This is a genomic window from Microcoleus sp. BR0-C5, from assembly GCF_036705045.1.
In the GTDB taxonomy this organism is placed as follows: domain Bacteria; phylum Cyanobacteriota; class Cyanobacteriia; order Cyanobacteriales; family Microcoleaceae; genus Microcoleus.
Genome location: NZ_JAUBTR010000016.1, coordinates 1 through 57,671 on the forward strand (window position 1 = coordinate 1; position 57,671 = coordinate 57,671).

Here is a 57,671-nt window from a genome sequence, read left to right on the forward strand (position 1 = left end):
TCGATTATCGACTCGCAAGGTCGTGTCATCAATACTTGGGCTGATGTCATCAACCGCGCTAACTTGGGTATGGAAGTGATGCACGAGCGCAATGCTCACAACTTCCCTCTCGATTTGGCTGCTAGTGAAGTCACTCCTGTAGCAATGGTAGCTCCTTCTATCAATGGCTAAGTTTTAGTCTGAGATTGACAAATAGCGCTCCTAGAAATAGGGGCGCTTTTTGTTTGGGGAAAATCTAATTTAACACTACTAATGCTTTGCAAAAGTTGGCTTACAGTTTACCTAAATAAATTTTTATCTGACCCTTTATGGACAACGACAAAAATTATTGAGATAGTTATAGAGTTCGCGAAATAAGGGACATTTTTTCTGGACTTCATTTGGATCGATTTCCCTCAATAGCAAAGGAGTATGATCTCCTTTAGAAAAGCGTGCTTTATCGCGATCGACTTCATCTTGAACACTTGACTCAATTAAATATTCTGATAGTTTTTCTCGACAGCAATCTTTTTCAGCATCGTATTCACTAAATGCTTCTGGATTCTCAAAAGAAACTTTTCTTTGTGTACTCAGCCACCAACGCATCCGTTCATGTCTTTTGCCTCGAAAATCTGAATGTTTAGCTATTGAATTATTCCAATCAGCAATAATCCAAGCTTCGATTTCCGGCGCGGCAAACCCAACAAATTTTCCGATGTCAGCACATTCTCGTATTTTTGATATCTCTGACAATATTTTTGATTTTTGTGTCTGAGAATCGCGACAATCCAAATCGTCAAAAACTAAAATCAAGTCGCATTTATTTGCTTCCGCTTTTAAGGCGATCGGTAATTCTTGCTTTATTTGCTCGATTAAGCTTTGACCTGTTCTTCCATAACTACCTGCTTTATTAGCTTTAGGGCCGGGTTTTTGACGAACTGGTGTTTTTCGTTCAAATCTACAGCCCGGAAAAGTTTTTTCTAAAAAAGGAAAGAATCCTCTAACCTCAGCCTCACCGCCACCAGAGAAAACCCACACTACCACGGCCATCCTCCAATGCTTGGATCGCCAACACGGTATAAGTCGCCCAATTGCCATCCCTCTTCAAGTTTTGGCTCCAGCAGTTCTTTTGAAAGAGATTTGACTGAGAAATACGTTCTGTTTTCGGGATAAAAACAAAGAACATTCTCTAAACGATCGGTAAAGTAATCTAAAAGGTCGGGACTATGCGTGGTAATAATTATCTGAGTTTTTGTCGCAGCTTTTTTAATCCACTCAGCTAAAACTGGCATCCACGATACGTGCAATCCTAATTCTGGTTCATCAATGACTATCAAAGAAGGAAGAAGTGGAGAATGTAATATAGTTGCCCAACAAAGCATCCTGACAGTTCCATCCGACATTTCATTTAGGTAAAATGCTTCATAATCAATACCTTCAAAATACCATTCTACAGTGAGAGATAGGCGACCAGAAGGTAAAGCTCTAAGGCGACGAGTTTTTGGCAGGATGGACTTCATTGCCTCGTTAATGCTATCTTCAAAATTGATAGATTTTTGGTTTAAATTGTACAATACTAAAGGCAGATTATCTCCCGAAGCAGATAAGTAAATATCACTTCCACCTATTTTAGGTTCGGCGGTTCTAATTGAATTCAAATTCATGTTATTGGCATTATAAAATTGCCATTTTGAAATAAATTCAATTAATTCTCTTCTAATTTTGTAAATAGGTGTAGTTTCTGGTGGTAATAGACTATTTTCAAGCAGTGTCGGAATTGTCAACAAACCAAAAGAATTGGTAGGAATGTTATCTAAAGGTTCAAACTGAGTTGGCTCTTGACCGAGAGACTTGTAAACAGATAAAACTCCTTGCCCTAATTCTCTGTTATGCAATTTATAGTAATAGAAAGGTTGCCTGCTGGAAGTTTCCTGCAAATCTTCTCCGCCATACAGATATTCTTCAGAGATGCTCGACCTTACTTTTTCTCGATCGGTATAAAGTTTGAAATCCAGGATTGCGCTGTCTTTTTGAAGATTACCAGTTTGGTTAATTTGCGAAAAACAGCAAGCTATACTGACCTTCGCTGGACTTTCAACATTGACATCTAAAATTCTACCACCACCAATTTTAGAAACAGCATCCTCAAAACTACTCACGTCCCGATTTGCGTCAGGAATAGCTATTAGGCAATCTTTTAAAAATTTTAAACAACTGATGAAATTGCTTTTGCCTGAACCGTTTGAGCCGATAAATATATTAAGGTTGTTTAAATTTACAGATGGATCTAAGTGTAGATTTTTATAATTCTTGGTTGTCAAAAATCGAATAATTGGTTGATTCATACGATCGCTCCGGTTATACTTCAGAAAGTTAGGGTAGGCAAGATGCCTACCCTACAGAGGTGAAAAATTAATTTTTTACCTTTTAACTCTCGATTTTGGATTAGCTGTTACTGAACAAACTTCTTGAATGCCAGAGTCACGTTGTGGCCGCCAAATCCAAAGGAATTCGACAGCGCTACATCAACTTTTAGATCGCGACTTGTATGAGGAACATAGTCCAAATCGCACTCAGGATCTGGGTTTTCCAGATTAATTGTCGGCGGGATTTTGTCATTGGCGATCGCCATTACCGTCGCCACCGCCTCAATTCCCCCAGAACCGCCCAAAAGATGACCAGTCATTGACTTGGTAGAACTAATTGCTACTTTGTAAGCATGGTCTCCCAAGGTCTTTTTAATCGCTTTTGTTTCAGTAGAATCGTTGGGAAGCGTGCTCGTGCCGTGAGCGTTGATATAGCTCACTTGATCCGGCGTCAAACCCCCATCCTTGAGCGCTAAAGCCATCGCGCGCGACGCACCGTTCCCCCCCGGTACCGGAGAAGTCATGTGATACGCATCGCAAGTTAAACCGTAGCCGACGATTTCTGCGTAAATCTTCGCGCCACGCGCCAGAGCGTGTTCCATTTCTTCTAGAATCAGAATGCCAGCACCTTCGCCGACGACAAAACCATCCCGATCGCGATCGAACGGACGAGAAGCATGAGTCGGGTCATCATTGCGAGTCGAAAGCGCCCTCGCCGCAGCAAAACCTGCCACGCACAAAGGTGTCACCGCAGCTTCTGTACCGCCGCAAATCATGGCTTGGGCGTAACCCGCCTGAACTAAGCGAAACGCATCGCCCACGGCATTTGACCCGGCAGCGCAGGCCGTCACCGTGCAAGAGTTTGGCCCTTTAGCGCCCGTGTGAATCGCCGTCAGGCCCGCGGCCATATTCGCAATCATCATGGGAATCATAAACGGGCTGCATCGATCGGGGCCGCGATTCAGATAAATCTCTTGCTGGTCTTCCAAAACCTTCAGGCCGCCAATGCCAGTGCCAAGAATGACACCCACCTGTTCTGCGTTCAGGTCGTTAATCTCAAACTTCGCATCAGCAAGAGCTTGTTTGCTAGCTGACACCCCAAATTGAGCAAAGCGATCCATCCGCTTTGCTTCCTTGCGCTCTAAATAGTCGTGTGGGTCGTAACCTTTCACCTCTGCGGCAAAGCGGCAGTCGTGCCGCGACGGGTCGAATAAGGTGATCGGGCCTATACCATTCTTCCCGGCAAGCAACCCGTCCCAATACTCGGACAAGGTATTGCCGATCGGTGTAATCGCGCCGAGACCCGTAATAACAACGCGCTTACGCTCTAAATTTGTCATGATTTCAGTTTCAAAAAATTAAACACCCAGAACGCAGAACAAAAGAGGAGTTTCCAGTTTTCTAACTTCTCTCCTCTTAGGGGAAAAGACAGGTATTTTATGCTTTTGGAGCTGCAAGTTGGCTGCTGATGAAATCTACAGAAGCTTGAACTGTAGTAATTCCTTCGGCTGCTTCGTCGGGAATTTCAATATCAAACTCTTCTTCCAAGGCCATGACCAGCTCTACTGTATCTAAGGAATCTGCTCCTAAATCGTTAGCAAAGTTGGCTTCGGGCTTGACTTCGCTTGGATCGACTTCCAATTGATCAGCCACAATTTTCTTGACTCTAGCAAAAATGTCGTCTTGACTCATAACATCGTGTCCTCATTGGTTGCTGCGTATCTAATCTTATCCGAAAGGGGGATCGGCAAGAGAAAGGCTGGCCGCTTTTCTAAGTGACACGGGCCAGCGACAATTGGGACACGGACGATCGCAGCAACTCTAGGACTGTTATGGGGTGGCGATCGCTATTTGAATAGTTCTGGAGGCATAAACTCTATCTGGCGGTGCACACCGTACCTTACCGCTACCAATAGTGTTGCAAAGCAATTTTTGCGTCCCGGACTGATTGAATGACTATCTGCCAGAGATCATGCCCTAGTGACTGCTTGTCCCCTAGAAATTCTCAAAAGCAACGCCTAAACGCATACGATCCGTCTTGCTTTCCTACTTGCGCTCGCACTCAGATAACCTCAACGGACTCAATGGAAGTATCGCATCTGTACATCGCATCTGTACAACGATGGAGTTTGCCTACGCTGCGTTCCCGACAAACACAAACCACCTCTTAGCCCCTATTTAGCGCCTGCTGCACCATGTACTGCCCGAGTTTCCCGGATGCGCCTACGATAAAAACCTTCTTCATATTCCTTCCCTACACATAAGGGCGGAATTGAGTGGCAAACGAGCGCCTCGATCTCAACACCAAGATATCACTTTTGTCCGATCCAAGGATATGTTATACACCCATCACTTCACAATTACTTATGTTTCGCGATCGCCCATAGCTTCTCTGGACTCAACAACAAAGCCAACCATCTTTGCTTTGCTTAATCTCGGCTGAGAAAAGACAAATTTAACAGGCGCGCTCTGTTCCGCCTAACGGTGTGCTTGAGGGGCTGTCAAAACCATTGCATCTACACCAGTGACTTTCGCCAGTCGGCTCCAAGCGAATTGTTAGACAGCTTAACATCAACTCTACTTACAGGATCAGAGATTGCACTTTGTCCATCAATTGTGGATGATTCCCCTCATTTCATGGATTTTCAGGAAGAAGCGCCTCCATATAGGGGGCAATATAATTGCGACCTTTTTCGATATAGTACGTGGTAAACAGAGATTCAAACTCCTGTTTTACTAATTGAAGTGCAGCATTCAAACGTGGGCGACCGTATACTAAGAACTGAGCCGTCGAATATGCATAGTATTCTTTCTCTTTACCGACAATATTTTTCTTGAATGCATCTTGGTAAAGCCCACGTCCCTCCTCAATCAATTGTTGAATGGATGAAGTAAAATGAATAGACTCTCCACTTGGGAAGTCGATTTTTTTATCTTGAATAAATCCAATCACCTTCTTCATGCATTCACGGGTCTGTTCAACTGATAAGCATCCCTCATCTTTTCTTCTAAATCCCCATTGAGTGCAACCATTTGTAACTTCAAGGACTCGTAAAATTGCGAGTTTGTCAAGCTCACTTGATTCGATTTTCTGCAAGTCATGAATATGATGCTCAATCCGTTTACTAAATCCGTGGAAATCAGTTTCAAAATACTCTTTGAGCTCTTTGATCTGGGCTAACTGTTGCCAGTCGAACATTATTGAGTTTAACATTATTGAATTCCCTCCAAATCATTCATGTTTAGGCAGTATGGGTGGCTAAGGACTACCTCAATCCGCTCAAAATAGTCATTTTTATCCTAGCGATACTCAAGCGTTTTGAAATCTCGATCGTAGCTTGCCCGATCATCACAACTTCAAGAACGCCTTCTTGAAGTTGTGATTGAACTCCTCGGCAATACTTCTGTCATTTGGATAAGCAAAGTAGCAATTCCCATCAAGGTAGGGAGAACTGTAGGAAAAATCAGTGGGTTGAAACCCCTCCTCCAGTAACTTTGGCCCTCGATCTTTTTGAGAAGCTTTGTAAATTGTGACGGTTTGGGGGAATTGTGCTTGGCCCGACTGCATGATTTGACATCTTGGCTGAGATGAAAAGCAGTATCATAAACTACCGCTATGTCTGGAACCAGATGATTTTGCAACTACCGACAGCATTGAAGTACAGTCCCACCGATAACCCAGCAAGCTAACGGTTTTGTTCAGCCACCTTGGCTTATTTACTCTTGAATCATAACACTCTAATGGGTCGGCTGTAACGATGTGTTATGCTCGATCGCCTAACAATTACTTATGCTAATGCGCTCGCCCTTCGCCTTTGGGAACTGACAAACTTAGTAACTCATTTTTGCTTGCCCAGCAGTAATCGCAGATACATAACTTTGACGGTGCGATCGCTTCCAGTGTCTAGACGAACCATCAGCGATGCAATTTTCCCAAAAGCGCCTTAAGCAGATTAGCGCGATCGCCCCGCCACCGACCTGAAAACTGCGTCCTCATCGATAATAATTGTCTAAAACTAGGTAAGGATATGGAGAGGGTAAACGAAGCAGGAAGCATCCCAACTTCGATCGCCCTCCTTTCTTTTCCCGAACCTTGTGTCCCCTGCAGAAACGATTATGCCATCCCCAAATCTCAAATATGCTTATTTTCCCGGTTGCGTCGCCCAAGGGGCCGCCCGCGAACTTTACCTGTCTACCCAAGCCCTGACTCAAGCTTTGGGCATCGAACTGGTGGAACTCAAAAAAGCTTCCTGCTGCGGTTCTGGCACTTTTAAGGAAGATTCGCAGTTGCTGGAAGATACCGTCAACGCCCGCAATATTGCTTTGGCTGAGGAATTGAATCTGCCTTTACTGACGCATTGCAGCACTTGTCAAGGGGTAATCGGTCATGTGGACGATCGCCTCAAGGAATCTCAGAAAACCGATCCCAACTACATAGAAAAAGTCAACGGTTTACTGGAAAAACAAGGCTGTTCGCCTTACAAAGGCAGTACCGAGGTGAAACATCTGTTGTGGGCGATCGTTGCCGATTACGGGCTCGACGAGGTGCAGAAGCGAGTCACGCGCAAGCTTTCCGGTTTGAAGTGCGCGTCTTTTTACGGGTGCTATCTGCTGCGAGCTCAGGATAAGCTGCTTTACGATGACCCGCACCAACCGGAATCGATGGAAAATGTGTTTCGGGCGATCGGGGCAACTCCGGTTTACTATCGAGGGCGCACGCAGTGCTGTGGCTGGCCGTTGGCGAGTTATGCCACTAACCAATCTTTTCAGATGGCAGGCAAACATATTCAAGATGCTCTTGACAATGGCGCTGATTGTATGGTAACGCCTTGTCCGCTTTGTCATTTAAATTTGGATTCGCGGCAGCCGGAGGTGGAAAAAGTAATCGGGCGGAGGTTAGGTTTGCCCGTGTTGCATTTGTCGCAATTGGTAGCTTTGGCTTTGGGTGTGGAGCCGAAAAAACTAGGACTTGATCGACATATTGTTTCAACTAAGCCCGTGTTAGAAAAATTAGGCTTTTAGTCGATCGATTTGCGCGGGTTTGTAGTAATGACTTTAGTCCTTTCTCCTATCAAATCCAGGTGGGTAGTAAGGACTTTAGTTTTTTCTCATATCAAATCCGGTTAGATCGGAATTATACGCGAGTGCTTGCGTCCCGCTCGATCGCGCTCGTACATTTTTGAGTTCAGTCCTGGACTGCCGTTGGTAGACTGCGATTGTTAAAGCGCATTCGATCGCCAGATTTACACTCAAAAGCAAGTGTGGTTAGTAGGTTCATATGCAGACCACAAAAGCTGTATACTATTATACAAAATAGTTTTAAGACTTCCTAACTTCCTAGTTAGAGACAAGGAACAAGCAATGAAACGAAATCCAATAAATCTCACACGTCCGGTATTGATATGGGCCATGCTAGGAATCATTTGTGGTTTGTTTGCTGCAAGTTATTGGGTATTTTTGTCTTACATAATGCTGGGATTTGAATATTTTAGTGGACTTTCTCTACTAATCATCATGCCCCTTGCTGGTTTGCTCATCGGTTTGCTCATTCATTGGCTGGGAAATCCTGGCGAAATAGGATTGATTATTGACAATATTCATCTCAATGGTGGGCGATTACCCATGAACGAGAATCCTTCGATGATTCTGTCGTCGCTAATCAGTATTGCAAGTGGAGGCAGTGCTGGTCCAGAAGCACCAATGGTGCAAGTCACAGGTTCAATTGGTACGTGGTTAGCCGATCGCTTTCAATTGCGCGGAGAGGCACTACGAACTTTGAGTATTGCTGGCATGGCATCTGGTTTTACAGTTTTGTTCGGCGCTCCATTGGGTGGTACTTTTTTTGCTTTAGAAATCTTGCATCATCAGAATGTTGTGGAGTATTTTGAAGCAATATTGCCTGCTGTCGTGGCAAGTTGTGCAAGTTACACTATCTTTGTAGCAATTACCCAGCTTGGAATTGGCCCTACCTGGCATTTTCCTCAATACAATGTGGACAGCTTGTATGACTTTGGCGCAGCGATTGCTTATGGAATCGTAGGTGCGATCGTGGGGTGGCTTTTTATCGCTATATTTCGCAGTGTAGGTCGCTTGTTTGATTCGATACCCAGTCCAATCTATGTGCGTACTACTTTAGCTGGACTAGGACTTGGTGTTTTATCAGCTTTATTTCCGCTCACTCGTTTCTTTGGTGAACATCAAATTGAAAAAATTGTTGAGGGAAACTTTTCTTTGGGATTTCTCTTAACTTTAGTTATTGCTAAAGTGTTTGCCATTAGTACGACTGTAAATGGAGGCTGGCGGGGGGGGATTATCATCCCACTGTTTTTTATAGGAGCCTGTTTAGGCAAGGCAATCGCTATCATTAATCCCGCATCCAACGAGACTTTGGCAATGATTTGTGTAATGGCTGCTCTGAATTCAACAGTTACTCGAACTCCAATTAGTACAACTCTGCTACTCGCCAAATTGACAGGATTCAGCACTTTTACACCGATTCTCTTCGCTAGTCTCGTAGGTTTCTTCTTGGCTCCCCGATCTCCCTTCATTACCTCACAGCGTAAAATTGATTAACAAACGGCTAGAATTCCTCTAATAGCTCGGTGTAGCGGCGAAAAATACGTGCAATTTGGGAGTGTCGAGTCTAAAGGCTTCTGCCATTACAAATGCACCAATGGCATCAAACAACATCTAGCCGTTGATACCAGTCAGCTTGCCGTTTTTGATCCATTGCACAAAAGCCAGTGTCACCAGTGCCACTGCGAAACTCAATTTGTATTCGATCGGGCTGATGCTCAAACGGTTGGCGAATGATATCGAGTCCAAAAGGGTTCTCTAAGACTTCCAGCGTGAATAACTGTGAAGTTTTGTCGCTTTTTCGCGAAGTGCTTCCAGGCACTGCGGTAGACTAACCTTTAATTCTCTGTGCAGGCTATAGCGGTGGCACCTCGCCGTCAAATCTGTTAACTCGCAGAGGCAGCAAATTTTTAGTGACTCGTTGGGAGCCTTTATTCAATGTCTCATTCAGTCAAAATTTACGATACTTGCATCGGCTGCACTCAATGCGTCCGCGCTTGTCCGACTGACGTTTTGGAGATGGTGCCCTGGGATGGCTGCAAAGCAGCTCAGATTGCCTCATCTCCCCGCACCGAAGACTGTGTAGGCTGCAAGCGGTGCGAAACTGCTTGCCCTACCGATTTTCTCAGCATCCGGGTTTACCTGGGAGCAGAAACCACTCGCAGTATGGGTCTAGCCTACTAAATATCGATCGACACGCCGATCGAATTAGGGGCACAAAAGAGGGGGCGATTAAATTGCCCCCTCTTTTTTTGTCGCGGAATCTGCATTCTGGGGCCGGAAGAAGGTAAAAATGAGAAAACTTGAGTTTTATTGCGATCGCTAAGCAGGAGTAGTACGTTAAATGTGCGGAATCGTTGGCTATATCGGCACGCAAGCAGCAAGCGAGATTTTGCTAGCAGGATTAGAGAAACTAGAATACCGGGGCTACGATTCAGCGGGCCTCGCTACCATCTCCGAAGGAGAAATTACCTGCATCCGAGCAAAGGGCAAATTGCACAGCCTCCGGGAAAAGCTAGCAGAGATAGACTCTCTGGCTCCCATCGGCATCGGACACACCCGCTGGGCAACTCACGGCAAACCAGAAGAATATAACGCTCACCCTCACCTAGATAATAGCGGGCGAATTGCGGTAGTTCAAAATGGAATTGTCGAAAATTATCGCGAGTTGCGGAAAGAATTGAAAGCGAAGGGACATAAATTTGTCTCGGATACCGATACAGAAGTTATCCCTCATTTAATAGCTGAATTTTTGAAAGAAGCAAGAAGGGAGAATCAAGAAGAAAAAGATAAAAAAACAGAGAAAATTGCTGATTTATCGTTTTTGGAAACAGTTTTAAAGGCGGTAAACAAATTAGAAGGAGCTTTTGCGATCGCCGTTATCTGTGCAGATTTTCCCGAGGAAATAATTGTCGCCAGACAGCAAGCTCCTTTGGTGATTGGCTTTGGTGCTGGCGAATTTTTCTGCGCTTCCGACACGCCGGCCTTAGTATCTCACACCCGCACTGTTTTGTCCTTGGAAAATGGCGAATTGGCAAGGCTAACTTCGATGGGAGTGGAAGTTTACAGCTTTGCAGGGGAAAGGCTGAAAAAAAGCCCGCGCATCCTTGGTTGGAGTCCGGTTTTAGTCGAAAAACAAGGCTTCAAACACTTCATGCACAAGGAGATTTATGAACAGCCAGCCGTAGTCCGAGCTTGTTTGGAGGCTTATTTAGACAGCGATTGGCAGCCAGGAAATCCGCGCTCTCCCATCAATCTCAACTTGCCCAAAGAACTTTGCGCTGATGTCGAACAAATTTCCATTCTCGCCTGCGGAACGAGCTGGCACGCCTCGCTAATCGGCAAATATTTGTTGGAACAATTAGCTAATATTCCGACTGCGGTGCAGTACGCTTCTGAGTACCGCTACGCACCGGCACCGCTGACAGCAAATACTTTAACTATTGGGGTAACTCAGTCGGGAGAAACGGCGGACACGCTGGCTGCTTTGGGGATGGAACAGCAGCGCCGCGCTGGTTTTACCGATAAATTTCGGGCGAGAATGTTAGGCATTACTAACAGAACCGAAAGTTCGATCGCCCACATGATGCCGCACGTAATCAATACCCACGCCGGTATAGAAGTCGGCGTTGCTGCAACTAAAACTTTTGTGACTCAGTTGATGGCATTCTATTTCTTAGCTTTGGATTTGGCGCACCAGCGGCAAACAATCAGCACTGAGAGATTGGCAGAAATTATTACTGGTTTGCGCCAGTTGCCGGCCGAAATTGAAAAGTTTTTGGAGATTCAAGAACAGTATGTGGAGGAATTGTCCCACCAATTCACGGAAACCCAAGATTTTATCTTTTTGGGGCGGGGAATTAACTTTCCGATTGCTTTGGAAGGGGCGCTGAAACTGAAGGAAATTAGCTACATTCACGCCGAAGGATATCCGGCGGGAGAGATGAAACACGGCCCGATCGCCCTTTTGGATGCGAAAGTGCCTGTAGTGGCGATCGCCATGCCCGGTAGCGTCTACGAAAAGGTGCTTTCCAACGCTCAGGAAGCCAAGGCCCGCGACGCCCGTTTAATTGGTGTTACGCCGAAGCAAGGTGTGGCGGAAGCCGATATTTTTGACCACATTTTGCCAGTGCCTTTGGTGGATGAATTATTGTCGCCGATTGTGACAGTAATTCCGCTGCAATTGTTGGCTTATCACATTGCGGCGCGTCGGGGTTTGGATGTGGATCAGCCGCGCAATTTGGCGAAGTCGGTGACGGTAGAATAAAGGAAGTCATTAGTCAGTAGTCATTAGTCATTAGTCAGTAGTTGGTTGTTGGTTGTTCGTTCTAATAAGCAATAACCAATAACCAATAACCTATGCCCGATGCCCAATGCCCGATCGCCTATTCCCTCTGGCTGACTCCGCAAATTGCGGCTAACAGCAACCAGCTTGTAGTATTGACTCGAAAATCAAACAGCGTCACATCTACAGTGTTAAAAAGCGTACAGGCAGCAAAGGCTAATAAATAACTGAAAAAAATTAGGCGCTCGGCCGCTCTTACCTCTTGACAAACTACCTGATTTTTGCTATGACTTATAGATTTTTGATTGAGCACTAAAGCATTTTCCGCTACTTTCTGTGTGGCTATTTCCTCGTGTTGGATATCCGCAGGAAAAAGCGGCCAATTCGCCAGCAGTAAAACACCTCTAGCCAAAACCCAGCCAACTAAACCAAACAACAAAACCGTTGCCGGTATCCCTGTTTCCGCAGTCAACATCAGCATCAAACTGTGAGGATGACCCAGCCATTCTTGCATCTGAGCTTGATAGAGAGGCGTAAAATTTCGCAATCCCCAACCAGTCCAAGGACGCTGCTGAGTCATTGACCAAGCAAATTCCCACTGAGTTTTTCTCAAAGTAGCTGTCGGCCGATTTGGGAACATTTCGTCGGTGAGTCTAGCCCAAAAGAAAGCAGGGACAATTATTCGTAAAGATTGCCGCAGTGGTTCCGGGCCAAAGGCTGACAAAAAAATTGTGCTAGCCACACTCAAAACCGCAGTTAATAATTTTTTATAACCCGCATAAAATGCCAAAGCCAAAACTGCCAAAACTGCCAGTCCCCAAGCATTGCGAGAATTAGTAAAAATCAAAGCAACACCATTTCCGATCGCTGCAAAACTTAAAAATAGGAATCGGTAATTGGGAATTGGGAATTGGGCATTGGGAATTGGTAATTGGTGACGACTGACAACTGCCAACTGACAACTGCCAACTGACAACTGACAACTGACTTCTTCCATCCACAGTCCCAGTGCTAAAATAAAAGCAATTGTCAGATAGCAAGCTAAAATATTTGCGTACATAAATACAGAAGCCATGCGGCCGGGGGGATTGCCTTGGGGTTCGAGTACCCAGCCAAAAACAGGCTGCAATTGATCGATGCCGCTCCAACCTAAAAATTGCTGTCCCAGACCTAAAATTATCACGGGAATTGAACTAATTACAATCATCCAAGACAATTGTCGCAACTGAGCCGAAGTTTGAATTAAACTGCTGAAAGCGGCAAACAATATAAAGAACGGCAAGAAATTGTACAACCCTAAAAAAGCCTCGCTGCGGTTGTTGGCAAAAAGCGCTGTGATGACTAGCAGCGCGCTCAGAATTGCGAATCCTCGATTCAACGGGCGGCGAGTAATTTGACGGAACTTTTGCTTGCAAGTGCCGGCCAATCCCAGGAATAAACCTAAAGCTCCCAAAATCGGAATTAAGGGAAAAATCAGCATCCCCACTTGGGCGAAATTCCAAGGGATTTGCAGGCGGGGATCTGGATGTTTTTGGAGGCGAGACTTGAGATTTTTGGCTGTCTGTTTGGCAGCTAATTTCAACCGTTTTTTGATATTCACCCACACTCCCAATCTCAAATCTAAAATCTACAATTTACCATCGTTAAGCTAGTTCCCAAACGCATTCCGATCGCGTCAGGCGTATTTGAGCGAGGGCAAAAATGGTCGGGATAATGCGGCCGTAGTTCGTGGAAATCGATCGCCAACCCAAATCCGCTAAAAACCAAGTCCACATCACCGGGCCGACTAACGAAAATACGCTCCGCGTCGCACCGTAACGGGCGGCACTCACCGCCATACCGCGCCGCGCTGTCTGAATTGCGACATAATTTTGAAACTGGGTTGCGGCAGTTGCAGTGCCTGCAAGCACTCCTTGTTTTGCCATTTGATAGGTGGCAAAATGCAGCGCAAATTGATTTGCCATTAGTTTGAGCAGCATTGGTTTTAAGATGGAACTAACAGCTAAAGCGCTGCCGCCTTTGAACAGTAAACCCAGCGGGTCTTTTTCAGCAGAAATTGGCAGGGGTTCTGAGAGTTTAGAATCAACGATCGCTCGCTGTACGCGCACTGTCAGCGCTTGCTGTTCATCTGCAGGTAAACGCTTCCAGGCGCGGCCCATTAAGTGCAGAAATACTTCTGCCTCTAAGTCGGTGGTTGACAACTGTCTGGGATAAGGGATTTTGAGATAGCGACAAACTTGAATGAGTGCTTGTCTGTAAGTTACTTGTTGGGTTCGCCCTCTGAGTACCGTCAACCCGTCGGCTGCAAGATAGCGAAACCGCTGTTCTACGGCGTCGAGCCATGCTTCGCGATCGCGACTTTGTACATCTATCGGTGCGGGGGTTTGCACGTAATCTAAAGGGTTAAACTTGCGGCTGAACAGAAGTTCTGTTAGTTGCTGCAATTCTTCTTCTGTTGTCAATTCGAGTGCTGCTCTGAGTTCGTCCAAAATTTTGCCCTCCCGTATTCGATTTTAGATTTTAGATTTTAGATTTTAGATGGCTGCTGATTGACAACCAGTGGGATTTAGTATTTACCTACAGTGGCTTTTTTTATCTTGTCTTAATCATGGATTCGTGCTGTCCCTTATTCTACTACCGGGCGCAGGACGATCGGCAGGATTTGCACAGAAGATCCGACTGCTAGAAGCTATAACCTCAGCAGCTACATCGATCGGCGGACGCGCATCTCAATTTTACAGTCAAGTTTGGTGTCCCGCCGATCCTAAAAATACAATTTAGATGCCCAACAGCCAACCCGGAACCCCTCGGTACGTCTGCAACCCCGCAGCTTGAGGAGTCAAACCGTCGCCCTGAACGCCCACTATTTTATTCGCTATAAACAAAAGAAAAATAATTTAGTGTAGTTCTGTTCAAAAATGTCAGTTAATCCTATAATGAGTTTGGTTTTTTTAGAACAAAGTAAATGATGTCTTCTTCTGTCGCACCGTCTTTTTTGCAGGGATATTGGCAAGATACTTTCAATCTCAAGCAGCATCTACAGGATTTTTTAAATTTAGATTTAGAAACAATTGAACAAGAGCTAGCCCTCGGTCAACAATCCCTAAAAGAAATAGGACATCGGGATTTTGATTGGGAAAAAGCTAGCGAGTTTTATCGCGATCGAGTCGGCCAAGCTTACCTATTTGACCTCGGAGCTTGGCATATGTCCAATCAGGATTACATAGGAGGTACTTTAACATTAATATCAGATATGGCTGTCGGTCGAGTTTTAGATTTTGGCGGCGGTATTGGCACTCATGCTATTGCAGCAGCTCTTTGTCCTCAAGTAGAACAAGTAGTCTATTGCGATCTTAACCCCATAAATTGCAATTTTGTTCAAAGCCGAGCTGCTAAGTTAGGATTGAGTGAGAAAATTTCTTGTAGTCTGGAAGTATCTCCCACAGAGGTTTTCGATACGATTATTTGTTTAGATGTGATGGAACATTTAGTCAATCCCAGTCAGCAACTGATGGATTTTCACCAAATGCTGGCTCCGTCAGGGAAGATTATCCTTAACTGGTATTTCTTTAAAGGTTTTAATCAAGAATTTCCTTTTCATTTAGAAGATAAGCAAGAGATGAACACATTTTTTACTAAACTTCAGTCGAATTTTATCGAGGTTTTTCACCCTCATTTAATCACCGCTCGTTGCTATCGCAAATTAACTGCACGTTAAGAAATCATCTTAAGGCTTATTTCCTAGAAAAAGTCCGGTAAGTAATGTATCTGAAAGTCCAATTATGTTCGATGTTGCGGTGATTGGTGCGGGTATGGCGGGGCTCAGTTGCGCTCAACGGTTGCGTCAAGCTGGTTATTCTGTGGCTGTTGTTGAGAAATCTCGCGGGGCGGGGGGACGTGTTGCTACCCGCCGCGTACAGGGTACGAGGGCAGATCACGGGGCGCGGTATCTGGAACCGCAGGGGGATGCGGTGCAGGGGTTAATTGAGGTTTTGGTCGATCGCCACATCCTCAAACTCTGGACTGATACTGTCTGGGAATTCAGACAGGGGAAACTTTCTGCTATTGCTAGTTCTTGTTATGTCTCACCTGCGGGTATGAATGCTATCGGTAAGTATCTGGCGGAGAATTTAGAGATTTGGTTTGGCCGCCGCGTACAAGCTATTTCTACTACAGATAACCAAAGCTGGCATCTTTCCCTAGAAGTCACTGACAGCAATTTAGAGATACCTCAAGAATTGATTGCTAAGGCTGTGGTTGTGGCAATTCCTGCACCTCAAGCTTTAATGTTTTTGGATGCGGAAATCGGTTTGAAATCTGATTTCATTGACAAATTGCGTTCTGTGGAGTACGAGCCTTGCATTACGGTTATGGCTGGCTATTCTGCGGCACAACAGCAAGATTTAAGTAATCTAAATCCGCAGTGGAAATCTGTTTCTTTTCCCGACAATTCTGATTTAGCTTGGGTTGGTTTAGATAGCAGCAAACGGCTCGATCCGCTGCAGCCGGTGTTTGTGGTTCACAGCAGCGCAAATTTTGCCGATCGCCATCTAGAATCTGCCGATTTGCCAACAGTCGGTCAAGAATTGCTCGCTCGCACTTCTGAATATTTAATTTCTTGGCTCAAAGAGCCGGAATGGTTGCAGGTTCACCGCTGGCGCTATGCTTTTTGTCGAAATCCTTTGCCTGTTTCTTGTTTGCCTGCGGAGGGGACTTTGCCGTTGGTTTGTGCGGGGGATTTGTGCGGGGAAGGTCAAATAGAAGGTGCTTTGCGATCGGGTTTGGCGGCGGCTAATTGGGTGAATTCTCAGTTGCAAAATTTGCCCTTAGATTCAAACCTAAATTGGTAATATGGCTCCAATTAATGTATCGATTTTGCCTCTAACGCTATGATTGCCATCCCGTCTGGGTTTAGCCCCGAAGATTACCTTGCCATCGAGCGTGATAATACCGTCCGGCATGAATATAGGCGCGGTTTGGTGTACGCGATGGCGGGAGGTAGCGATGACCACAGCCTTTGGAGTAGTCGCCCTTTATCCCAATCGCTGCACATCTTCCACCGACAGAGAAAGCGCCTGGGCAACTTGTTCGACAGTTAAACCCATTGCCAGTAGTTGGGGGATAGCATCTCGTTGTGTTTGCTCTGCTCGATCGGCCCGCTGGCGTTCCTGTTCGGTGTGGAGGCGTTCGAGTCGAGCTTGCTCGCTCCCCGTCAGTAACAAATTCCCCTGATTATCCCACCAACGCAACCAACGCTGTGTCTGATTTTGATAGCTGCCTTCCCATACGCCTAACTCTACTCCCATGCGCTCGATCAGGTAATGTCCGCGATCGTTGGGTTCCAATCGACAATAACGGGCGTTTACACAGTTGTAGACTTCCAGTTGGCTGGTTTTGATTGTATAGATGGCGTAGTAGGGAATGCGGATAATCTGTTCGTATACCCAAAACTTCCCTGGTTTTTGATTAGTACCTTCTGGCAAACGAGATAAAGGCGTGTTGTCTCGTTCTTCGGAACCATCCCCACTGGCCAATTCGATCGCAATTATTGGCACCATATACTCGCGCCAAATCACGTAAGAGCGGCGAATTTCGCCGTCTAACAAAGGCGGAACGTTCGGCACGTAGAACCAGTCAGGGGCTTCGGCTCCGCGTTCTGGTGGGTCGGTTTCGCGCCAGTAAATGCCACAATCTTGCCCGATCGCATATTGTCCGTCGGGGTGAAGCGTTTGCAGTGTGCTTTCTAGGGAATCGGTTAGCAGAATACTCTGGGGATGTTCTTGGAAGTTCTTCACGAACGTGCCGTCTGATTCGGGGAGTTGAGTGTGATCTGGGAAGGCGGGGGGCAACCCTGTCGCACTGAGACTTTGGGTCATGGCTGGTACGCGACTCGCGATCGAACTGATGCTCTGTTATAGCCTAGCGATTTTCGATTGATTTGTGTAGTTGAAGAAGGAAGAATGAAAAAGGAAGAATGAAGAATGAAGAATGAAGAATGAAGAGGGAAAAGGGAAGAATGAAGAGGGAAAAGGGAAGAATGAAGAAGGAAGAAGGAAGAAGGAAATGGAATTAAAGCAATGGTTTCAGGAGTTAAGAACGTCGCCGGTAATCGGGCGAGGTTGCTACTTCTTCCTTCTTCGTTCGGCTAGAGTTATGAAAAATTCATCTAACGACATACAAAAAATTGGAAAAATGGTGTAAAATCCAACTTTACCAAATTGTTATTTTTGTGCTGTTTCCTGTTGCTGTAAGTCTTGTTCTTGCATCTGCAATAACTCGGGAACTGTTACGAAACTGTACCCTTCCTTTCTCAATCGAGCAATAATATCAGGTAAAGCTTTTACAGTTCTCGCTCGATTGCCGCCGCCGTCGTGCATCAGCACAATGCCGCCGGAATTGGCCTGCCTCATCACGTTGTCTATCAAAGATTCGGTAAGGGTGCGCCAATCAAAAGAATCAGCAGACCACATCACAACTGCATAATTTTTCTTTTGAGCGTAAGCTGCCAATCCATTGTTTAAAATGCCTCCTGGCGGGCGGAACATCGATGTTTGGATGCCGGTTAACTCCTCAATTAAGGATGAAGTGCGATCGATCTCGCGAGCGGCACCGTCTTCGTTATACTGAAGGTATTGGTGGTTCCAAGTGTGATTGCCGATCGCGTGACCGGCTGCTGCGACGTGTTTGCCAATTTCGGGAGAATTGTGCAGGTATCTTCCTACCCAGAAGAATGTAGCCTTAATATTATTTTCCTTGAGAATATCTAGGATTTGTGTAGTTGTTTTCGGCCAGGGGCCGTCGTCAAATGTCAGGGCGATCGCCTTGTGCTGGGAGTCGAGTTTCGCGTGACTAATGGTTGTACCTTGAATCTGCGACGGTACGGCTGATTGAAATCGGATTGCCTGCACTTGGGCTAGAGCATTTTGGGAAAATTCTACTCGACGGGCGATCGCCTCGGAGAACTTATTAATATTGGACATCGGCTGTTGTTCTTGCGACTGGGATACGGCCAAGACTTGCGCCTGAATCGGTTCCAAGGGCTGATTGGCCCGCAAGTTAATCGGCCATGTCACACCCAGCAAAAAACTTCCTGTTGCTGCCATAAAAGCAAGTATTAAAGTTTTTCGCCGCCTCCACAGCAGTTTCAATTTTGTCACGTCATTCTCTCCTTCACACCTTGTACAGTTAATTTGAGATTTTATCAAAAATCTGGGTTTAAAACCCTTTCCTTCTAGGACGGCTTTAATTTCTTAAATTTCTTCCTAAAAGTCAGGAAATTTCTAGTATACTAGAGTAGTCAAGGTTAAACTCCTTTGCCATCGTGAAACAGGACATGAGACACACTTTTAGGCATAAATTGTTGGACCGAGAGCAGCGAAAACTCTTTAAACAGCTAGAGGCTGAATTCAGTAAGCCTTAAACCAGCAAAAACAAACTATTTTTAGGATTGTTAAGTAGGGTAGGGCATACCCAAACTCTAGATAAATATTCTAGTACGCTTTTGGAGATAGACCCGCTGGGATTGTCTAAGTTAGGCTCGATACTTGGTTCAATTGAACGGGTATTTGGTTTAAGTAATGCCGTAAGGATAGTCAATTTTAAGGTCAGTCGCTGAATTAAGAATCCCCACGCCTTTAGGCTGGGGAGTGTCAAGTTGATATCAAGTTAATCCACTTAAGAGGATAATCTTAAATTGGACAGTCCGTAAAAATGCTACTGGAAATAACCGATCGTGGGGAAGTCCGTCCGGATAAAAAAATTTAAGATTTGTGCGCCAGAAATCCCCTAACCCATGAAAACGCGGGATGGTTGAACTTTTTCCCCCCCAGCCACGGGGACGGCGCTCTCGGATTAATGGCACGATATTCTTAGGGACTCAGCCAGCCTCGGCCCGCGTCTCTACCTGACACTGCAAGTTGGTTTAACCTGAGATGTTGCACGATTGTCAATAAGCTTTTTAGGAACAGGCAAGATGCCTGTTCCACAAGAAAATCTACTCTTTGTGGAACAGGCCGAAAAGCCTGTTCTTTCTTGAGAAGAGTGCAAGATGTGAGTTTAACCTGAGATGTTGCACCATTGTCAATAAGCTTTTTAGGAACAGGCAAGATGCCAGTTCCACAAGAAAATCTACTCTTTGTGGAACAGGCCGAAAAGCCTGTTAAGCGAGAATGGTGCAAGATGTGAGGTTAACCGCATTTGATAGGAGGGTGATCGCGCGCGCCCAGCGTCGTAAATTTAACTTTTAGGGCCGATTCTCTCTTTGTACAAGGCGACAATCCGATCGATAACTTCAGCAACAGTCAGATTGTCTGTTTGAATTTCCACAGCATCGGCCGCTTTACGCAAAGGTGCAACCTCGCGGGTGCTGTCCTTTTCGTCCCGCAGGGCAATGTCTTGTTCCAATTGGGCCAAGCTAATATTAGCCCGATCGCTATCTTTAAGTTCTAACAGCCGCCTGCGCGATCGCTCTTGTACCGAAGCCGTCAAAAAAATCTTCAGTTCCGCATCGGGAAACACGTTAGTGCCGATATCGCGGCCTTCTGCTATAATTCCGCCTTTTGTGCCGCAGCGCCGCTGTTCCTCCACCAGAAACTGCCGCACGGCCGGAAGTGCTGCCATTTCCGAGACGCGGGATGTCACTTCCAAACTGCGAATTGCCTCGGTTACGTCTTCGCCGTTAATCTTCAACATCTTTGATGCGGGATCGAGGTTGTATTCCAAATAACTGGAACTGATTAATTCGGCGATCGCACATTCGTCGGAAATCGGCGTGTCTGTTTTCAATGCTAGCCAAGTCAGCGCCCGATACATCGCGCCGGTATCCAGATAAAACAAGTTCAAAGCTGTTGCTGCAAGGCGAGTTACGGTAGATTTGCCTGCTCCCGCCGGGCCGTCGATCGCCACAATTGGCCGGCGGTTCCTGAGAATTATATTGTCAATCAAACGAGTAGAGCCAACTCTGGCGGCCACGGCTAAAAGTCCCGCTGTTTCCACAACCTGCAAGGGCGTCAAAGTGTGGGGATCGAGGAGTTCGGCGTATTCGAGCTTGACTGCGGGTTCTTCTGCGACTGCTGCGTGGGCGACAGCGAGTGCGGCTGCTGCGGTGCGGTCGCCTGAAGAAAAAGTTTTCGAGGCTTGTTGCAGCGCGCGGTAGAGTACGGAGGCTTGCTGTTTTTGCTCTACTGTTAAATACTGATTGCGAGAACTCATTGCCAGTCCCGACTCTTCGCGGACGATCGGACAAGCGACAATCTCTACAGGCAAGTTAAAATCAAAGACCAGCTTCCGAATAATTGCTAGCTGCTGGGCGTCTTTTTGACCGAAATAAGCTTTTGTTGGCTGCACCAAACTCAAAAGTTTAGTCACAATTGCCGCGACGCCCTGAAAATGACCGGGCCTTGCTTTGCCGCACAAAACCGATGTCATCGCCGGTGGTGGCACTACTTGAGTTAAGGATGAAAGGTGAATCTCTATCTGTTTTTGGGCGGTTTGCTCTGTTTCTGTGGGTGAAGCGAAGCTATCCCGTAGGGAATCGACTGCTTGATGGCCGAACATTTCCGTTGCTGAGGGAGCAAATATGGCATCAATCCCTGCTTGTTCGCACAACAGCCGGTCTTGCTCGAAATTCCGAGGATAATCTTGAAAATCTTCTGTCGGCCCAAATTGCAGCGGGTTGACAAAAATGCTGACCAGGGTGATCGCATTTTCTTGCCTTGCCCGCTGGATCAAGCTCAGATGCCCTGCGTGCAAAGCTCCCATCGTCGGGACCAAACCGACTGTCAAATGAGGTGCAGCAGACTTTTGTAAATTTAAGTAGCAGCGAAGTGCTGCAATGGTAGTAAACAGGCGCACCGGTAGAATCTCCTGAAGGCATTCGGCAGAATACAGAGTTTATTTGTCAGAATTTGTTCGACTTGACATCTTGCACCATCCTCAAGAACAGGCATCTTGCCTGTTCCACAAAGAATAGTGCAAGATGTCAGTTTTATCTCACATCTTGCACCATTCTCAAGAACAGGCATCTTGCCTGTTCCACAAAGAATGAGTTTTCTTGTGGAACAGGCAAGATGCCTGTTCCTAAACAAGTAATTGAGAATGGTACAAGATGTCAGTTTTATTCTACTTTCTGCCTTCTACAGTTGGGATAAGTTTTGTATTCTGCCTGAGAGTAGCCTTCAGCGTCCACCAGTTGTTTGCTGCGGCGGTTCGATCACTTCGATTTCCACTCTGGCAACGCCACTGCTGATCATTCCCAGCACGTTGGCGGCGCCGGCAGACAAGTCAATGAGCCGATCGCCCACATAGGGGCCGCGGTCGTTAATGCGGACGACTACGGTGCGGCCGTTGTCGAGATTTCTCACCATGACTCTCGTTCCAAAAGGCAAGTTTGGGTGGGCTGCGGTCAAATCATTTTGGTTGAAACGCTCGCCGCTGGCGCTGAGGTTGCCGTTAAATCCTGGGCCGTACCAGGAAGCCCAGCCGCTGAGGCGCACTTGAACTGGGCCCATAGACAGCACAGCGGGTTCTGATTGGGGTTTGCCTGCGACTTCTTCCAGGGGTGGGGCGTTGCCCAGAAGCCGCCGGAGGCGATTGGTTGCTTGCAGGGCGTCTCGGCTAAAGTTGCTGGTGGTGTCGGGGAGGATGGTTTCGGCGTTGATGTTTACCAACTCCTCGCCGTTTGCCTGGATAATGTAGCGATCGCCTTTTTCCCACTTAACGGTAATGCTGTTGGGATCGATGTTGTTGCGGGCTAGCTGATTGAGTCTTGCTGCTAAGCTTGATGCCCGCCAAATTGGATCGGGTTCTTGGTTGCTAGAGTTGCTGGCAAGGTTTCCGACTTTGGGATTTTCTCTTGCGCCCGCTACTTTTGACGGACTGCTAGGACGGGCTTGGCTGTTGCCAGTTTCTCCCAAAGGCGTGTTTGTTTCCGGACTGGCGTTGAGAAATGTGATGACTGGAATGTTTCGCACGTAGACTGTCGCTGCTTGTCGCCCGCCTAAGTTGTGGGGCTGAATTTTGGCGATCGAGTCTCGGGCAATTTCAGCTCTTGCTTGATACTGATACTGTCCGACTTTTTGCGCTTCGACCCGAGTAGCGTTTAACTGCCGGGACGGTTGGGTGGCAATTACTTGCTCGGAAACCTGAGAGTTTTGGTTGTCGGCACCTGTTGCTTGTGCGTGACAAGAGGATGCCGTTCCTACCACAGGAACTAACAGGACAGCGAGTAGACCACCAACAAATTTTTCCTTCATACGTCCATTTTTGTGAATAGCCATTGCCAACCGAGATTGGAGGATTGGCCATTTGGCGGCGGGCGTCAAGGATTTCTCTCTTGCCCTTCGCCATTCCCCCGTGAGTCAAAGCAAAGTATCCGGGTGCGTTTTTGCTTTAATGCTTCCGCCCCCAAAAAAAATTGGCGGAAAATTCCCTGACACTTGACAACTCGTACTCGATCGGCAATTTGTGTTTTGTTCACGAACTGCAACAGACTACCACAAACTTTTGTGCTTGGGGATCGCTGCGATCGCGATTTTCATCAAATCCTCATCAAATTTTCTCAAAACCCTCTATCATAAAACCCTTTAGTTCCAGTGCTTACAGCCGTTTCAGTCTTTACGGAAAAATTTACAAAAATTTACAAAAATTTAGTGTATTTTGTGGGCTGCCGAATGGCTAGTCTTAAAAAAGCTGTTTGTCAACTGTTATGGGAATAAACTAAAAATTAGAAGAAATCGATTTGGCGGACTTATGGATTATCGAGAAGCAGGTGTGGATGTTGAGGCGGGCAGAGCTTTTGTCTCGCGCATCGGGAGTATGGTCAAGAGCACGCACAGATCGGGAGTTTTGGGCGGATTCGGCGGGTTTAGCGGTTTTTTTAGCGTCCCAGAGGGTTTAAAAGAGCCGGTGATGGTTTCGGGTACTGACGGCGTTGGGACTAAGTTGAAATTGGCCCACAATCTCGATCGGCACGACACGGTAGGTATCGACTTGGTGGCGATGTGCGTCAACGACGTGCTGACATCCGGGGCCGAACCCCTCTTTTTTCTCGATTATTTAGCGACGGGAAAGTTAAATCCCGAACAATTAGCTGCAGTGGTGGCCGGTATTGCTGACGGTTGCAAGCAAGCGGGCTGTGCTTTGCTCGGAGGGGAAACAGCAGAAATGCCCGGTTTTTACTCTTCGGGAGAGTACGATTTAGCTGGTTTTTGCGTGGGAATTGTCGAAAAGAGCAAATTATTAGACGGTTCGCGGGTGCAGGTGGGAGATGTGGCTGTAGGGCTGGCAAGTTCGGGCGTGCACAGCAACGGTTTTAGTTTGGTGAGAAAAATTGCGGGCGATCGGGGTTTTGACTGGCATTCCCAACCCGAAAAGTTAGGTGGCAAAACTTTAGGAGAAGTGCTGTTAACTCCGACTAAAATTTATGTTAAACCAGTCCTCGAAGCAATTAAGAGTGGTCTAGAAATTAACGGCATGGCTCACATTACGGGCGGCGGTTTGCCGGAAAATTTGCCCCGCTGTTTAGGAGTTAATCAATCTGTCAGAATTGACAGCAATAGCTGGCCAAATTTGCCAATTTTCCAGTGGATTGCTGAAGCGGGCCAAGTTGCCCCAGCAGATATGTTCAATACTTTTAATATGGGGATTGGGTTTGTGCTGTTGGTTGCTCCCAGGGAAGTAGAACAGGCTGTTAAATGGTTTGAATCTCAAGGAATTGGTGCTTGGGCGATCGGGGAAGTGATTGAGGGGAACGGAGAATTGATCATGGGTAATTAGTAGGAATCAATCCCAGGAGCTGAAGATTGCTTCGCTTTGCTTTGTGCAATAACAGACAATTTAAATCTGCATTCATCTGTGTATATCTGCGGTTAAATTTATATTTTTGAAAGTAACCGCAGAGGACGCAGAGGACACAGAGGAAGAAAGAGAAAAAGGAATTCACAACAGATGACTCGTTGCTTTAATTTTAAATAAAATTGAAATAAGCTATTGTGCCTTTAAATACGGTATAATTCCAAATTATTTCCGTGAATTAGTGTAAAATTTTATGCCGAAGTTTAAATTAATTGAAGAGCTATACTATTTATTACATCGACTCTGAAATGAAGGTTAGTTAATTATTAAAGGGAAAAAATATTAAAAACCCAAATAATGTTTGTATCACAGCTTAAATAAAAAACACCTTATTAGGCTTGTACGTGACTCAAAATTTCCAAAAACTCCTGCACAACTAGATCCGGCTGTTCGCTGCATCGGGTAGGATCGTAATGTTTGACCAGACTGATGCCAGAATCTATGAAAAGCTGGCACATTTCATCTTCTGTTGTGTTTGGATGGGATGATTCACGGTCAATTTTCAGCATTCCTAGCTTGTTTTGGTGGAAGATCAGAAAGTCAGCTTCTTGGTTTTGTCTGCCGGCGGGTGTTGTCAGTCGCAGTTGGGAGTTGGGGATGAAGAGAGTGGAAGTGCGATCGAGTATTTCGGCAATTTTCACTTGTGCGTCGGAGTGAAAGCAAAAACCGTTCCAGTTAATTTCGTTTTCTGAGTCAGATAATTCAGTTTTAGTATCAGCGTTTATTGTTTTATCTAAATCGGCTTGACCATAATCAGCTTCATTTAAGTTTGCGAATAATCTAGCTCCACTTAAGTTTGCTCCACTGAGATTAGCACCGCTGAGATTAACTTCGATCGTCAGATTTCGCTGTAGATTCACTTGACTCCGCCGTAAATATCGCTTTAAGACTGATTTGAGATTATCTTTTTTAACTTTTTCTTCTAGTGCTGTTGAAAGTAGTTTCCATAGTTTAGCACCGGCATCTTTGATATAATCATATTCATATTCAGTGCTGGCTGCAATTTCTTTATAAGACTGTCCTTCCCAGGATTGACGAAACACTATCTCTTGAATTTTGTTGAGGCGATCGTAGTTGAGGGCTGTTTCTGCGATCTCTATGGCTTCGTCAACTGTCATGTGTCAAAGTCCCCTCATAGCTAAAACTGTACTATTATAGCAGATTCTAGCTTAACAGTCCAGCAACTTGGTCTCTAGACTTGGATTGTTACTTTTATACTACTTTTAAAATACTTTTATCTTACTTTTTTGATTCTTAAGACTGATGTAGTTTTGATAATATGGAGTGTAATTAACACAATTAGTAAATTATTGAATTTCTCTTGAATTGGCAGTTTATGTTCTAGCTACCACTAAGTAATTACTATGACTAATCCTCAAAACAATTCTAATCTTGTGCCTTGGAAATGGGCTTTAATTGGTGCTGGCTCAACTTTAGTGTTAGCCTTAGCTGGCTTTGGATTATATAATTTACTGAATCCTCAAACTTCTTCAACTTTAACATCAACTTCGACTTCAACTTCTGTAGCTACTGCTTCAACTTCTGTAGCTGCTGCAAATCCTGAGAATTACGTTGCTCAACAATTATTAGGTCAATGGGCACTGCAAGGTTCAGGCCCGTCATTAAAATTAATTTTTACGCCTGAAGGGAAGTTATTTATTTGGGACAAAATTGCTTCAGCTAGCGAAGCGCGGTATCAGACTAACCTAACTGCTCAACCGAAAAATCTGGATATATTAAGAGGAGGTCAAATTACTAAAAGGGCAATTTTTGATTTAACGGCTGAGGGTAAGTTGCGTTTAGAATTAGATAATACTGGAACATCTAGACCCACATCTTTTACTTCCAATGCAGGACTTTTTAATAAAATCTCTGAGCAAACCATACTCCCTCCAAATGTTAGAGCAACAAGTCTCGAAGATGAAGAAAAAGATCAGCTAAACAAGGCTAGACAATCAGAAGCCAAACAGTATGTTGGTTCACTGAACAAAGCACAACAAGCTTTTTACGCTGAGAACTCTAGGTTCGCATCTAGCATAGAACAATTGGGAACAGGTATAAAGTCAGAAACACAAAATTATTTATATAGTATTATTGTGAGTAATGATAATCGTTGGGTTCAAGCAATTGCTTTAGCTAAGGTAGAGGGACCAAAAAACTATACTGGTATCACTCTTTCAACTACAAAAGCTAGTGGTGAAACAAATACTAAAACCATACTTTGTGAAAGCAATCAACCTTCAAAATATCCTCCAGGTTTACCAGTAATTATCAACAACATAGATATAAATTGTCCTTCAGGTTATCGAGATTTAAGCAAATATTAAGCGCCAACAATCCCTAGATACTCTGATACTTTTTCACAAGATTTTTGAAGTGCGATCGTCCCCACGGCATTTACCACATAAACAGTTCTTTGTCAACATAAACATATTTCCCGAAAACCGTCAGCGGCATCATCTCCCCGCTGCCAAGCAAATCAATTGAAACCCCATCTCGAATCAATATTTTAAACAATTCCTCGTCATCTTTTATCAAACTAGCATCTAATTCAATAACTTAACCTTCTTCCCTCATTATCTCCAACAAATCCGAAGTAGATAACTGAAATATTTCTTGTTTATTACACCGCGCAGTCAAGCAATTTCCGTAACTGCCCGTAGCTTCAATATCAGATATTGCCCATTGCTTTAAGAGATATTTTTTTTCTAAATACTCAAGGATTTTTGCAACTCCCAATTCCTGTTTTTCCTCTGCTTCGCAGCAAAGAGTCACAGCCAATTTTTGACCGATATTATAGGTAATAACCGTCATAAGGATTCCCAAATTCTACTTGATTCTCCCAGTCCGCGCAGGCGGACTTTGTTTGTGTAGACGCGATTTCCAATCGCCCCGAAATTGGTGGTTTCAATATCACCCTCACTCCTCAGACTCAGACTCAAAATCCACGCGATCGTAAATATCACCCAACCGCATCTCAAACTCCACGCAACTCAATTTCAACACCGCATCAGCACCATCATACTCAGACAAAACCCACTTATTATCATCCGTCTTCACAAACTGTTCGACGTGCATCTCGTACTGATCGATCAAAACATACTCTCGAAAACTAGGAATAGAACGAAAAAGTTTAAACTTGCCACCCCTGTCATAATCCGCCGTCGATTCCGATAAAACCTCCGCTACCATCACCGCATTAGTAATCGTATCTTTCCTACCCTCAGCAAACTCCAATTTTCCCGCCACCAACATCACATCGGGATAAGTATAAACCCGCTTCGACGGTATCCACAAACGCAAATCATTTATAAATACTCGGTAGGGTTGTCCTTTTGTAGCAAAATTTAGTGTCCCGCTCAAATTAAGAGCTATTTGATTGTGATTTGGTGTTCCGCCTGTCATAGGAATTATCTTGCCATCCTGATATTCACTTTTAAATTCGGCCCCCTCTTCCAGCATTAAATAATCGGCGGGAGAGTAATAAATTTCAACTTTTCCCTCAACTACTTCTGCTCGGATTTCTGTTGATGTTGTCATAGTACATCCTCGGACGATCGTACTTACAATTATATCGCATATGACCTGTGTATGTAGTACCTATAATCTGATGGCAAGTAAGGTGCGTCGCCATCTATAATCTGCAAGTTATATCGAAAATCTCGCAGCGACGCACCCTACGAATTAACTACTCCGACCAAAGAAACCGGGTTTTTTTCCGAATCTGCGTCCTACAACGAAGTATTTCGTAAAAAACCCGGTTTCTGAGCCACCATGCGTAAGTCAAATCGAAACTACCGCTCACAAATCCTCATCTTTTGTTTCAATCACCTCTCCCTCAAACTCAAAACCCCGCTCCATACCATCAAAATACTTGTCAAAATTAGGCTTGATCCACAGCACCGCTTCCCCGTGTCCCAACTCCACAGCTTTATCAATTACTTCCTTCCAATCTCTCAAAGAAAATCCCGCCGCTTCCACCGCTTGCAAACAATCCCAAACCACCTTTGGTACGGATACCGGCGACACCGCATACCTCAACAATTCCTCTGCACCATCGGGCGAAATAATCGCATTATTCTCAACCCAAATCATACCCACATCCTCTTCCCTTTCCCCTTGCCAATTCACCTCACCGCTCAAAACATAACCCCAAGGTTCGATAAAATTTTCAATCAGATACTGCAACCATTCGACATAATCATAAAACTTTTCTACGCCGCTCCACTGAATCCCCCCGCCGTCAGCAGTCGGAATCCACTGACACCACAAACCGGGCTGAGTCTTTGGCGGGCGGTTGTAATCTACGATCGACAATTCCGACTCTTCATCCCACTTTTCATTAACAAAATAGCAGCCTTCTTCGCCCAAAGGCAAACCCACCGCCATTCTCGCCGCATCGGCAACATCTTGCAAAATCTCAGAATTTCGCTTCATCCGCCTCGTCCGAGAAAACTCCAATAAGTAAAGAGTTTCGCTGTCCAATAACCGCTTATTTAAATGAAATATTCCGTTAAAAATTGTAGTGTATCCCATATTTAAATCCTTGAATAACTAATGTAGTCTTGGACAAACGGGTGGTCAGAAACCGGGTTTTTTACGAAAAATATTCGTTTTCATCCACAGATTAGGTAAAAAACCCGGTTTCTTTAATCTTAATGTGTAAGTCCTGAATTTTATATCCCTATTTTGCACGATACCAAAAATAAGGACACAACATTGTTGTGTCCCTACTTTGCGCGGTAAATTAGATAAAGACACAACATTGTTGTGTCCTTACTTAATCTTGTCCAAATTCCGAGACTCCAACCAAATAGGAATTGCAATCCAAGCAACTGCTAACAGCAAAGCAAATACCGCAAATTGAGCAGCCCAAGCTACCAACTTCTCTAAAGACACAACTTGTCCCAAGAAGTAGGATAAACTCACCATTACAGATGCCCAGCTTGCAGCACCCAGAACATTGAACAGCGAAAATTTCCAAAAAGGCATTTCTGCAATACCCGCTAGGGGGCTGGCAAAAATTCGCAGCAGTGCGATGAAACGGCCCAAAAATACGGCTTTAGCTGCATTTTTGCTAAACTGTTCTTTTAAATCAAACAGTTGTTCTTCTCGAAAGCGGAAAAATTGTCCCAGCTTCAGCAGCAGTGGCCAGCCGCCATACCTGCCGATCGCATAACCAAAATTTCCCCCCAATGTAGCACCCGCGATCGCACTGCCGAGCACAAACCAGTAATTCAGTTCCCCGCTGCCAGCTAAAAACCCGCCAGCAATCGTAATTGTCTCGCCTGGAAGAGGAACTCCCAGATTTTCCAGCAAAATTCCCAGAAATACTGCCCAGTAGCCGTAATCACGCGCAAACTGCTGAATAGTCTCTAACGATAAAAACTCAAAAGACATTCGATACTGCCTTCGTAAACTTTTGCAAAGCTCAATACATTTATATATTGGCTCGATTCAGCCAATAGTGCAATCTTTCGCTGTGATGAAAAACACACTGTTGTCGCGATCGCTGGGCTAACTAAAAATTAGCCTTTCAGGCATACTAGAGGAATAGAGAATTGTTGCGGTTGCGTTCCGCGCGATCGCCAGCCAGTTTCCTACTAAATTTATCACGACGGCTCTCCCCACGGATTCCCACAAGGGCGATCGCCAATCCTAAAACATACGCTGAAATCCCCTGAGTCTCTCAAGAGAGTCAGCAACTAAACTAACTTATTCATACTTTACGATCGTAGGATAACTGCTATGGAATTTCCCAACTTCAACCAACCCATCGTCCTTCAACCTCACAACTGCCTCGACTCCCAAGCCGGCAGCCTCCTCCAGCAACAGCTAGCCGAGATTGTGCCCGATCGCCACAAACTCTGGGTAATAGACATGGCCGCCGTAGATTTCATCGACAGTTCCGGGATCTGCGCCTTAGTCGGCGGACTCAACGCCGCCCGCCACCGGGGATGCCGCCTCGTCATCTGCAACCTCTCAGCCACAGTCAAGCTAATTTTTGAAATTACTCAACTCGACCAACTCTTTGAAATCTTCGACAGTTTCGAGCAAGTTATCTCCACTGAAACTCCGGCTTTAGTGGCTTGATTAAAAATAGCTGCCCAGTTCAAATCTCAAGTTTCCAAGAGGCTTCCAGCAACCGCAGAGCTAATTTCTATATCATAAATAGGTTTATTTGTCAAGCAATACCAATGACAAACAAATAAATCCGGCACTTGAACGCCGACAGAAGCGATCGCAGGTGCAGCCGGAAAAGGCCAAAGTCGATCGAAACAAATCCTTTCCCCTACGAACCCGAACTGCATCAAATAAGTCGCCGGCGGCGCATTTAAAAGATTCAGCAAGCGGTAAGCCAACTCATACAACTGCTGTCGCCAAACATCTGACAAATGCACCGGTTGAGAGTAACTCAACTCGCCAGACTGCTTAGAAGGTTCCCCACCGATCGCCTCAGCATACAGTGGGCCCTTTGCAGTCAACACCACAGGCAGCCAAAAATTGCCACCGCCGACGGGAAAAAGCAACTCCTGGGACACTCGATCGCGCGCTGCGGAAACATTGCTACAAAATCGAAACACATCTTGAGCCGGAAAAACCAGATTTTCTGGCACATCCAGCGTCAAAGGACTAAAGATCGCCCCACCCGGAGCGATCGCGCCAGAATGGAGTTCAGAAACCCCACAGATATTGACTTCAGTTAAAGGATCAGATTGAGCGATCGCCGCCTTGAGACTTGTGGCCGGATCGTTCTCACCACCCGCCACAATCAAAACCTTAGACATTGCCAAAGCTCGGCATTTGAATTCCCCGATCGTCCTCAGCATCGACGCTCGGCAGATCCAGGCCCTTAGCCTTGCGGCTCCGCACAGCGAGACGGTAAGTTACGCTTTGCAACTCAGTGTGCAACTGACGGTTTTCCTTTTGCAATTGCTCCAACTTTTCCTTAATCGGATCGAGCCGCTCGGCAAACTTCTGGCGGTAAACCCCCGGCAATTCCTGCACTACCTGTTCTAGCATCCGAGAGCGATCCGTCAATTCTTGTACCGACTGCCGCAGTTGGTAAACCTCAGCATCCCGTTCGGCGATTTGTTCCTGATAAAAACCCACCTGTTCTTCAACAGCTTGGAGTTGTTCCCGCATTGCCTGCATTTGAGCTTGGTGGCGATCGGAAACTTCCGGCGCGGGCACAAAATTAGAATTGCCCTTCACCAGCCGGAAAAGTTCTTGAGACAACTGCTGCACCAATTGGTCGCGCATTTGCAGCTCTTCGGTGAGACGAGATACCTCTGATTGCAATTCTTTTGAGCTTACAAGTTTAGTTTGATTCATAAAAATGCTCGGTAAGTGGGAAACTCAGAGGCTTTAGCCCTGAGAGGTAAACGACACGGGCGGTTTCAATACATTCGACGGAGTTTATCCTGAGCGAAGCCGAAGGGCGAGCGTGACCACAGCCTTGAATCCGCTTTCCCCTCCGGCGAGGGGTAGAGGGGTATAATTACCCCTCTGTGGAGATATGGTTATCTCCGGCTCCCTTTCGGGGTAATGTTCGCTTCGCCAATGTTATAAGAGCTTGTTAAGCTTGCAGCACTGCCTCAGTGACCTTAAGGCTGTTTAACTACAAGCGACAGATCGGAAAACTAGCGTCGCATTCAAGGAGTGTCGTGACCCAAATAACGTAGACCTCTCAAGTCTTAGGCTGGTCAGTACAGCTTGCTCAATCAGTCGCGACCAAGCTCAGTCCCTTTAGGGCTGGGTTACTGACAATGACTCTCAGCTTTTACGATTAGATCTAGTATATATCTGCTATTTAGAATATCTTTCCATTACCACAGAGGCAAGAGGCACTTGGCAATTTTTGAGCTGGTTGCGAGAGTTTGATGCTCGATCTTTACCACAACCCAGGCGATGGATCAACCGTTCGAGAGATCAACGCTCAACTCCAATCTCATTAATCGCAGCAGAAAGCACTTTGCCAGCTTCGTCCACGGTGTTGCCAAAACAGATAATGCCGTCCTCGTGACCTGCCATGGCCAGCATTTTGCGATCGGCCAAATTCTCCTCCTCAAAAAGTCTAAAAATTTCTAAGGCCATCTGGGGAGTGCCGTAAGGTATTTCTTTTCTAGTAGTAGGAATCTTAAACAGCAGTTGCTGCCATAGCTTAGGATTGTGGACATGAATTATCCCGCCCACGTCCTCTCTCTGAAGGTACAGGGCCCCGTGAGTCAGGGACTCCGACGAAGCTTGTACGGGGCCCCGGCAGCCGAGGAAATTTTTTTCTAAGTTAAATTCGGTAACAGTACAGTATGATTCTGGTCCCAGAGTATTCAAGTGTGCAGTCTGGGTTCCCGAAATCACGAATTGGCAAGAATTACCGAGTCTGACGCTGACGTTGCCAAACCCTATGCCATTTTCGTAGACGCCAATTAATCCCCAAGCGTGGAGCCGATCGCGCCAGTCCATCAAATCTGCTATGTTGGTGGCAGCTACAGGGCCTGCCTCTTTCCAATCACAGCGGTACTTAACGACTCCTTCATCCATTTTTTTTTCCGATCAGACAGGACTCTGACACGAAAGACATTGCCGAAGCTGAGACTTAATCATCGAAGTTGTCAAGAAGTTGTCAAACAGCTTTTTTTGCCTGCTGCCTTATGTCTCGGTGCATAAGTGCCTTAACTAATCTACATTCCAGTGTCGCCGTAATTAGCTACCGACATTAGCAAAAAGTAAGCTAAGAAAGAAGAACCAATTATTCCCAAAATCATGATTTAGCCTCTAGGTGATTACAAAAGTTCAATATGAAGATGTACGCTTTCAGTCGGGGAGTTTAATTCCAGGCTTTTGCCCGATCAAGTTTCTGATGTGAAACTACATAACATCCCTAAATCGCTTATTGTTCTATACTACAGCATTTATACTGAGTTTATCTCTACCTTAATAAATATTTAAGGATAAAGTACCCATTAATCCGGTAACTTCGGTAAAAAGCAACCGTACATTTACTGATTTTTTTATCATTATACATATAATGAAGCAAAAAGCAAGCGGAACACAAAAAATATTTTTTAGCCTGTCTGGGACGAACTGGCACAATCTTCGGGTGCTCTAGGTTAGTCAACACCTCTATCGATCGAGCAATTTTTAGCTCCGGGGCATCTTACAAGCTAAGAAACCCGGTTGAGGTTAATATCATGTCGGGTCAAATCACCGCCACGCCAGCTCGCGTCGGCGGGTTGACCCAAATCTGTAGTAGTAGTATAAGTTATAGAGCCCGTATACCCGCGCCTACCTAGAGGGGGATAGTCGATCGACCGAACCTGATATAAGTCCTATTAAGAAAAAAACCAGCCGATCGAGCTGTCAGGGCCCGATCGGCTAAATTTTTCTGTAAAGCGCGATCGCCCCAGCCCTTTAAATGTGGAAGTGATACAAGATGCTGCCGTCGTCTTTAATTTCGCAATTGGCATTAAAGACTTCAGCTTGTTGGTTCAAAAAACGCTGAGCCACATCCGGCGACAGCCGCGTTTCCATCGCAAACCGCACCAGAGTTATTTCGCCCCGGCCTTCTTTGATCAGTCGGTACAAAGCACTTTGGAGCCTTTCGCTCTCTTCTCGCTGAAAAGCTGCTTTGTACCTCCAATCCGCCACCGAAGGAATCAAACCGCGGCTGACCAAAATTGCCAACAGCAAGCCAATTCCCAAAATCAGAGGCACTGTCGGATCGCTCGTAGGCGTCGCCACAATTTGCGGCACTGTAGCGGCGGCCAAACTGCTAACCATTTCTTTTTCCGACGCTTGCGTATCCGCCATTGCAAGCTGAGTTTTGTTGTAAAAGTCTTGCTGAAGCTTCATTTGCTGCAACAGGCGAGCGCGCTCTCTTTCGTATTGGTCGAGTTTTTGCTGAGCTTGTTTCAGGTCTTGAGTGACTTGTGCCAAGCGTTGGTTGAGGGACTGATTGACTGATTGCCACCGATATCTGTTAATCAGGCGGCTTTTTTCAACCATGCCCTTCATCAACATATCCGCCGTTTGGATTGCTTGCTGCTGATCGAGCGAGCGATACCCAACCACAATTTCTAGGGGTTGTTCCGGCTTAGAAATTTTGACACTAGCATTTTGTCGAACTTGCTGGGGCGACAGCTTCACTGCATCTGCCACTGCTTTGACAACATTATCTGCTAGGAGAACCTCCGGGGTGAGTTGCTCTCCCTGCTTGAGAATTGTCGTGCCCGTGGTCGAAAATTTGACTGGCGGATTATTAGAAGTGAGAGTGCCTTGAGCCATGAATCCGGGGGGCGGGGCGAGGCGGTAGGCTAGGGCGCCTGAAATACCCATAATTACAGCAAAACTGCCTAGGGCAATCCATCTGTATTGATTTGCTGAAGATCTAAAACGTAAATTTCCCATTTTGATAGTCAAGTCATAACATTCGCTTGCCGCAGCTACTGCCAAACGCCAGAGCGATCGTTTGTTTCTGGTTAGTCAAATTGACTGCTGAAAATTTTCTCAGTTTGTACCTAAAAGCTATTAGCTTTTGAGATTTGTCAATATTCATGAGCCCAAAAAACCGATCGCGCTTTTATTTGATCCGAGCTATAACTTCAGTTTTTGTCCTTAATAATTAATCTGTAACAAGGCTTCTGGAAGTCTACTGGCCTCAGACTAGCACTCAGGCGTGCGAGATCCTCGCCTCCCCGTGTTTGTTGACATTCAAAACTGTCTCCTTTTCACCCTTGGCAATCCTCCAATTATCTTACGTCTTGGCGTCTTGCGGACGCGGTTGAAGAATAAAAAAAACCTTAAATACTGTGCCTAAAAACTTAACAAGCAAGAATTATACCATGCAGTTAAGAGTTTGCTGCATATTAAAAAAAATTGTGGATCGGGGCGCGAGACCTGATCCACATATTCACATAACAATTATGGTTCGATCGGTTGATGGTTCGATCGAGCTCACAAGGGCGAATGTTCAGAAGCCGATCGGCAAAATCAGACCCTCGCGGGCCATGACAGCCTTCGGAAAAGCGATTTTCACATCTTCGGCGATGCGATCGAGAAAATCGTCAGTATGAGCCGGATCATGGTGAAAAATCACCACTCGTTTCACCCGCGCCTCCTTAGCCATTCTCACCGCTTCCTGCCACGTCGAGTGTCCCCAACCCACCTTCGGAGACTTGGGGTTGTGATATTCCTCGTCTGTGTACATCGCGTCGTAAATCAGCACGTCAGCGTCGAGGGCTAAATTGTAGACATTCTCATCTAGCCGATCGGGAAAATGTTCAGTATCCGAACAATAAACAACTGATCGTCCCTCCCAAGTCACCCGATATCCCATAGCAGTATTGGGGTGATTCAGAGAACCCGTCCTAATCTCAATATCGTCCAGCATCATCGTCTGGTTGTGATTGAGTTCGTAGAAATTCAAATCTGCCTGCAAACCCATCAGCGGTATCGGCGAATTCGAGTGGAGCACCCGTTCTACGAAGTGCCTTTTCATGCAATCTCCATCCGGCGGAGTCGCCCCGTAAATATCAAAGCTATTGCCGCGGATGAAAGCTGGGGCGAACAGCGGGAACCCTTGAATGTGATCCCAGTGATAGTGAGTAAAAAACATATAAGCTTGCACAGGCATTTCTTGCACCAACTGGTCTCCCAGCATCCGCAAGCCTGTTCCGCCGTCAAAAATCAAGCGTTTGCCAGCGACTCGCATTTCCAAACAAGAAGTATTGCCGCCGTAGCGAACAGTTTCCTGTCCGGGTGTCGGAACACTGCCCCGCACGCCCCAGAACTGTACTACAAAATCATCTATACCTTTTATTGATTCGGAGGGTTGAGGGCAATCAAGGGGAGTTGCCGCTACAGAGGACAAGCTGATTTCCATTTTAAAATTCAGGCTTTAAGGTTCCACATTGTCCGTGATGGCGCAGCAGATGGTCGCACAACACTAAAGCTACCATTGCTTCCACCATTGGCACAGCTCTTGGCAAAACGCAAGGGTCGTGCCGTCCCTTGGCAGCCAGCAGGGTTTCTTCGCCCTCTCGGGTAACTGTACGCTGCTGCTGGCGAATTGTCGCAGTCGGCTTGAATGCCGCCCGCAAAATGATATTTTCGCCGTTAGCAATGCCACCCTGAATTCCGCCAGAGCGATTCGTCACTGTACGAATTACACCCTTATCATCAGTATAGTATTCATCATTATGTTCGCTGCCCTTGAGCAGAGTCCCGGCAAACCCGGAACCAATTTCAAAGCCTTTGCTGGCGGGCAAGGACATGATGGCTTTGGCCAAGTCGGCTTCGAGTTTGTCGAATACGGGCATTCCCAGACCTTTGGGTACATTGCGGGCGACGCATTCGACTACACCGCCGATCGAATCTCCACTGTCGCGAACTTTTTCTATCAGTTCAATCATTCTTTCGGCACATTCAGCATCGGGACAGCGGACGATGTTGCTTTCTACTTGTTCTAAGGTAACAGTGTCGGGGTCGGCGACACATTCTAAGTCTTTGATGCGTTTGACGTAGCCGACTATTTCGACTCCTGCTGCTTGTTGGAGAATTTTTTTAGCGATCGCCCCTGCTGCTACTCTACCAATTGTTTCCCTCGCAGACGATCGACCTCCGCCTTGCCAGTTACGAATTCCGTACTTGGCATCGTAGGTAGCATCCGCGTGGGAAGGGCGGTAAGTTGTCGCCATTTCGCCGTAATCTTGGGGGCGAGTGTCTTGATTGCGGACTAAAATTGCGATCGGCGTTCCCAAAGTTTTGCCTTCAAACACCCCGGACAGAATTTCGCAGGTATCTGCTTCTTTGCGGGGCGTAGTAATTTTGCTTTGGCCAGGGCGGCGGCGATCGAGTTCGGCTTGAATTTCCGATGCGTCGATCGACACCAGGGGCGGGCAACCGTCAATTACTACTCCCACACCGCCGCCGTGAGATTCCCCAAATGTCGATATCCGAAATAAATGCCCAAAGGTATTGCCCATTATGCTTTGCCCTGAAACTTGATAATTTTTAGCTTAAATGGAATAGAGATTTACTGTATTTCTGAAAAATATACCATTGACGAGTAGGCGACAGGCGATCGCCCCACAGCATCACTTCCTTCCCAGTATAAAAATATCTCCGAGGGAGATGGGGAGAGGGAGATGGCGAGAGAGGGAGATAAAAAAATATTCCTTCTTCCTTCTTCCTTCTTCCTTCTTCCTTCTTCCTTCTTCCTTCTTCCTTCTTCCTTCTTCCTTCTTCCTTCTTTAGTCTTCGTGTTCTTCAAAAGGATCTCTCAATTCCTTAGCGGGAGGGCCGAAAGCCGTGTAGATCGAGAATCCGGTGATTGCCACCAGACACACGCCGAGAGAAATGCCGAGAACTGCTGCGGGTTCCATATTTGTGATCGATTATGAGTGCTCCACTCTATAATATTACAAAAAATAACAATCCGTCTGAAAGTCTCGTGATTTTAGGCGCTGTACGGTATGGCAGCCAACCCCCACTCCCCGTTTTGCGAGTCCCCCGGCAGCATTTCTGAGAAATTGCGATCGCAATTAGCGGTAGAAATATGTCAAACTTTTCTGTAGAGATTCATTGCAGGTGACTTATGGCACAACGGACTTGGTTAGGAGATATACTCAAACCCCTTAACTCGGAATACGGCAAGGTAGCCCCCGGCTGGGGAACCACGCTATTGATGAGCGTGTTCATTGGACTGTTTTTCGTGTTCTTGTTGATTATTTTGCAAATCTACAACTCTTCTCTGATTCTGGAGAGTGTGGATATGGATTGGTCGAGTCTCGGCCGCTAAAAATTGATCACAAAACAGTAAGGCTAAAAGTAAAAGCTGAGGGTTAAGGAGAAAGGGTAAAAGCTAAGTTTTCCCGTTTTTCCTTACCCTTTCCGATTACTTTGGGCATCATAAATAAACAAAAAGTAACTAAACAAATTGCAGGAGAAAAACCATGAATATTTTTGGCATAGGTTTGCCCGAAATGGCCGTTATTTTTACGATCGCCCTATTGGTATTCGGCCCGAAAAAATTACCAGAAATCGGTCGGAGTATGGGGAAGGCAATTCGGGGCTTTCAAGACGCTTCGCGGGATTTTGAGTCGGAGTTCACGCGGGAAGCTAAGCAGTTAGAAGAAGCAGTAGCAACTAGCAGCAAACCGGAAACTGAAAAACTCGCGGCGGCTACTCCCAAGGAAGATAGCGCAGACAGTTAAATGAACAACACTCAGAAGTCGGAAACACCAGCGGAGTTAGTGATTCCCCAGCTAATAGTTGGGTTGGGAAATCCAGAACCTAAGTACGATCGCACCCGACACAACATAGGCTTTAATGCTGTCGATGCCTTGGCTAAATCTTGGCAGATTTCCCTGTCTGAAAATCGCAAATTTCAAGGCATATTTGGCGAGGGAAACCGGCCGCGGGGACAGAAAATTCGCTTGCTGAAACCGCTTACTTACATGAATCTGTCGGGTCAATCGATTCGGGCAGCGACGGATTGGTACAAAATACCTGCGGAGTCCGTATTAATAGTATACGATGATATGGATTTGCCGATCGGGAAATTGAGAATGCGGCTTGCCGGTTCCGCTGGTGGACACAACGGCATGAAATCGACAATTTCTCATTTGGGTACAGACAAATTTCCCCGCTTGCGGATTGGCATCGGCAAACCTCAAAACGATGCTGCTAAAAATGAGAAAGATACGATTTCCTTCGTGTTAGGAAAATTTTCCTCAGAGGAAAGTCAGTTAGTAGAGAAAGTGCTTAAACTGGTTGTAGAAGCTGTGGAACTGAGTCTCCACCAAGGAGTAGAAAAAGCCATGAGCCTTTACAATAGTCGCACAATTGCAGAAACAAACGCGGAAACAAAAAGGTGAGTTCGAGACGTTTGCCTGAAACAACTGCATATGTCCGGGTTACTGGCCAATCTTGGCAAAAAGGCACGATTGAGGGTGAAGTGACTGCCGGCAATTTTGAGTGGCAGTTTCAGTGGCGTTTTACGTCCGAAAAAACACTGATACTTGAGCCTTCTCAGGGTAGGGCATTGATTCAGGAACCGCTGCACCGCTTTCTGGAAAAATGGGATTATCAGCTTGAACCGGGCGGGGATTATTCGTTTACGGTTCGGGCTGAGTTTTAATAGTCAGAAACCGGGTTTTTCACGAAAGACTGCGTTACAAAACCGTAAAATTCTGAAAAACCCGGTTTCTTTGGCCTGGAAACACCTTGAGTCAGAAACCGGGTTTTTACGAACATACGGCACTGCAACACGCTAAAACTCTCAAAAACCCGGTTTCTTTGGCCTTGACGCTACGAACTAAGAAACCGGGTTTTTCGGAGATTTATTGTTTTCAACAAGTATTTTCGTAAAAAACCCGGTTTCTGGGCCCCGATGCAATGCGGGATGGTCAATTTGTTTGTGGTGATTCCAACTCTTGAATTAAAGCAGGCGCCGTCGCTTCTCGGTAAGCGCCGCAATAATACATCGTCAAAACTGCTTTGTAAGCCCAGTGATTTGATGGTACATCGGTAAAAGGATTTGGGAGAGTTTCAGCCCGATTCTGCACGCAAGCATTGAGGATTTGTTCGCGGGTTTGCTGGACTTGAACTAAAGAGTTATTTTGCTTTGGTTGTGCAGGAATTTCTGCTTGTGCGGGAGATGAGCAACAGGCACTAACTAGCAGTATAATTGTGGAAACGATTCTGATTTTAAGCATCTTATTAGTTTTTGTGCAACAATATATTCTAACTTCCACTGCATTCCCTGAAAACTATGCTGGGTCGTACCCTTCGCAATCATTATCAAATTATCAAATTCTTGGGGAAAGGCGGTTTTGGCCATACCTACCTAGCCAAAGATTTAGACTTACCCGGACATCCCCAGTGCGTTGTCAAACATCTTAAACCGCAAAACGCTGACCCTGACCTTTTACTAATTGCCAGACGCTTATTCGACGCAGAAGCCCAAACTCTGTATAAATTGGGTAGTCTACACAACCAAATCCCCAAGCTTTCCGCGCACTTTGAGGAAAATGGGGAATTTTATTTGGTGCAAGATTTTATCGCCGGACATGACCTTACAAAAGAACTGATTCCAGGTAAAAAATTAAGCGAATCATATACTATTACATTATTGCACAATATCTTAGAAGTTTTAGCCATTGTTCATCAGCAAAAGGTAATTCATCGCGATCTGAAACCTGATAACTTAATGCGCCGTCAAGATGGTAAAATTATCTTGATTGACTTTGGGGCTGTTAAGGAAATTAGTACAATAGTTGTGAATGCTCAAAAGCAAACTAGCTTAACTATTGCAATTGGTACTCCCGGTTATATGCCGAGCGAACAAGCGAAGGGCAAACCTAGATTTGCCAGTGATATTCATGCAGTGGGTATGATTGGAATTCAATCATTGACTGGTGAACATCCTTTTAACTTACGAGAAGATACGCAAACAGGAGAGGTAATTTGGCGAAATCAGGCTCAAGTTAGCAATAATTTAGCAAATATTTTAGATAAAATGGTGCGCGACAATTTCAGTCAGCGTTATCAAAATGCAGATGAAGCATTGCAAGCAATTTTATCTTTGTTGTCGCCTCTCCCACCGCCACCACTGCCACCGCCACCACTGCCACCGACACCAACACCACCGACAAGGCGAGGTTTTTTACAATTAGTCGGTTTTGCGGGAGTAGGACTTGTCGGTGCAGTTGTGACTAAAAGTTTGCTGAATAACTCCTCAAATTCCCTAAAAACAGTTCAATTTGAAACGGTGACAGTGAATTCAAAGGGGGAAATCACCAAGCGCAGCCAAAGTCAAGCACAGGTTTTTACAGAAACTATCGCCAAGGATATTACTTTAGAGATGATGGCAATTCCTGGCGGCAGTTTCGTCATGGGCTCCCCCAATACCGAAGCAAAGCGAGAGAATAATGAAGGGCCGCAGCATACGGTTAATGTACCTCCATTTTTAATGGGGAAATATGAGGTGACTCAGGCTCAATGGCGCGCTGTGGCAGCTTTACCGAAAGTCAAGATTGACCTCAAGGCTAATCCTTCTTATTTTAAAGGTGATGATTTGCCTGTTGAGCAAGTATCTTGGCATGAGGCTATAGAATTTTGTGCGAGGTTATCTCAACTCACTGGACGCAATTATAGACTTCCTAGCGAGGCGGAATGGGAATATGCTTGTCGGGCTGGTACGACTACACCTTTTTATTTTGGGGAGACTATTACCCCGGATTTAGTTAATTATAACGGGAATTCTTCCTACGGTTCTGCACCGAAGGGAATCTATCGCGCAAAAACAACTGCTGTGGGTAGTTTTCCGCCTAATGCCTTTGGACTTGATGATATGCACGGGAATGTCTGGGAATGGTGTCAAGATGTTTGGCACGATAATTATAACGGTGCGCCGGCTGATGGTAGTGCTTGGGAAAGTGGTGGAGATAGCAAAAACCGAGTGCTGCGTGGTAGTTCGTGGTACAACCATGCGGTCTATTGCCGTTCTGTATTTCGCAGCTATAACTCTGCGGGCCTCTCGGGCTTGTACGGGGGTTTTCGCGTAGCGGTGGCTTTGGCTCTCCCTTCCTCCCTGTCTTCTCTGTGAGGACTCTTCTTTGCTCTTTTGCTCTTTTTCCCTTTACTCTTTTTTCTTTTTCACTTTTTTTGTCGCCTCTGGCGACTCGATTTATTTTTTGGCACTCCTGGATGCACTCCCGACAAAGAAACCGGGTTTTTTACTTAATCTGTGGAGTACAGCGAAGGATATCGTCAAAAAACCCGGTTTCTGGCCACCTGTGCGTAAGTCGTGTTTGGGAAAATCACTGTCACTGTGTCAATGCTTTCTGTAGAGACAAGTCTGCTGAAATAGTCGGGTTTATTTACGGAGGAGTTGGTGCTGATTTAGGATGGGTTCCCGCGTAATAAACAAGCACCTTGCGTTTGTGTTCATCAGGTACATAAAATACTCTGTCTGAACTTGTTACTTCATATTCCCACGCACCTTGATAAAGTTTGCCTTTTAACGGAAAAACTCTCCTCGGTTTTCTCACCATCGGGCTAGTACATAAATCTTGATAGCAGCGACGAGCATTTTCAGGTGCACGTAACAATAAAGCTTCCCAATCCCGGTTAACCCGTCGGTTTTTCGCTACTACTAACCAGGGCGATTCAGGCAATTGCGCGATAATTTCGGCTGCATTTTCTTGAGTAGATAGGGATGTTCGGGGTGCTGTAAGTGCTTCTTCAGGCGGGATTACCAACTCGGAAAGCACGGGTACAGGTGCGGAAAGTTCTTCAGAGGAAACCCCGCTTGCTGAATCGTCTGGAGTGGGTGGAGTGTGCGTCATACCTGAGTCGATTCAGTAGTGCTTTCTATTTGAGGTGGTGTCAGCAAAACTTCGTCAATTTCATCGCTGAAAGCTGCTGCGAGTTCCGGGCTAGAAATTGCTTTAGCGCTTTCATGCCATTCATGAATTACAATCTCAATCTGATTCCACGCGCCAGATTCCGACTCAGCCAGTCGGTAAGCTTTTTCTAATTCAGCAATCAATTCGCTGAGTTCATCTGAGTCAAATACTGTTAGCCAGTGATAGGGATTTTCTGAACTAATCGCTTCTCCCAATCGCAGCCGGTAAGCAGCGGCAGTCACTTCAAATACAGTCAAAGAAAGCGTCGCAGCTTTGACCCACAGCGTCATCTCTTCCCGGCGCAGTAAAGCAAAATGCTGGTCATTGCGAGTGATAGTGACAGGGTGATCCATAGCCAAATCTAGAACTCGATTCGGTTGCTGGTTCAATTCTGTTGCGGTAATTAATTCATCGCCGTAAACAAAGCGCGAAGATTCACTTAGCATGGTTTTTGCGTCTCTATGAATTCAGTATAACACAATTAACATCAATAATAAATGATTTGGGTTAGCGATAGCAAGCCTGATGCACTTAAAGAGCTATTCTGATAAGTTAAAGTTAGTGGTAAGTAAGGCAATGTACTTAATGCACCCAGTTGCGGATCGATTTCAGTAAACGTAAAGCTGACTTTATCAACCATGTTTTACTGCTTTTTTATCTGATAATGCGTTTGCTAAAACAGCAGCAAATTCAAAAAATTTGTAGGAGTTGTTGCTAGATAGTTTGCTGTGATTTTCTAGGAAATTATGTCTGATTATTGGAGTAATTTCGATAGGATAAAATGCCGTAGTAAAAGTTTGTCAGCGTGAGGCAAATGCTTCAGGTGTGCTAGAAGTTCAGCAAGCTGCATAAAAATTTCCCACGGTTGGTTGTAGAGTAGAGGAATCGGCGGTTGAAACCGCGTCTATACAAACGATGTCCCTCTCTAAGAGACTAAAGAATAAAGGGTAAAAATTTGGGAAGAAGGACTAAAGTCCTGACTAGGAACCTTTTGAACGTTCGGACATCTGCCGCATTCCTACAGCCAATACACTCAAAAACAATAGCCCGATCGCCCCAGCCAACGGATTGCCATTAACTCCAGTCACCCAATCCGGGACAGAGCCAGAATATCGCACTAACTGCCCGATGTTAATTATATAGTATCCCCAGACTAAACCTGCATGAAGCCCGATCGACAAACCGAGGCGATTTTGGCGCGATCTTTTTCCCCAAACCAGAATCAAACCCAGCAACAACAACCCCGGAAACTGCGGCCAACTCCCCAGCATTGCCGCGACAGGTTTGATAAAATGAGATAGGGCAAACACCAGGCTATTCGCCCACAGAGATATTCTATAATTGTAATCCCGCTGCAACTCGTCCAGCAACCAACCCCGGAATACCAACTCCTCCGCAAAACCGACTCCAAGGGCGCTTAACAGCCCTTCTGCGATGATTCTCGGCAAATTATCAGAATTTTGCCACGCGACTAAGCCGAACAGCCCTTGCACCGCAAATAAGCTGAAAGTAAGCAAAAGCCCGATCGCCAATCCGATTAAAAGCTCAAAACCGTTTTTTCGCGTATTGATTAACCCGTAGCTTTTGAGTAATTGGGTTTGTCCGTAAACCTGTTTTCCCCAGCGCGGCACTAGGAACAGAAACTCAGTAAACAACAATCCCATTGTCAGAATAGTTGCTAGGTTACTATCTTTAACTAAAAGATAAATTGGTGCTGCTAGCGGCAGCCAAATTGCTAGCAAGATTAATAGGAAAATTATTACGCGTAAAAGAAATGGATAACTGGCTATTTTTAGAGGGTTAATCATTGTTGTAAATGAGTTGAAATTGGGTAAATCGGCTTATTGGTCTGTCGGACTGTCCGACAGGGGTTAAAAACCCCTGTCTCATAGCGAAAGTCCTCTCAAAGAGGACTGAAATTTATCACAATCTAATTTAGGTTGGCAGTCGGTTTTAACTCACATCTTGCACCATTCTCAATTACTTGTTTAGGAACAGGCATCTTGCCTGTTCCACAAGAAGACTCATTCTTTGTGGAACGGGCATCTTGCCCGTTCTTGACAATGGTGCAAGATATCAGTTTTAACCGACTTTTGCTATAAGACGGGGATTTAAATCCCCGGCGGGCTTGCGGGTGAATGCGAGAACTTTTGGCTGAGTCAGGCTTGAGTAAATCCGAGAGTTATAATTTGGTAAATCCGAGAGTTATAATTTGGTAAACCCGAGAGTTAGAGTTGGATAAATCCGAGAGAATGTACAAAGCAGACGGAAAAAGCTAGAATGGCATCGTATCGGTTGAAATTTTAAGTTAAGCAAAGCTATAACATCAGGTGACAATGACTGAAGCCTCGGATTTTTCAAATGTCGATCGCGAATTAGATGACACAATTTTAAGCTTCGCAGACATTCAGGCAGAACTCAACCTGCGCCACGCTAAAGATGCTCTGCGAGATATAGTAGAAAATCTCGATTTGACAGTTCAAGAGCGAACTGGACTGGAACCGGAAATTGGCGGGTTGGAGAAAATGCTCGACAAGCTAGAGCGCGCTTGCGTGCAAATAGCTGTGTTTGGGATGGTGGGAAGGGGAAAATCTTCGGTTTTGAACGCGCTGCTAGGTCAAAATGTCTTTGAAACTGGCCCAACTCACGGGGTGACTCGCACCACGACTATCGGCCAGTGGGATGTCGGAGAGGGAATTGATGAGAATTTGCCCGATAGACTTTCGCCAGTTATTTACCGTTTGTCGCAAGTAGAATTAATCGACACTCCGGGAATAGATGAAGTTGACGGCGAAACTCGCGAACTTTTAGCCCGCCGCGTTGCTCAACAAGCAGATTTGATTTTGTTTGTAGTTGCTGGCGACATTACAAAGGTAGAATACGCAGCACTTTCGCAGTTGCGGGAAGCCGGAAAACCGATGTTATTAGTGTTTAATAAAATTGACCAGTATCCTGATGCAGACAGGCTGGCAATTTATCATAAAATTCGAGACGATCGCGTAAGAGAATTGTTGTCTCCAGATGAAATTGTGATGGCGGCGGCTTCCCCTTTGACGGCGAGGGCGGTGCGCCGCCCCGACGGAAGTATGGGCGTGCAAATGACTCGCAGTTTGCCACAAGTGCAAGATTTAAAATTAAAGATTTTGGAGATTTTAGACCGAGAAGGCAAATCTTTGGTCGCGCTGAATACGATGCTCTGTGCGGGGGATATTAACGAGCAGTTGGTGCAGCGAAAAATGGAGATTCGAGATGACGCGGCTAATCGAATTATCTGGAACGGGGTAATGACTAAAGCGGTGGCGATCGCACTTAATCCAATTACTGTAGTTGATATTCTTAGCGGTGCGGTAATTGATGTGGTGATGATATTAACTTTATCTAAAGTTTACGGCATTGCGATGACGGAAGCGGGCGCGGTGGAATTGCTGCAAAAGATTGCGATTAGTATGGGGGGAATTACTGCGGGCGAATTGTTGGCTAATTTTGGTTTGAGCTCGTTGAAAGGATTGTTGGGTTTAGCGACGCCGGCGACGGGGGGTTTGGCTTTAGGGCCTTATTTGTCTGTGGCGGTGACGCAAGCTGCGATCGCGGGGGTTTCTTCCTACGGTATCGGTCAAGTTACTAAGGCTTATTTGGCGAATGGTGCTTCTTGGGGAGATGATGGGCCAAAGGCTGTGGTGAGCAAGATTTTGTCTTCTTTGGATGAGGATTCTATTTTAAATCGGATTAAGGAGGAGTTGCGGGCTAAGTTGGATTTGGGAAGTGTGGAAAAACAGCAATCTCATTGATTAGACTTATTGCATAAATTTTTGATTGATAGGAAAACCGCAGATAAACGGAGATAAATGCAGATAATTTCACCAATCCTGGACGCAACTGGTACCTTAACAAAGGTATGTTATTGCCAAGAGAGCGCTCTTTCATATATCTTAGGATAGTGAATTAAATAATTTGCATAAGCCTGTGGGATGAGCGAGACGCCCATCCCCTCTGGACGGGCTTTCTGGCCCATCCCACAAGAACAATCACGCATTGCAGGTTATTTAATTCTCATTCCGGCGTTGCTAATTGACGATATGAATTAAGTTCCGCGCCAAGGCTTAAAGGCGGTCATACTATATCTTCGGTAAAGAGTGAAAAATGTGAATTCATACTGAAGTTCAGCAATGCCGTTTTTGTTTTAACTCAGAAGCACAAGTAAAAATTGCCGAAACGATCGATCGCACTTCCACCCTCTTCATCCCCAACACTCAACTGCGACTGACAACACCCGCCGGCAGACAAAACCACAAAGCTCAATTTCTCGTCTTCCACCAAGGCAAATTAGGCATTCTTGAGGTTGACGGGCCCGAAGATGCAGCACAAGATGAAGCGGTAGATATTCTGGCGATAAATTCTGGCATCTGTCTTGTCAAACATTACGACGCTACCCGATGCAGCGAACAACCGGATCTGGTTGTACAGGAGTTTTTGGAAATATTGAGTCAGGAATAGGTATCAAAGCGCGATCGCCCTTTAGCCTGCACTCAGTTAATTTGAGAATAACCAAGAGGACATTGTAGCTCATCTTTAGAGTTGGCAACAATCGGTAATCCTGGAAGATATTTTGAAGGTTGATTGCTTTCACAAAATAGAGAAGATGTAGACTTACTGTCAGTCTTGTTAACCAAAAAAACTATTCCTGTATAGTTTTTCAATCCATCTCTCTTTGCTAAACCAATTGACTGCACAAAACGCCCATCGTTGCTCAAAACAATACTATATGAATAACCTGCCGTCTCTGATTTTATACCTAATCCCAATTCTTGCAAAATAGATGTAAAACGTGCATTTTCAGCATAAAAAGCTTGTTGTCCTCTATTTATAGACGAGACATATTGTTTTCCTTCCGACTGTCTAGCCTGGTTGCGTTCTTTAAAATTAATTACTTTCACATTCTCAGGCAGTGTCGTTTGTTCAGATACTTTCCGAAAAAGTCTTGCATTAGAATCAAAAGAAGTAGGTCTAGATGCTCGAATATTATTTAAGATTAAACGCAACTTACCATCAGCAGTGAAATCGAAAATTGTCCTGCCAGTAACTTGACCTCCTACTAATATATCCAAATTTTTTGGTTGAGGATTTACGTCAATCTGATATTCCATTTGTTTAGCAACAGTAGGCGTATTCCAAACAAATAAGTTCCCTTCATTAGTAAAAATTAATGTTACAGAATCACCTGGAGTTTGTGTTTGCCATTGACCTATCAATTGTTTGGTAACAGACTGATTACCAGTAGCCCAAAAAGTTGAATTTGAAGAATTTTCAGGATTTCGCGCTCTCCAGAATGCAAAGCAAGCTATGGCTAATACTACTATCCATCCTGGACTAATAAAAACTCTTTTCAAAGGTGAAATTTCAGGTCTTTTTTGAGGGGGAGTCATAGTAATTACTTTTGGGTAGTTAGAGCATAAATTGACAATTAAATAGAAATTTAAGCATTAACTAAGGAGCTGATATCGTAAGATTATACTTGCTCTCTCTTTCCAGGAACCCCATAACAACAATATTGTGACCAACACTCAAATTTCTTTTGATGATTGCGAGCTTATCTTTAAAAGGCGATCGATCCCTCTTCTATTCTACCATTAAGAATACGAGTCCCACTTTGCTCTTCATAAAGCTCACTTTCCGCACCCTCCACTTTCACTATCGGTTTTTACGTAATGAACTCAACCAATTTAGTCATTTTTTATACACCTAATTCTTGCATACTCCCAAACTTCCTAGTGTGACACTTTAGGGTGCAGAATGTATCTATTAACTCGTTTTCAGACCGATCATTTACTTATTCAGAAAATCTTAAGTAGGTTCAGCTTCCTGTGAGTCTTGAAAACTCGCGTAAGAATACCGATTCATAGAATTTTTTTTGGTAATTGTAGCTTCAGCTATTTTATTATACCACAATCACTCAGTTTTTAAGCTAGCAATCTGTTGAGCAAACCAGATAGCTGCACTGCCATTTGTTTCTGCATTCAGACGTTCCAAAGTTTGATTCAATAAAGAAATTGGCAGCCCAGACAGTGCTAGAGAAGTCTCGCATTCCTGATACTTGCCGTTTGACTGCAACCCAAATGCGAAAACTCGCAAACCTTTAACATCAATTACCCAATATTCAGGAATCCCCAAATCGGCATAGAGATATTTTTTCTCATCTAAATCAATTGTTAAAGTAGTGTCTGAAATTTCGCCAACTAAATCGGGTACTCGCCACTGTTCTAAATTAATATAACGCCGTTCTCCTGTTTGCCAAGTTGGGTATTCGCTACCCAGGTAAAGCATTAAATCTGGCGATGCAGCTTGCTTTTTAGGTTTTTCTAGCAAGCAGCCGCCCAGGGAACTGTATATCTGTTCTGGTACTTGACTAAACCAGATATAAAACAAAACTGTGAACAAGTTATTGATGCTGGCGTGATTGATTCCTTCTTTTCCCATGTCAATGACCAAGAGCCGATCGCAATTAAAGAACAATCCGATGTTATCATTTTGGGAATCGTCGCGAACAACCAGGTAGTCTTCCCAAGTGGCCGTTGTCCATTGAGATGAAGTTGCTGTAATATTCGTTTGGATAACTGTCGCAATTGAACCTGTCATGGCAGTTTCTAAGATTTTTAAACTATTTTATCCCTACTTTAACAAATAAGGTGGGCATTGCCCACCTTAGTCTTAGTTTCGCGTTGCACGGACTTTAGTTGTCACGAACGCAGGTCGAGGCCAGAAACCGGGTTTCTCTCAAAAATCTTTGCTTTCTCAACCAGAGATAGGAAGAAACCCGGTTTATGAGCGTCCATAACTGTTAACAAGTTCTAACCCCGATTCTTCTCCGACCAAATGCGGGTCGGTAGTCCCCAAACATAGACAAATCCTTCGGCAGCTTTGTGATCGAATTCGTCCTCTGCGCCGTAGGTTGCTAAGTCGAAACTGTACAGAGAATTGTCTGATTTGCGGCCGACAATAGTCGCATTTCCTTTGAACAGTTTGAGCCGCACGGTTCCAGTTACTCGCTTTTGCGTGTCCTGAATAAATGCGTCTAAAGCTGTTTTCAAAGGATTGTACCAAAGACCGTTATAAATCATTTGGCTGTAGGTTTCTTCGATGCCTCGCTTGTACCGCGTTACATCTGCTGTCAACGTCAAGCTTTCTAAGTCTCGGTGCGCGTGCATCAAAACTAAAATCGCTGGTGTTTCGTAAATTTCCCGCGATTTAATCCCGACGAGGCGGTTTTCAATCATGTCAATCCGGCCGACTCCGTGGTTTCCAACTATTTCGTTGAGTTGGGTAATTAAGGCGACTGGTGATAAATTTGTGCCGTTTAAACTGACAGGATTTCCGCAATCGAAACCGATTTCTAGGTATTCGGGTGTGTCGGGAGTTTGTTCGATCGCCTTTGTCATCAAATACACCTCTTCCGGCGGTTCCGCCCAAGGATCTTCTAGGATTCCGGCTTCAATTGCCATTCCTAATAAGTTGCGATCGATACTGTAAGGCGAAGACTTTTTCACGGGCGACGGAATACCGCATTTCTCGCCGTATGCGATCGTTTCCTCGCGGCTCATTTTCCACTCCCGCGCTGGTGCTAAGATTTTAATCTTGGGGTTGAGCGCGCCGATCGACACATCGAACCGCACCTGATCGTTTCCTTTGCCGGTGCAACCGTGGGCGATCGCATCTGCACCGTATTTTTCCGCCGCTTCTACTAACAATTTAGCAATCAGCGGGCGAGCGAGGGCAGTCGAAAGGGGATAACGGTTTTCGTAAAGTGCGTTAGCTTGAATCGCTGGAAACGCATAGTCTTTGACAAATTCTTCGGTAGCATCAATAACTAAAGATTCCGAAGCACCGGATGCTAAAGCTTTTTTGCGGATCGGTTCTAATTCGTCTCCCTGTCCCAAATCCGCGGCCAGAGTAATTACTTCTTCAACACCCCACTCGTTTTTGAGGTAAGGAATGCAGACGGAGGTATCGACTCCGCCGGAATATGCTAGGACAACTTTTTTAGCGCGACTCATTGCTATTTACATCCTGAATTTAACTGACATCTTGCACCCTTGTCACTAAGCTTTTCAGGGCGGGCTTTCCGGCCCAACCCCTACTCCCCACAAAAAAATATCATTTTTGTGGAACAGGCATCTTGCCTGTTCTGGAGAATGGTGTAAGATGCCTGCCCCACAATAAAATTTAATTTTTGTGGAACAGGCATCTTGCCTGTTCTGGAGAATGGTGCAAGATGTGATATTTAACCGACTTTTCATTATGCACCTAATTGAGATCGATTCTTGTCAGAAATAGTACAGATTTATATATTCTTTTTTTGCTAAACTTGGCTATTTACCGGAGGAGTTGCTGGGGAAAATCTGCTACCGTGGGATACGGTAACTGTGGCGATGGGGAAAAACCGTGTTTTTTAGTGTTGTGATTCCGACGTATAATCGTAAACCGATTTTGGCAAAATGTCTACTGGCTTTGGAAAATCAGCAGTTCGGTGAGATTGTCAGAGAGTATGAAGTAATTGTCGTGGACGACGGCTCGACGGACGGGACGCTGGAGTGGTTGGCAGCAAATGCCGACTTGTTGCCTCATGTGCGATCGATCTGTCAATCTCACCAGGGCCCGGCGGCGGCTCGGAATTTGGGCGTTGAAGATGCTAAGGGCGATACGATAATTTTTATTGACAGCGATTTGGTGGTAACAGAGCATTTTTTGCAAGCACACGCCGATGCTTTACTACAGGGTTACAAAGATACTGATGCTGTTTTTACTTACGGCAGCGTGATTAATACTTGCAATTTCGACAATCCTACCTCAGAACCTTACAAAATAACCGATTTTTCGGCGGCTTATTTTGCTACGGGAAATGTGGCGATCGCCCGCCACTGGCTGCAGGCTGCTGGACTTTTTGACAATCGTTTTCAACTGTACGGATGGGAAGATTTAGAGTTGGGAGTTAGGTTGAAAAAATTAGGTTTGAAACTCATCAAATGTCCGGCTGCTGTCGGCTATCACTGGCATCCACCTTTTAGTTTAGAGCAAATTCCCGGCATGATTGATCGAGAAATTCAGCGCGGTAGAATGGGAGTTTTGTTTTATCAAAAACACCAAAGTTGGGAAGTAAGGATGATGATTCAAATGACTTTTTTGCACCAAATCCTGTGGGGTATTTTATCCTTGGGCGGGATGCTGAACGAGCGAACGATGGCTCCTTTTTTGCAGTGGTTGATTGACCAAGGCAAGCCCCAGCTAGCTTTAGAAATTGCTCGGATTTTTCTGAATTGGTATAACGTGAAAGCCGTGTACGCCGCTTGCGGAGAATTGCAGGCCGAGACAAAGATACCATAAATCAGCCCCATCCCGCAAATAAGATATAAGATATTGTAGGATTTTTTCAGGGCCCATTGGTGTCAACTTAAGCTCATAATTAGTAACGGTAACTGTTTGACAATTATGCCTACACTGCCCTAGGGCTGCTTAATAAGGGAAATTGAGGGAACTCACAACTTGGATACGAACCCGAAAAAAATAATTTTTAGTCTTAAGTTGACACCAATGTTCCGGCTTGTTTAAATTAATCTTTTCAGTGAGGATATCTAATGAAAAATCACAACACAAAGCACCCGATCAAGGGCTGCAAAACATGGTCGTATAAAGTCTAAAAATAAAATCTTTACCTTTATTTAATCAAAATTGGTTGGTTAGCCTGTGATTAGAGGCATCTAGGCTGTTTTCTGACTAGACTCCGATAATTTGAGCTACCAACATTTTCAAAATATCTTTACTTTTGATATAATGACAGATAATTTAAGAGTGTGCTAGAGAGCCAATAGTTGTGCTGGTTGATCTGATAGTGTTAGCTACAAGCGGTTAATGACTTTAAAAATATTCCCACATATACAACTTGAATAGTTTGAGGGTTTGCTGTGAATACAACTGACGATAAAAATCCAAGACTAGAAACAGTTAGACTTGAAAACACTGTCTTACAAGAAAATATTTTAATGGTGGACGACCATCCAGAAAGCTTGCGGCTTTTATCCCAGCTTTTGTCTAAGCGGGGATATAAAGTGCGACCGACACGAGATGGCAAATTGGCTCTTAACTTTGCTATGTCGAGTCCACCAGACTTGATTTTGCTGGACATCATGATGCCCGGTATGGATGGCTATCAAGTCTGCGAAAAGCTAAAAGCTTGTCCGCAAACCAAACATATTCCTGTGATTTTTATTAGCTCTTTAAATGAAGTTTTTGATAAAGTCAAAGCTTTTTCGCTGGGGGGGGCTGACTACATTAGTAAACCATTTCAAACAGAAGAAGTGGTGAGCCGCGTCGAAAATCAACTGCTTCTGAGCCGTCTTTATAAACAAATTTTAGCACAAAATGCACGACTGCAAGCAGAAATAGAAGAACGCAAGCGGATCGAAGCAGAACTCCGAGACAGCCAACGCTGGCTGTCGGCAGTAATTCAAACACATCCTAATCTTTTGTACGTTTCCGATTTGATAGAACAGCGAACTTTGTATATCAACCGCGAAATATATAGCGATATTGGCTATTCTTTTGAAGAAATCCAGCAAATGGCAGGAGGATTTCTTCCTAACTTAATACACCCTGACGATTTGCCAGGATTCTCAGAACACCTCAGCAGGATTGAGGCCGCAAAAGACGGTGAAAGCTTTGAGTGTGAGTACCGAATTCAGCACAAAAATGGTGAATATCGGTGGTTTGTTAGCGTGGATACAGTGTTTGCCAGAACAGCAGACGACAAACCTTGGAAAATTTTGGGGACGGCTACTGAAATTAGCGATCGCAAACAAGCAGAACTAGAACTAAAAACAGCTTTATCTGCTTTAGAACGGCAAATCAAACAAAGATTTTTGATAGAAACAATTACTCTCGAAATTCGATACAGTTTAAATCAAGATCAAGTTTTTCAAACAGCCACTGCCCAAATAGGTAGAATTTTTAATGCTGATTGCTGCTTGGTTCACACCTACACAGAACACCCTATTCCCAGAATTTATAATGTCGCTGAGTACATAAAATCCGCATCTAAATCGCTTTTAGATTTAGAAATTCCCGTACAGGGCAATCCTCACGTTCAGTTTTTATTATCCCAAGATCAAGCTGTAGTTTCTGACGATGTTTTTTCTGAGCCACTGCTAAAAAACGTCCGAGATTTGTGCTGTCAAATAGGCTTAAAATCGATGATATCCATCCGCACTTCCTACCAGGGAAAAGCCAACGGAATGATATGCTTGCATCAGTACGATCGCCCCCGCCACTGGACGCAGGAGGAGATCACATTATTGAGCGCTGTGGCGGCACAGATGGGAATTGCGATCGCTCAAGCCAATCTTCTCGAACAAGATAAACAACAGCGACTTAAACTTCAACAAAGCGAAGCTAGTCTAGCAGCAGCCCAGAAAATTGCCCATATCGGCAGTTGGGAATTTGATTTAGTCACCAATAAAATTACTTGGTCAGAAGAAGTATTCCGCATTTTTGGTCTTGACTCAAGTGCAACTGAACCGACATCTGCCAAACTTTTAAAGATGTGTCATCCCGACGACAGAGAATTATTTCAACAAACAGTCAGCCTGACTATCTCACAAGGCATTGCCTACAAAAGAGAGTTTCGATTTTTGCATCCTAGCGGTCAAATTATCTACGTGGAAGGAAGGGGAGAAGCTGTTTTTAGCGAAACCGGGGAAGTAATGAAACTGTTGGGAACAGTGATGGATATTAGCGATCGCAAACAAGCAGAAGCAGCTTTGCAAATTAGCGAAGAACGTTTTTATTTGGCATTTGAAGGCAGTGCGATGGGCTTGTGGGATTGGAATTTGGCCACGGGAGAAGTCTATTTTAATCCACGGTGGAAAATGATGCTGGGATATGAAGTAGAGGAAATAGCAAATAGTTTTACATCCTGGGAGAAACTGGTACACCCAGAGGATTTGTCTCCGGCTAAAGCAGCGCTAACTGCTCACCTGGAAGGCAAAAATCCTACTTACGAAGTGGAATTTAGGATGCTGACAAAATCCGGCGAGTGGAAGTGGATTTTAGCTCAAGCGAAGGTGATGGAACACGACGCTTCGGGAAATCCTTTGCGGATGACGGGTACGCATATTGATATTAGCGATCGCAAACAAGCCGAAGTAGAGTTGCAATTTAGCGAACAGCGAGAACGAGAAAAAGCGCAACAGTTAGAACAAACTCTGGCCGACTTAAAACAAGCTCAATCTCAGCTTATCCAAGCAGAAAAAATGTCAAGTATTGGGCAAATGGTAGCGGGAGTAGCCCACGAAATTAATAACCCCATCAGCTTCATATACGGCAATATTATTCCTGCCGCACAGTATGCTCGCGATTTGGTAAAATTGATTGAACTCTACCAGCAATACTATCCTGAACCAGTTCCCGAAATAGAGGAAGAATTGGCCGAAGTCGAGGTAGATTTTATTGCTGGCGATTTTCCGAAAATAATGGCTTCAATGCAAGAAGGTGCTAACCGAATTAAGCAGATAGTGCTGTCTTTGAGAAACTTTTCGAGACTAGATGAAACAGAGCGCAAAGTAATAGACATTCATGAAGGGATAGAGAGCACTTTGGTGATTTTGCAGCACCGATTCCAATCACAGCCAAAACGTCGGGAGATTCAAGTTATTAAAAATTACGGGAACCTGCCCAAAGTCGAGTGTTATCCTGCTCAATTAAACCAGGTATTTATGAATTTGCTGGTGAATGCGATCGACGCTATAGAAGAGTCATCAGCCAACTGTACTTGCAAAGTTAACCAAATTTGCATTGTTACTGAAGTCAGCAGCGAAAATCAAGTGTGCGTGCGGATTTCTGACAGCGGGCCTGGTATCCGTCCCGAAGTTCAGTCAAGGATTTTTGACCCGTTTTTTACTACCAAACCGATCGGCACCGGCACGGGTTTGGGGTTGTCAATTAGTTACCAAATTGTTAAAGACACTCACGGCGGTAAGTTGGAGTGTCATTCAGAAGTTGGCCGGGGGACAGAATTTGCGATCGAACTGCCGATTTTGCAAAAGTTAAAAGTTAAAAGTTAGGATAAGTTGTTAAATCATGGGGGGTAAATTAACCATAATTCTTGTATGGTTCGGTTTACCAACCATCTATAATATAAGCCAGAAATGATCATAAACTCGCCCCGACCGTAAGAGTGGGGGTAATTCAACGGAGATCATATTAATCGTCTATCAGAACCTATTTTAGAGTGCGTCATAACCTGACATTTTCTCCCGTATTTCCTGCGAACGGTCGGTCACTTAGTGTAATCTCATCCTAAACATGATATAATAAAAAGTTAGCCTTTTGAGGCTCCAGACGTTGCGCTGCTAAAATTAGTAGTGAATATTACAGTTGCTATTATACAAACTCTGTCAACATACGTCTGCTGTAGCGTCTACCACATTTTAACTGAATTATGACTGACTCAATTCGCTTCCTCATGTGTGCTCCCGACCACTACGATGTGGATTACGTGATTAATCCGTGGATGGAGGGAAATGTCCACAAATCATCGCGCGATCGCGCCGTCGAACAGTGGGAAAAACTTTACCACGTCCTCAAAGACAACGCCGTTGTAGACCTCGTACCGCCCGCAAAAGGCTGGCCGGATATGGTTTTCACCGCCAACGCAGGCTTACTTTTAGGCAATACCTTCGTCCTCAGCCGTTTCTATCACAAAGAACGCCAAGGCGAAGAACCCTATTTCAAAGCATGGTTTGAAAGCAAAGGTTTCACCGTGCACGAACTCCCGAAAGACTTGCCGTTTGAGGGCGCTGGCGATGCTTTGCTCGATCGCGAAGGACGTTGGTTGTGGGCCGGATACGGATTCCGTTCCGAACTCGACTCGCACCCGTTACTAGCAAAATGGCTCAACATAGAAGTGCTTTCGCTGCGTTTAGTTGACGAACGTTTCTACCACCTAGACACCTGTTTTTGTCCTCTAACAGGCGGCTATTTGCTCTACTATCCAGCAGCATTTGACTCGTATTCCAACCGCTTAATCGAAATGCGAGTTGCGCCGGAAAAACGCATTGCTATTGAAGAAGCCGATGCCGCAAATTTTGCCTGCAATGCGGTCAATATTGACAAAGTTGTGGTAATGAACAAGGTTAGCGAAGCCTTGAAAACGCGCATTACGCAGGCTGGTTTTCAAGTAATTGAAACGCCGATGAGCGAATTTCTGAAAGCGGGCGGCGCCTGTAAGTGTTTGACGCTGCGGGTAACGGAACCGGTGCAAGAAGATCGATCGGCAAACGTGATGGTAGAAAGCCGCACAATTCGCATGGAAGGTCACTTGCTCGATGCAGGTTTAATCAGCCGCGCTTTAGACTTAATTGTCGATCTCGGTGGCAGTTTCCAAGTGCTCAATTTCAATCTGGGAGAGCAGCGGCAAAGCACATCATCTGCGGACGTTAAAGTTTCGGCTCCTTCCCACGATGTGATGGAAGAAATGATGGGAATGCTGATCGACTTGGGTGCAGTGCCGCCACCACAAGAGATTTGCGACGCTATTTTAGAACCCGTAGTGCAAGATGGCGTTGGCCCGGACGACTTTTATGTTAGTACGATTTATCCCACGGAAGTGCGGGTAAATGGTCAGTGGGTGAAAGCGCAAAATCAGCGGATGGATGG

Annotated in this window: 53 protein-coding genes and 1 pseudogene (1 of these 54 running past the window's edge); 20 read left to right on the forward strand and 34 right to left on the reverse strand. The window is 45.1% G+C overall.

From position 1 onward, the window contains the following. Positions 1-171 (forward strand): annotated as a pseudogene (locus QUB08_RS10200) (photosystem II q(b) protein); the annotation flags it as partial. 135 nt (positions 172-306) lie between these two features. Here QUB08_RS10200 and QUB08_RS10205 read toward each other — a convergent pair. The 5 genes from QUB08_RS10205 to QUB08_RS10225 form a co-directional block, all read right to left on the reverse strand. Continuing rightward, complete coding sequence (locus QUB08_RS10205) at positions 307-1,029, reverse strand: DUF4276 family protein (protein WP_333224637.1); 723 nt, start codon at positions 1,027-1,029, stop codon at positions 307-309. Further along, complete coding sequence (locus QUB08_RS10210) at positions 1,017-2,324, reverse strand: AAA family ATPase (protein ID WP_333224638.1); 1,308 nt, start codon at positions 2,322-2,324, stop codon at positions 1,017-1,019. Before QUB08_RS10210 ends, QUB08_RS10205 begins: the two co-directional genes overlap by 13 nt. A gap of 107 nt (positions 2,325-2,431) precedes the next feature. Beyond that, positions 2,432-3,685 carry a beta-ketoacyl-ACP synthase II gene (fabF, locus tag QUB08_RS10215; protein ID WP_333224639.1) on the reverse strand — a complete coding sequence of 418 codons (1,254 nt, stop codon included), beginning with the start codon at positions 3,683-3,685 and terminating at the stop codon, positions 2,432-2,434. Between the two features lie 97 nt (positions 3,686-3,782). Next, complete coding sequence (gene acpP, locus QUB08_RS10220) at positions 3,783-4,037, reverse strand: acyl carrier protein (protein ID WP_333104466.1); 255 nt, start codon at positions 4,035-4,037, stop codon at positions 3,783-3,785. Positions 4,038-4,980: 943 nt separating this feature from the next. Beyond that, complete coding sequence (locus QUB08_RS10225) at positions 4,981-5,559, reverse strand: hypothetical protein (RefSeq protein ID WP_333224640.1); 579 nt, start codon at positions 5,557-5,559, stop codon at positions 4,981-4,983. 902 nt (positions 5,560-6,461) lie between these two features. Between QUB08_RS10225 and QUB08_RS10230 the strand changes: the two genes are divergently transcribed. After that, complete coding sequence (locus QUB08_RS10230; RefSeq protein WP_333224641.1) at positions 6,462-7,367, forward strand: CoB--CoM heterodisulfide reductase iron-sulfur subunit B family protein; 906 nt, start codon at positions 6,462-6,464, stop codon at positions 7,365-7,367. A gap of 339 nt (positions 7,368-7,706) precedes the next feature. Continuing rightward, positions 7,707-8,918, forward strand: a complete 1,212-nt coding sequence (locus QUB08_RS10235) for a chloride channel protein (RefSeq protein WP_333224642.1) — start codon at positions 7,707-7,709, stop codon at positions 8,916-8,918. A 106-nt stretch (positions 8,919-9,024) separates the two neighbouring features. Here QUB08_RS10235 and QUB08_RS10240 read toward each other — a convergent pair whose 3' ends face one another. After that, positions 9,025-9,243 carry a hypothetical protein gene (locus QUB08_RS10240; protein ID WP_333224643.1) on the reverse strand — a complete coding sequence of 73 codons (219 nt, stop codon included), beginning with the start codon at positions 9,241-9,243 and terminating at the stop codon, positions 9,025-9,027. 116 nt (positions 9,244-9,359) lie between these two features. Here QUB08_RS10240 and psaC point away from each other — a divergent pair, with 116 nt between their 5' ends. After that, a complete protein-coding gene (gene psaC / locus QUB08_RS10245; RefSeq protein WP_015175986.1) occupies positions 9,360-9,605 on the forward strand; it encodes a photosystem I iron-sulfur center protein PsaC in 246 nt (81 codons plus the stop codon). 160 nt (positions 9,606-9,765) lie between these two features. Next, positions 9,766-11,688, forward strand: coding sequence for a glutamine--fructose-6-phosphate transaminase (isomerizing) (gene glmS / locus QUB08_RS10250; protein ID WP_333224644.1), 1,923 nt, complete (start codon positions 9,766-9,768; stop codon positions 11,686-11,688). Between the two features lie 118 nt (positions 11,689-11,806). On the opposite strand, the gene QUB08_RS10255 is transcribed toward glmS, so the two are convergent. Beyond that, entirely contained in the window at positions 11,807-13,306 is a 1,500-nt protein-coding gene (locus tag QUB08_RS10255) for an O-antigen ligase family protein (RefSeq protein WP_333224645.1), read from the reverse strand. 43 nt (positions 13,307-13,349) lie between these two features. Further along, the gene (locus QUB08_RS10260) at positions 13,350-14,195 is read right to left on the reverse strand and encodes a YaaW family protein (protein ID WP_333218159.1); all 846 of its coding nucleotides are present in this window, start codon (positions 14,193-14,195) and stop codon (positions 13,350-13,352) included. Positions 14,196-14,671: 476 nt separating this feature from the next. Here QUB08_RS10260 and QUB08_RS10265 point away from each other — a divergent pair, with 476 nt between their 5' ends. Both QUB08_RS10265 and QUB08_RS10270 read left to right on the forward strand, forming a co-directional pair. Beyond that, positions 14,672-15,424, forward strand: coding sequence for a methyltransferase domain-containing protein (locus QUB08_RS10265; RefSeq protein ID WP_333224646.1), 753 nt, complete (start codon positions 14,672-14,674; stop codon positions 15,422-15,424). A 64-nt stretch (positions 15,425-15,488) separates the two neighbouring features. After that, entirely contained in the window at positions 15,489-16,556 is a 1,068-nt protein-coding gene (locus QUB08_RS10270; protein ID WP_333224647.1) for an FAD-dependent oxidoreductase, read from the forward strand. A gap of 183 nt (positions 16,557-16,739) precedes the next feature. On the opposite strand, the gene QUB08_RS10275 is transcribed toward QUB08_RS10270, so the two are convergent. Beyond that, positions 16,740-17,582, reverse strand: a complete 843-nt coding sequence (locus QUB08_RS10275) for a Uma2 family endonuclease (RefSeq protein WP_333224648.1) — start codon at positions 17,580-17,582, stop codon at positions 16,740-16,742. Between the two features lie 112 nt (positions 17,583-17,694). Between QUB08_RS10275 and QUB08_RS10280 the strand changes: the two genes are divergently transcribed. Then, complete coding sequence (locus QUB08_RS10280; RefSeq protein ID WP_333224649.1) at positions 17,695-17,907, forward strand: hypothetical protein; 213 nt, start codon at positions 17,695-17,697, stop codon at positions 17,905-17,907. A 20-nt stretch (positions 17,908-17,927) separates the two neighbouring features. Here QUB08_RS10280 and QUB08_RS10285 read toward each other — a convergent pair whose 3' ends face one another. From QUB08_RS10285 to QUB08_RS10300, 4 genes are all read right to left on the reverse strand, one after another. After that, entirely contained in the window at positions 17,928-18,863 is a 936-nt protein-coding gene (locus QUB08_RS10285; RefSeq protein ID WP_333224650.1) for a polysaccharide deacetylase family protein, read from the reverse strand. Between the two features lie 1,078 nt (positions 18,864-19,941). After that, positions 19,942-21,558 (reverse strand): bifunctional pantoate--beta-alanine ligase/(d)CMP kinase, encoded by a 1,617-nt coding sequence (locus tag QUB08_RS10290; protein ID WP_333224651.1) that lies wholly within the window; start codon positions 21,556-21,558, stop codon positions 19,942-19,944. A 323-nt stretch (positions 21,559-21,881) separates the two neighbouring features. Beyond that, positions 21,882-22,958 (reverse strand): septal ring lytic transglycosylase RlpA family protein, encoded by a 1,077-nt coding sequence (locus QUB08_RS10295; protein ID WP_333224652.1) that lies wholly within the window; start codon positions 22,956-22,958, stop codon positions 21,882-21,884. A gap of 65 nt (positions 22,959-23,023) precedes the next feature. Then, positions 23,024-23,182 (reverse strand): hypothetical protein, encoded by a 159-nt coding sequence (locus QUB08_RS10300; protein WP_333224653.1) that lies wholly within the window; start codon positions 23,180-23,182, stop codon positions 23,024-23,026. Between the two features lie 272 nt (positions 23,183-23,454). Between QUB08_RS10300 and purM the strand changes: the two genes are divergently transcribed. After that, a complete protein-coding gene (gene purM, locus QUB08_RS10305; RefSeq protein WP_333224654.1) occupies positions 23,455-24,480 on the forward strand; it encodes a phosphoribosylformylglycinamidine cyclo-ligase in 1,026 nt (341 codons plus the stop codon). Positions 24,481-24,890: 410 nt separating this feature from the next. On the opposite strand, the gene QUB08_RS10310 is transcribed toward purM, so the two are convergent. After that, positions 24,891-25,676 carry a pentapeptide repeat-containing protein gene (locus QUB08_RS10310; protein WP_333224655.1) on the reverse strand — a complete coding sequence of 262 codons (786 nt, stop codon included), beginning with the start codon at positions 25,674-25,676 and terminating at the stop codon, positions 24,891-24,893. Positions 25,677-25,922: 246 nt separating this feature from the next. Between QUB08_RS10310 and QUB08_RS10315 the strand changes: the two genes are divergently transcribed. Then, positions 25,923-26,885 carry a type IV pilin-like G/H family protein gene (locus QUB08_RS10315; RefSeq protein WP_333224656.1) on the forward strand — a complete coding sequence of 321 codons (963 nt, stop codon included), beginning with the start codon at positions 25,923-25,925 and terminating at the stop codon, positions 26,883-26,885. A 70-nt stretch (positions 26,886-26,955) separates the two neighbouring features. Here the strand turns inward: QUB08_RS10315 and QUB08_RS10320 are convergent, their stop codons facing one another. The 5 genes from QUB08_RS10320 to QUB08_RS10340 all read right to left on the reverse strand — a co-directional run bounded on the left by QUB08_RS10320 (position 26,956) and on the right by QUB08_RS10340 (position 29,958). Further along, the gene (locus QUB08_RS10320; protein WP_333224657.1) at positions 26,956-27,096 is read right to left on the reverse strand and encodes a hypothetical protein; all 141 of its coding nucleotides are present in this window, start codon (positions 27,094-27,096) and stop codon (positions 26,956-26,958) included. Between the two features lie 21 nt (positions 27,097-27,117). After that, positions 27,118-27,372 carry a hypothetical protein gene (locus tag QUB08_RS10325; RefSeq protein ID WP_333224658.1) on the reverse strand — a complete coding sequence of 85 codons (255 nt, stop codon included), beginning with the start codon at positions 27,370-27,372 and terminating at the stop codon, positions 27,118-27,120. A gap of 105 nt (positions 27,373-27,477) precedes the next feature. Further along, entirely contained in the window at positions 27,478-28,098 is a 621-nt protein-coding gene (locus QUB08_RS10330) for a Uma2 family endonuclease (protein ID WP_333224659.1), read from the reverse strand. 261 nt (positions 28,099-28,359) lie between these two features. Beyond that, entirely contained in the window at positions 28,360-29,094 is a 735-nt protein-coding gene (locus QUB08_RS10335; protein WP_333224660.1) for a hypothetical protein, read from the reverse strand. Between the two features lie 240 nt (positions 29,095-29,334). Further along, positions 29,335-29,958, reverse strand: coding sequence for a DedA family protein (locus tag QUB08_RS10340; protein ID WP_333224661.1), 624 nt, complete (start codon positions 29,956-29,958; stop codon positions 29,335-29,337). Between the two features lie 348 nt (positions 29,959-30,306). On the opposite strand from QUB08_RS10340, the gene QUB08_RS10345 reads away from it, so the two are divergent. Beyond that, positions 30,307-30,651: an STAS domain-containing protein gene (locus tag QUB08_RS10345; protein WP_333096247.1), complete on the forward strand. Its 345-nt coding sequence runs from the start codon at positions 30,307-30,309 to the stop codon at positions 30,649-30,651. 26 nt (positions 30,652-30,677) lie between these two features. Here QUB08_RS10345 and QUB08_RS10350 read toward each other — a convergent pair whose 3' ends face one another. The 8 genes from QUB08_RS10350 to psbN form a co-directional block, all read right to left on the reverse strand. Further along, the gene (locus QUB08_RS10350) at positions 30,678-31,346 is read right to left on the reverse strand and encodes a hypothetical protein (RefSeq protein WP_333224662.1); all 669 of its coding nucleotides are present in this window, start codon (positions 31,344-31,346) and stop codon (positions 30,678-30,680) included. Beyond that, complete coding sequence (locus QUB08_RS10355) at positions 31,339-31,893, reverse strand: Npun_F5560 family protein (protein ID WP_333224663.1); 555 nt, start codon at positions 31,891-31,893, stop codon at positions 31,339-31,341. The genes QUB08_RS10350 and QUB08_RS10355 overlap by 8 nt, the downstream gene beginning before the upstream one ends. Before the next feature lie 597 nt (positions 31,894-32,490). Next, positions 32,491-33,102 carry a class II aldolase/adducin family protein gene (locus tag QUB08_RS10360; RefSeq protein WP_333224664.1) on the reverse strand — a complete coding sequence of 204 codons (612 nt, stop codon included), beginning with the start codon at positions 33,100-33,102 and terminating at the stop codon, positions 32,491-32,493. Between the two features lie 870 nt (positions 33,103-33,972). Next, positions 33,973-34,896 carry a hypothetical protein gene (locus QUB08_RS10365; RefSeq protein WP_333104438.1) on the reverse strand — a complete coding sequence of 308 codons (924 nt, stop codon included), beginning with the start codon at positions 34,894-34,896 and terminating at the stop codon, positions 33,973-33,975. Positions 34,897-35,530: 634 nt separating this feature from the next. Next, a complete protein-coding gene (locus tag QUB08_RS10370; RefSeq protein WP_333224665.1) occupies positions 35,531-36,442 on the reverse strand; it encodes an MBL fold metallo-hydrolase in 912 nt (303 codons plus the stop codon). A gap of 1 nt (position 36,443) precedes the next feature. Continuing rightward, positions 36,444-37,544 carry a chorismate synthase gene (gene aroC, locus QUB08_RS10375; protein ID WP_333224666.1) on the reverse strand — a complete coding sequence of 367 codons (1,101 nt, stop codon included), beginning with the start codon at positions 37,542-37,544 and terminating at the stop codon, positions 36,444-36,446. 50 nt (positions 37,545-37,594) lie between these two features. After that, positions 37,595-37,831, reverse strand: a complete 237-nt coding sequence (locus QUB08_RS10380) for a hypothetical protein (RefSeq protein ID WP_333224667.1) — start codon at positions 37,829-37,831, stop codon at positions 37,595-37,597. Continuing rightward, positions 37,812-37,943: a photosystem II reaction center protein PsbN gene (gene psbN / locus QUB08_RS10385; RefSeq protein ID WP_190742515.1), complete on the reverse strand. Its 132-nt coding sequence runs from the start codon at positions 37,941-37,943 to the stop codon at positions 37,812-37,814. Before psbN ends, QUB08_RS10380 begins: the two co-directional genes overlap by 20 nt. A gap of 212 nt (positions 37,944-38,155) precedes the next feature. Between psbN and psbH the strand changes: the two genes are divergently transcribed. The 4 genes from psbH to QUB08_RS10405 all read left to right on the forward strand — a co-directional run bounded on the left by psbH (position 38,156) and on the right by QUB08_RS10405 (position 39,700). Then, complete coding sequence (gene psbH / locus QUB08_RS10390; protein ID WP_015176007.1) at positions 38,156-38,359, forward strand: photosystem II reaction center phosphoprotein PsbH; 204 nt, start codon at positions 38,156-38,158, stop codon at positions 38,357-38,359. A gap of 154 nt (positions 38,360-38,513) precedes the next feature. Beyond that, the gene (locus tag QUB08_RS10395) at positions 38,514-38,774 is read left to right on the forward strand and encodes a TatA/E family twin arginine-targeting protein translocase (RefSeq protein ID WP_333224668.1); all 261 of its coding nucleotides are present in this window, start codon (positions 38,514-38,516) and stop codon (positions 38,772-38,774) included. Then, on the forward strand, positions 38,775-39,437 hold the full coding sequence (pth, locus tag QUB08_RS10400; RefSeq protein ID WP_332958584.1) for an aminoacyl-tRNA hydrolase: 663 nt from the start codon (positions 38,775-38,777) through the stop codon (positions 39,435-39,437). Then, on the forward strand, positions 39,434-39,700 hold the full coding sequence (locus QUB08_RS10405; protein WP_332958583.1) for a DUF3146 family protein: 267 nt from the start codon (positions 39,434-39,436) through the stop codon (positions 39,698-39,700). The genes pth and QUB08_RS10405 overlap by 4 nt, the downstream gene beginning before the upstream one ends. Positions 39,701-39,968: 268 nt before the next feature. Here QUB08_RS10405 and QUB08_RS10410 read toward each other — a convergent pair whose 3' ends face one another. Continuing rightward, a complete protein-coding gene (locus QUB08_RS10410) occupies positions 39,969-40,277 on the reverse strand; it encodes an S-layer protein (RefSeq protein ID WP_333224669.1) in 309 nt (102 codons plus the stop codon). Between the two features lie 56 nt (positions 40,278-40,333). On the opposite strand from QUB08_RS10410, the gene QUB08_RS10415 reads away from it, so the two are divergent. Continuing rightward, entirely contained in the window at positions 40,334-42,169 is a 1,836-nt protein-coding gene (locus tag QUB08_RS10415; protein WP_333224670.1) for a bifunctional serine/threonine-protein kinase/formylglycine-generating enzyme family protein, read from the forward strand. A gap of 274 nt (positions 42,170-42,443) precedes the next feature. On the opposite strand, the gene QUB08_RS10420 is transcribed toward QUB08_RS10415, so the two are convergent. From QUB08_RS10420 to QUB08_RS10430, 3 genes are all read right to left on the reverse strand, one after another. Further along, positions 42,444-42,911, reverse strand: coding sequence for a hypothetical protein (locus QUB08_RS10420; RefSeq protein ID WP_333224671.1), 468 nt, complete (start codon positions 42,909-42,911; stop codon positions 42,444-42,446). Next, positions 42,908-43,417, reverse strand: coding sequence for a hypothetical protein (locus QUB08_RS10425; RefSeq protein ID WP_333224672.1), 510 nt, complete (start codon positions 43,415-43,417; stop codon positions 42,908-42,910). The genes QUB08_RS10420 and QUB08_RS10425 overlap by 4 nt, the downstream gene beginning before the upstream one ends. Positions 43,418-43,951: 534 nt before the next feature. Continuing rightward, positions 43,952-44,779, reverse strand: coding sequence for a CPBP family intramembrane glutamic endopeptidase (locus QUB08_RS10430; protein WP_333224673.1), 828 nt, complete (start codon positions 44,777-44,779; stop codon positions 43,952-43,954). 528 nt (positions 44,780-45,307) lie between these two features. Here QUB08_RS10430 and QUB08_RS10435 point away from each other — a divergent pair. Then, complete coding sequence (locus QUB08_RS10435) at positions 45,308-46,759, forward strand: GTP-binding protein (RefSeq protein WP_333224674.1); 1,452 nt, start codon at positions 45,308-45,310, stop codon at positions 46,757-46,759. Positions 46,760-47,497: 738 nt separating this feature from the next. Here the strand turns inward: QUB08_RS10435 and QUB08_RS10440 are convergent. The 3 genes from QUB08_RS10440 to QUB08_RS10450 all read right to left on the reverse strand — a co-directional run bounded on the left by QUB08_RS10440 (position 47,498) and on the right by QUB08_RS10450 (position 51,019). Further along, on the reverse strand, positions 47,498-48,394 hold the full coding sequence (locus QUB08_RS10440) for a type IV pilin-like G/H family protein (protein WP_333224675.1): 897 nt from the start codon (positions 48,392-48,394) through the stop codon (positions 47,498-47,500). A gap of 523 nt (positions 48,395-48,917) precedes the next feature. After that, the gene (locus QUB08_RS10445) at positions 48,918-49,604 is read right to left on the reverse strand and encodes a Uma2 family endonuclease (protein ID WP_333224676.1); all 687 of its coding nucleotides are present in this window, start codon (positions 49,602-49,604) and stop codon (positions 48,918-48,920) included. Positions 49,605-49,816: 212 nt separating this feature from the next. Then, positions 49,817-51,019: an argininosuccinate synthase gene (locus QUB08_RS10450; protein ID WP_333224677.1), complete on the reverse strand. Its 1,203-nt coding sequence runs from the start codon at positions 51,017-51,019 to the stop codon at positions 49,817-49,819. Between the two features lie 388 nt (positions 51,020-51,407). Here QUB08_RS10450 and QUB08_RS10455 point away from each other — a divergent pair, with 388 nt between their 5' ends. From QUB08_RS10455 to argZ, 3 genes are all read left to right on the forward strand, one after another. Continuing rightward, a complete protein-coding gene (locus QUB08_RS10455) occupies positions 51,408-52,346 on the forward strand; it encodes a glycosyltransferase (RefSeq protein WP_333224678.1) in 939 nt (312 codons plus the stop codon). 578 nt (positions 52,347-52,924) lie between these two features. Then, the gene (locus QUB08_RS10460) at positions 52,925-56,077 is read left to right on the forward strand and encodes a PAS domain-containing protein (RefSeq protein WP_333224679.1); all 3,153 of its coding nucleotides are present in this window, start codon (positions 52,925-52,927) and stop codon (positions 56,075-56,077) included. A gap of 377 nt (positions 56,078-56,454) precedes the next feature. Next, positions 56,455-57,671, forward strand: the 5' portion of a protein-coding gene (gene argZ, locus QUB08_RS10465) for a bifunctional arginine dihydrolase/ornithine cyclodeaminase (protein ID WP_333106884.1). It continues 898 nt past the right edge of the window; only the first 1,217 of its 2,115 coding nucleotides appear in the window; its start codon is at positions 56,455-56,457; the stop codon falls past the right edge of the window.

Bases quoted from the DNA above. Each gene is read 5' to 3' on its own strand.
- QUB08_RS10205 (WP_333224637.1), bottom strand. From the start codon at position 1,029: ATGGCCGTGGTAGTGTGGGTTTTCTCTGGTGGCGGTGAGGCTGAGGTT.
- QUB08_RS10210 (WP_333224638.1), bottom strand. From the start codon at position 2,324: ATGAATCAACCAATTATTCGATTTTTGACAACCAAGAATTATAAAAAT.
- fabF (WP_333224639.1), bottom strand. From the start codon at position 3,685: ATGACAAATTTAGAGCGTAAGCGCGTTGTTATTACGGGTCTCGGCGCG.
- acpP (WP_333104466.1), bottom strand. From the start codon at position 4,037: ATGAGTCAAGACGACATTTTTGCTAGAGTCAAGAAAATTGTGGCTGAT.
- QUB08_RS10225 (WP_333224640.1), bottom strand. From the start codon at position 5,559: ATGTTAAACTCAATAATGTTCGACTGGCAACAGTTAGCCCAGATCAAA.
- QUB08_RS10230 (WP_333224641.1), top strand. From the start codon at position 6,462: ATGCCATCCCCAAATCTCAAATATGCTTATTTTCCCGGTTGCGTCGCC.
- QUB08_RS10235 (WP_333224642.1), top strand. From the start codon at position 7,707: ATGAAACGAAATCCAATAAATCTCACACGTCCGGTATTGATATGGGCC.
- psaC (WP_015175986.1), top strand. From the start codon at position 9,360: ATGTCTCATTCAGTCAAAATTTACGATACTTGCATCGGCTGCACTCAA.
- glmS (WP_333224644.1), top strand. From the start codon at position 9,766: ATGTGCGGAATCGTTGGCTATATCGGCACGCAAGCAGCAAGCGAGATT.
- QUB08_RS10265 (WP_333224646.1), top strand. From the start codon at position 14,672: ATGATGTCTTCTTCTGTCGCACCGTCTTTTTTGCAGGGATATTGGCAA.
- QUB08_RS10270 (WP_333224647.1), top strand. From the start codon at position 15,489: ATGTTCGATGTTGCGGTGATTGGTGCGGGTATGGCGGGGCTCAGTTGC.
- QUB08_RS10275 (WP_333224648.1), bottom strand. From the start codon at position 17,582: ATGACCCAAAGTCTCAGTGCGACAGGGTTGCCCCCCGCCTTCCCAGAT.
- QUB08_RS10280 (WP_333224649.1), top strand. From the start codon at position 17,695: ATGAAGAATGAAGAGGGAAAAGGGAAGAATGAAGAGGGAAAAGGGAAG.
- QUB08_RS10295 (WP_333224652.1), bottom strand. From the start codon at position 22,958: ATGAAGGAAAAATTTGTTGGTGGTCTACTCGCTGTCCTGTTAGTTCCT.
- purM (WP_333224654.1), top strand. From the start codon at position 23,455: ATGGATTATCGAGAAGCAGGTGTGGATGTTGAGGCGGGCAGAGCTTTT.
- QUB08_RS10310 (WP_333224655.1), bottom strand. From the start codon at position 25,676: ATGACAGTTGACGAAGCCATAGAGATCGCAGAAACAGCCCTCAACTAC.
- QUB08_RS10315 (WP_333224656.1), top strand. From the start codon at position 25,923: ATGACTAATCCTCAAAACAATTCTAATCTTGTGCCTTGGAAATGGGCT.
- QUB08_RS10325 (WP_333224658.1), bottom strand. From the start codon at position 27,372: ATGACGGTTATTACCTATAATATCGGTCAAAAATTGGCTGTGACTCTT.
- QUB08_RS10330 (WP_333224659.1), bottom strand. From the start codon at position 28,098: ATGACAACATCAACAGAAATCCGAGCAGAAGTAGTTGAGGGAAAAGTT.
- QUB08_RS10335 (WP_333224660.1), bottom strand. From the start codon at position 29,094: ATGGGATACACTACAATTTTTAACGGAATATTTCATTTAAATAAGCGG.
- QUB08_RS10340 (WP_333224661.1), bottom strand. From the start codon at position 29,958: ATGTCTTTTGAGTTTTTATCGTTAGAGACTATTCAGCAGTTTGCGCGT.
- QUB08_RS10345 (WP_333096247.1), top strand. From the start codon at position 30,307: ATGGAATTTCCCAACTTCAACCAACCCATCGTCCTTCAACCTCACAAC.
- QUB08_RS10350 (WP_333224662.1), bottom strand. From the start codon at position 31,346: ATGTCTAAGGTTTTGATTGTGGCGGGTGGTGAGAACGATCCGGCCACA.
- QUB08_RS10355 (WP_333224663.1), bottom strand. From the start codon at position 31,893: ATGAATCAAACTAAACTTGTAAGCTCAAAAGAATTGCAATCAGAGGTA.
- QUB08_RS10360 (WP_333224664.1), bottom strand. From the start codon at position 33,102: ATGGATGAAGGAGTCGTTAAGTACCGCTGTGATTGGAAAGAGGCAGGC.
- QUB08_RS10365 (WP_333104438.1), bottom strand. From the start codon at position 34,896: ATGGGTATTTCAGGCGCCCTAGCCTACCGCCTCGCCCCGCCCCCCGGA.
- QUB08_RS10370 (WP_333224665.1), bottom strand. From the start codon at position 36,442: ATGGAAATCAGCTTGTCCTCTGTAGCGGCAACTCCCCTTGATTGCCCT.
- aroC (WP_333224666.1), bottom strand. From the start codon at position 37,544: ATGGGCAATACCTTTGGGCATTTATTTCGGATATCGACATTTGGGGAA.
- psbN (WP_190742515.1), bottom strand. From the start codon at position 37,943: ATGGAACCCGCAGCAGTTCTCGGCATTTCTCTCGGCGTGTGTCTGGTG.
- psbH (WP_015176007.1), top strand. From the start codon at position 38,156: ATGGCACAACGGACTTGGTTAGGAGATATACTCAAACCCCTTAACTCG.
- QUB08_RS10395 (WP_333224668.1), top strand. From the start codon at position 38,514: ATGAATATTTTTGGCATAGGTTTGCCCGAAATGGCCGTTATTTTTACG.
- pth (WP_332958584.1), top strand. From the start codon at position 38,775: ATGAACAACACTCAGAAGTCGGAAACACCAGCGGAGTTAGTGATTCCC.
- QUB08_RS10410 (WP_333224669.1), bottom strand. From the start codon at position 40,277: ATGCTTAAAATCAGAATCGTTTCCACAATTATACTGCTAGTTAGTGCC.
- QUB08_RS10415 (WP_333224670.1), top strand. From the start codon at position 40,334: ATGCTGGGTCGTACCCTTCGCAATCATTATCAAATTATCAAATTCTTG.
- QUB08_RS10420 (WP_333224671.1), bottom strand. From the start codon at position 42,911: ATGACGCACACTCCACCCACTCCAGACGATTCAGCAAGCGGGGTTTCC.
- QUB08_RS10425 (WP_333224672.1), bottom strand. From the start codon at position 43,417: ATGCTAAGTGAATCTTCGCGCTTTGTTTACGGCGATGAATTAATTACC.
- QUB08_RS10430 (WP_333224673.1), bottom strand. From the start codon at position 44,779: ATGATTAACCCTCTAAAAATAGCCAGTTATCCATTTCTTTTACGCGTA.
- QUB08_RS10435 (WP_333224674.1), top strand. From the start codon at position 45,308: ATGACTGAAGCCTCGGATTTTTCAAATGTCGATCGCGAATTAGATGAC.
- QUB08_RS10440 (WP_333224675.1), bottom strand. From the start codon at position 48,394: ATGACTCCCCCTCAAAAAAGACCTGAAATTTCACCTTTGAAAAGAGTT.
- QUB08_RS10445 (WP_333224676.1), bottom strand. From the start codon at position 49,604: ATGACAGGTTCAATTGCGACAGTTATCCAAACGAATATTACAGCAACT.
- QUB08_RS10450 (WP_333224677.1), bottom strand. From the start codon at position 51,019: ATGAGTCGCGCTAAAAAAGTTGTCCTAGCATATTCCGGCGGAGTCGAT.